The sequence below is a fragment of the Paenibacillus sp. FSL R7-0179 genome (assembly GCF_038002265.1).
GTDB lineage: Bacteria > Bacillota > Bacilli > Paenibacillales > Paenibacillaceae > Paenibacillus_AQ.
In genome coordinates this window covers 3,227,568-3,285,238 of sequence record NZ_JBBOCC010000001.1, presented here as the reverse complement: position 1 = coordinate 3,285,238, position 57,671 = coordinate 3,227,568, and the positions used below count along the sequence as shown (strand labels likewise).

Annotated in this window: 39 protein-coding genes and 2 pseudogenes (2 of these 41 cut by a window edge); 13 read left to right on the top strand and 28 right to left on the bottom strand. The window is 51.9% G+C overall.

What is annotated here, in order from left to right; all coding sequences use genetic code 11:
* The 7 genes from MKX63_RS14405 to MKX63_RS14375 form a co-directional block, all read right to left on the bottom strand.
* Positions 1 to 823 carry the 5' portion of a glycoside hydrolase family 130 protein gene (locus MKX63_RS14405; RefSeq protein WP_341017866.1) on the bottom strand. It extends 176 nt beyond the left edge of the window, so the window shows 823 of its 999 coding nt (coding positions 1-823); the start codon lies at positions 821 to 823; its stop codon lies beyond the left edge, outside the window.
* Between the two features lie 38 nt (positions 824 to 861).
* Positions 862 to 2,181: a glycoside hydrolase family 125 protein gene (locus MKX63_RS14400; protein ID WP_341017865.1), complete on the bottom strand. Its 1,320-nt coding sequence runs from the start codon at positions 2,179 to 2,181 to the stop codon at positions 862 to 864.
* Between the two features lie 294 nt (positions 2,182 to 2,475).
* Entirely contained in the window at positions 2,476 to 5,619 is a 3,144-nt protein-coding gene (locus tag MKX63_RS14395; RefSeq protein WP_341018651.1) for an alpha-mannosidase, read from the bottom strand.
* A 17-nt stretch (positions 5,620 to 5,636) separates the two neighbouring features.
* Entirely contained in the window at positions 5,637 to 7,931 is a 2,295-nt protein-coding gene (locus tag MKX63_RS14390; RefSeq protein WP_341017863.1) for a glycoside hydrolase family 3 N-terminal domain-containing protein, read from the bottom strand.
* A 40-nt stretch (positions 7,932 to 7,971) separates the two neighbouring features.
* Positions 7,972 to 8,889 carry a carbohydrate ABC transporter permease gene (locus MKX63_RS14385; protein ID WP_340993735.1) on the bottom strand — a complete coding sequence of 306 codons (918 nt, stop codon included), beginning with the start codon at positions 8,887 to 8,889 and terminating at the stop codon, positions 7,972 to 7,974.
* Positions 8,890 to 8,918: 29 nt separating this feature from the next.
* Positions 8,919 to 9,845, bottom strand: coding sequence for an ABC transporter permease (locus MKX63_RS14380; protein ID WP_340752561.1), 927 nt, complete (start codon positions 9,843 to 9,845; stop codon positions 8,919 to 8,921).
* A 90-nt stretch (positions 9,846 to 9,935) separates the two neighbouring features.
* Positions 9,936 to 11,441, bottom strand: a complete 1,506-nt coding sequence (locus MKX63_RS14375) for an ABC transporter substrate-binding protein (protein ID WP_341017862.1) — start codon at positions 11,439 to 11,441, stop codon at positions 9,936 to 9,938.
* A gap of 259 nt (positions 11,442 to 11,700) precedes the next feature.
* On the opposite strand from MKX63_RS14375, the gene MKX63_RS14370 reads away from it, so the two are divergent.
* A complete protein-coding gene (locus MKX63_RS14370) occupies positions 11,701 to 12,705 on the top strand; it encodes a hypothetical protein (RefSeq protein WP_341017860.1) in 1,005 nt (334 codons plus the stop codon).
* Positions 12,706 to 12,735: 30 nt separating this feature from the next.
* On the opposite strand, the gene MKX63_RS14365 is transcribed toward MKX63_RS14370, so the two are convergent.
* From MKX63_RS14365 to MKX63_RS14350, 4 genes are all read right to left on the bottom strand, one after another.
* A complete protein-coding gene (locus tag MKX63_RS14365; protein WP_341017858.1) occupies positions 12,736 to 14,253 on the bottom strand; it encodes a response regulator transcription factor in 1,518 nt (505 codons plus the stop codon).
* The gene (locus MKX63_RS14360) at positions 14,246 to 16,069 is read right to left on the bottom strand and encodes a sensor histidine kinase (protein WP_341017856.1); all 1,824 of its coding nucleotides are present in this window, start codon (positions 16,067 to 16,069) and stop codon (positions 14,246 to 14,248) included. Before MKX63_RS14360 ends, MKX63_RS14365 begins: the two co-directional genes overlap by 8 nt.
* 145 nt (positions 16,070 to 16,214) lie before the next feature.
* The gene (locus MKX63_RS14355) at positions 16,215 to 19,022 is read right to left on the bottom strand and encodes an endo-beta-N-acetylglucosaminidase (protein WP_341017854.1); all 2,808 of its coding nucleotides are present in this window, start codon (positions 19,020 to 19,022) and stop codon (positions 16,215 to 16,217) included.
* A 340-nt stretch (positions 19,023 to 19,362) separates the two neighbouring features.
* Positions 19,363 to 19,716 (bottom strand): hypothetical protein, encoded by a 354-nt coding sequence (locus tag MKX63_RS14350; RefSeq protein WP_341017851.1) that lies wholly within the window; start codon positions 19,714 to 19,716, stop codon positions 19,363 to 19,365.
* Positions 19,717 to 19,862: 146 nt separating this feature from the next.
* Between MKX63_RS14350 and MKX63_RS14345 the strand changes: the two genes are divergently transcribed.
* Positions 19,863 to 20,618, top strand: coding sequence for a hypothetical protein (locus MKX63_RS14345; protein WP_341017849.1), 756 nt, complete (start codon positions 19,863 to 19,865; stop codon positions 20,616 to 20,618).
* A gap of 110 nt (positions 20,619 to 20,728) precedes the next feature.
* Here the strand turns inward: MKX63_RS14345 and MKX63_RS32565 are convergent.
* From MKX63_RS32565 to MKX63_RS14290, 12 genes and pseudogenes are all read right to left on the bottom strand, one after another.
* Positions 20,729 to 20,965: pseudogene (locus MKX63_RS32565) on the bottom strand (transposase); the annotation flags it as partial.
* A gap of 283 nt (positions 20,966 to 21,248) precedes the next feature.
* Positions 21,249 to 21,581, bottom strand: a pseudogene (locus MKX63_RS14340) (transposase); the annotation flags it as partial.
* Positions 21,548 to 21,754, bottom strand: coding sequence for a hypothetical protein (locus MKX63_RS14335; RefSeq protein ID WP_341017848.1), 207 nt, complete (start codon positions 21,752 to 21,754; stop codon positions 21,548 to 21,550). The pseudogene MKX63_RS14340 and the gene MKX63_RS14335, both read right to left, overlap by 34 nt.
* Positions 21,755 to 22,116: 362 nt before the next feature.
* Positions 22,117 to 23,112, bottom strand: a complete 996-nt coding sequence (locus MKX63_RS14330; protein ID WP_341017847.1) for a glycoside hydrolase family 43 protein — start codon at positions 23,110 to 23,112, stop codon at positions 22,117 to 22,119.
* A complete protein-coding gene (locus MKX63_RS14325) occupies positions 23,109 to 24,620 on the bottom strand; it encodes a glycoside hydrolase family 43 protein (RefSeq protein ID WP_341017845.1) in 1,512 nt (503 codons plus the stop codon). The genes MKX63_RS14330 and MKX63_RS14325 overlap by 4 nt, the downstream gene beginning before the upstream one ends.
* 314 nt (positions 24,621 to 24,934) lie before the next feature.
* Positions 24,935 to 30,892: an S-layer homology domain-containing protein gene (locus MKX63_RS14320; protein WP_341017844.1), complete on the bottom strand. Its 5,958-nt coding sequence runs from the start codon at positions 30,890 to 30,892 to the stop codon at positions 24,935 to 24,937.
* A gap of 181 nt (positions 30,893 to 31,073) precedes the next feature.
* Positions 31,074 to 32,147: a response regulator gene (locus tag MKX63_RS14315; protein WP_341017842.1), complete on the bottom strand. Its 1,074-nt coding sequence runs from the start codon at positions 32,145 to 32,147 to the stop codon at positions 31,074 to 31,076.
* 159 nt (positions 32,148 to 32,306) lie between these two features.
* A complete protein-coding gene (treR, locus tag MKX63_RS14310; RefSeq protein ID WP_341017841.1) occupies positions 32,307 to 33,026 on the bottom strand; it encodes a trehalose operon repressor in 720 nt (239 codons plus the stop codon).
* Positions 33,027 to 33,110: 84 nt separating this feature from the next.
* On the bottom strand, positions 33,111 to 35,096 hold the full coding sequence (gene treP / locus MKX63_RS14305; protein WP_341017839.1) for a PTS system trehalose-specific EIIBC component: 1,986 nt from the start codon (positions 35,094 to 35,096) through the stop codon (positions 33,111 to 33,113).
* 80 nt (positions 35,097 to 35,176) lie between these two features.
* Entirely contained in the window at positions 35,177 to 36,910 is a 1,734-nt protein-coding gene (gene treC / locus MKX63_RS14300) for an alpha,alpha-phosphotrehalase (protein WP_341018649.1), read from the bottom strand.
* A 575-nt stretch (positions 36,911 to 37,485) separates the two neighbouring features.
* Positions 37,486 to 38,589 (bottom strand): Gfo/Idh/MocA family protein, encoded by a 1,104-nt coding sequence (locus tag MKX63_RS14295; protein WP_341017838.1) that lies wholly within the window; start codon positions 38,587 to 38,589, stop codon positions 37,486 to 37,488.
* Between the two features lie 24 nt (positions 38,590 to 38,613).
* Positions 38,614 to 39,273: a ThuA domain-containing protein gene (locus MKX63_RS14290; protein ID WP_341017837.1), complete on the bottom strand. Its 660-nt coding sequence runs from the start codon at positions 39,271 to 39,273 to the stop codon at positions 38,614 to 38,616.
* Between the two features lie 206 nt (positions 39,274 to 39,479).
* Between MKX63_RS14290 and MKX63_RS14285 the strand changes: the two genes are divergently transcribed.
* The 6 genes from MKX63_RS14285 to MKX63_RS14260 all read left to right on the top strand — a co-directional run bounded on the left by MKX63_RS14285 (position 39,480) and on the right by MKX63_RS14260 (position 46,021).
* Entirely contained in the window at positions 39,480 to 40,325 is an 846-nt protein-coding gene (locus tag MKX63_RS14285) for an AraC family transcriptional regulator (protein WP_341017836.1), read from the top strand.
* A gap of 324 nt (positions 40,326 to 40,649) precedes the next feature.
* Positions 40,650 to 41,756, top strand: a complete 1,107-nt coding sequence (locus MKX63_RS14280; protein ID WP_341017835.1) for a hypothetical protein — start codon at positions 40,650 to 40,652, stop codon at positions 41,754 to 41,756.
* 215 nt (positions 41,757 to 41,971) lie between these two features.
* Positions 41,972 to 43,003 carry an ROK family protein gene (locus MKX63_RS14275; protein WP_341017833.1) on the top strand — a complete coding sequence of 344 codons (1,032 nt, stop codon included), beginning with the start codon at positions 41,972 to 41,974 and terminating at the stop codon, positions 43,001 to 43,003.
* A gap of 101 nt (positions 43,004 to 43,104) precedes the next feature.
* Complete coding sequence (locus MKX63_RS14270; protein WP_341018647.1) at positions 43,105 to 44,304, top strand: MFS transporter; 1,200 nt, start codon at positions 43,105 to 43,107, stop codon at positions 44,302 to 44,304.
* A gap of 204 nt (positions 44,305 to 44,508) precedes the next feature.
* Positions 44,509 to 45,114 (top strand): hypothetical protein, encoded by a 606-nt coding sequence (locus MKX63_RS14265; protein ID WP_341017831.1) that lies wholly within the window; start codon positions 44,509 to 44,511, stop codon positions 45,112 to 45,114.
* 100 nt (positions 45,115 to 45,214) lie between these two features.
* Complete coding sequence (locus MKX63_RS14260) at positions 45,215 to 46,021, top strand: hypothetical protein (protein WP_341017830.1); 807 nt, start codon at positions 45,215 to 45,217, stop codon at positions 46,019 to 46,021.
* Positions 46,022 to 46,101: 80 nt separating this feature from the next.
* Here the strand turns inward: MKX63_RS14260 and MKX63_RS14255 are convergent, their stop codons facing one another.
* Positions 46,102 to 46,782 carry a GDSL-type esterase/lipase family protein gene (locus MKX63_RS14255; protein WP_341017829.1) on the bottom strand — a complete coding sequence of 227 codons (681 nt, stop codon included), beginning with the start codon at positions 46,780 to 46,782 and terminating at the stop codon, positions 46,102 to 46,104.
* 238 nt (positions 46,783 to 47,020) lie between these two features.
* On the opposite strand from MKX63_RS14255, the gene MKX63_RS14250 reads away from it, so the two are divergent.
* The 4 genes from MKX63_RS14250 (at position 47,021) to MKX63_RS14235 (ending at position 50,239) form a co-directional block, all read left to right on the top strand.
* Positions 47,021 to 47,704, top strand: coding sequence for a pectate lyase (locus MKX63_RS14250; protein ID WP_341017827.1), 684 nt, complete (start codon positions 47,021 to 47,023; stop codon positions 47,702 to 47,704).
* Positions 47,705 to 48,020: 316 nt separating this feature from the next.
* Positions 48,021 to 48,791: an amino acid ABC transporter substrate-binding protein gene (locus tag MKX63_RS14245; RefSeq protein WP_341017826.1), complete on the top strand. Its 771-nt coding sequence runs from the start codon at positions 48,021 to 48,023 to the stop codon at positions 48,789 to 48,791.
* A gap of 29 nt (positions 48,792 to 48,820) precedes the next feature.
* Positions 48,821 to 49,480 (top strand): amino acid ABC transporter permease, encoded by a 660-nt coding sequence (locus tag MKX63_RS14240; RefSeq protein WP_036731532.1) that lies wholly within the window; start codon positions 48,821 to 48,823, stop codon positions 49,478 to 49,480.
* A gap of 15 nt (positions 49,481 to 49,495) precedes the next feature.
* Positions 49,496 to 50,239 carry an amino acid ABC transporter ATP-binding protein gene (locus tag MKX63_RS14235; protein ID WP_341018645.1) on the top strand — a complete coding sequence of 248 codons (744 nt, stop codon included), beginning with the start codon at positions 49,496 to 49,498 and terminating at the stop codon, positions 50,237 to 50,239.
* Between the two features lie 354 nt (positions 50,240 to 50,593).
* Here MKX63_RS14235 and MKX63_RS14230 read toward each other — a convergent pair whose 3' ends face one another.
* From MKX63_RS14230 to MKX63_RS14215, 4 genes are all read right to left on the bottom strand, one after another.
* Positions 50,594 to 51,748 (bottom strand): AI-2E family transporter, encoded by a 1,155-nt coding sequence (locus tag MKX63_RS14230; RefSeq protein WP_341017825.1) that lies wholly within the window; start codon positions 51,746 to 51,748, stop codon positions 50,594 to 50,596.
* Between the two features lie 520 nt (positions 51,749 to 52,268).
* On the bottom strand, positions 52,269 to 53,333 hold the full coding sequence (locus MKX63_RS14225) for a suppressor of fused domain protein (protein ID WP_341017822.1): 1,065 nt from the start codon (positions 53,331 to 53,333) through the stop codon (positions 52,269 to 52,271).
* A gap of 217 nt (positions 53,334 to 53,550) precedes the next feature.
* On the bottom strand, positions 53,551 to 54,735 hold the full coding sequence (locus tag MKX63_RS14220) for an NAD(P)-dependent malic enzyme (protein ID WP_341017820.1): 1,185 nt from the start codon (positions 54,733 to 54,735) through the stop codon (positions 53,551 to 53,553).
* Positions 54,736 to 55,002: 267 nt separating this feature from the next.
* Positions 55,003 to 56,361 carry a 2-hydroxycarboxylate transporter family protein gene (locus tag MKX63_RS14215; protein WP_036699586.1) on the bottom strand — a complete coding sequence of 453 codons (1,359 nt, stop codon included), beginning with the start codon at positions 56,359 to 56,361 and terminating at the stop codon, positions 55,003 to 55,005.
* A gap of 591 nt (positions 56,362 to 56,952) precedes the next feature.
* On the opposite strand from MKX63_RS14215, the gene MKX63_RS14210 reads away from it, so the two are divergent.
* Positions 56,953 to 57,671, top strand: partial view of an IS256 family transposase gene (locus MKX63_RS14210; protein WP_341016497.1) — the 5' portion only. 475 nt of this gene lie beyond the right edge of the window; 719 of the gene's 1,194 nt are visible here — the first part of the coding sequence; the start codon lies at positions 56,953 to 56,955; its stop codon lies off the right edge, out of view.

The following is a 57,671-nucleotide window of genomic DNA, read 5'->3' as shown; positions in this document are numbered from 1 at the left end:
CATACAGCTCTTCCGGGCCGAGAATATAGTTGCGTGAGCGGGCTTTTACCTTCCAAGGCTGATCCAGATCCAGCAGCGCGACCCCCATGCGGTAGACGAACCCGTTGCAGGTGTTGATCACGCCGTGATAGATCAGCAGCCAGCCCTTGTCTGTTTCAATCGGAATCGGTCCGGGACCAATCTTCTTGGACTGCCACGCGGAAGCGTCACCGTCAACCGTACCCATCACATAGCGGTGCTTTCCCCAGAAGGTCAGGTCAGGACTCTCACTGTAAAAAATATCGCCAAACGGCGTATGCCCCGTATCACTCGGACGGCTGAGCATCGCATAGTTGCCGCCGATTTTGCGCGGGAGCAGCACCCCGTTGCGGTTATACGGCAGGAAGGCATTCTCCAGCTGGTGAAAGGTTTTGAAATCGAAGGTATACGCCAGTCCAATTGTTGGGCCGTGGTAGCCGTTGCACCAGGACACATAATACCGGTCGTCGATCTTGCAGACACGCGGATCATAGCGGTACTCGCGCTTGGTGATCTCTTCATCACCCTCGAATATGATTGGCTCATGGTTGATTTTCCAGTTCACGCCGTCTTCACTGAAGCCCGCGAAAATATCCATGCTGACCGACCGCGAATCACAGCGGAACACGCCTGCGAAGCCGCCCTCAAACGGGATTACCGCCGAGTTGAACACACTGTTCGAGTTCGGAATGGCGTTGCGCGGAATGATCGGGTTGGCGGAATATCTCCATACCGGGGAATTCGTGCCCGCAGGCTTCTCCTGCCAAGGGATGTTCGGTAGTGCTTCTCCAATAATTGTACTCATGCTCTGGTCTCCTTTATCTGTGAAAAAGTATGTTTGTGTTAGAGAATGCCTTCCTTCAGCGCCCGCAGGATGAGCTGCGAGAACAAGCTGTTCGACCAGGCGAACCACTTGCGGGTGAACACGGACGGATCGTCGGCGTGGAAGCCTTCATGCATATAGCCGGTATCGGCATCGGTCGCTTCCAGCATGGCGATTACCGCCAGCCGCTCTTCCTTGCTGTCTGCTGTGATGCCCTGCATCGACAGCGCCATATGCCAGATATAGCCCGGAGGGGTGTGCGGACTGCCGATTCCTTTGGCAGCTTTGCCCTCGAAGTAGAACGGATTCTCCTTGCTTAGCGCAAACCGTCTCGTATTCTGGTAGACCGGATCGTCATTGTTCAGGTAGCCCAGATACGGAATGGACATCAGGCCCGGCGTTCCGGCGTCATCCATCAGGCTGTAGTTGCCATAGCCGTCTGTTTCGTAGGCATAGATCGGCCCGAATTCCGGATGGCGGTAGATGCCGTACAGCTTAATGCCGTGATCGACCTCCTGCTCCAGCTCCTTCAGCTCAGCCAGGAAATCCAGATCCCGGAACACCCACTCGGCAAAATCCTGCATCTGCCGCAGCGCCACCACAGCGAACATGTTCCCCGGAATGTTGTAGTGGAAATCGCAGGCGTCATCACTGGAGCGGAAGCCGGACCAGATCATGCCGGTGTAATTCACGGGCATCCCTAAGCCGCCGTTGCGGATGGAATCCTCGATAATCCCGTTGCTGCGCGTGAAGCGGTACGGGGACTGCTCGGCATGATGCTGCTCACGCTTGAACAGGTCGGTGATAACGCGCAGCATTTTTTTGAAGTCAGAGGTGAAGAAATCGGTCTGCTTCGTCTCTTCCCAGTAGGCATGAGCCAGCCGGATCACGAAGCACAGCGAGTCGATCTCGAATTTGCGCTCCCACACCCACGGCGACATCTCGGTCACATCGGCGGCATTCCAGTGCCAGTCGTTGGCCGATTCATTGAATGCGTTAGCGTAAGGATCGATCAGTACATACTCCGTATGGCGCTTGATCAGCCCGCCGATAATCCGCTGCAGATCAGCATCTTTTGCGGCAAAAGGCACATAATGAATGACCTGCTCCACCGAATCACGCAGCCAGCAGGCCGGGATGTCACCCGTAATGACAAAGGTAGTTCCGTCATCAAGCAGCTTGGTAGTGGTCTCCAGTGTATTCGGGAAGCAGTTGCGGAACAGCCGCTGGAGCTTGGGCCGGTGGGCCAGCTTCGCTTCGGCGTCGGCCAGCACGGCCTGAATGGATGACGGCAGCGTGAGCTCCGGCATCTCGATGCGGGGAAGTCTGAATTGTTCCAAGGTAGTAGTCTCCTTATCGCTAATCTATAGTTTGGATGCTGAATGTCTTGATGGGAGCGGGAATTGCGATTGGCTTAATTGCACATTGTACAACTAAAGCATCTGATTTATAGCCGGCTACCCGTTTAGTTGCATTTCATACATTTAAAAAAGCCTTAAGCTGTTGATTCTCACCATTTTGGCAGTTTTAGTTGTACAGACTACACTTATACGATAAAAGAATACATTTCCGCTGTTTTTAAGTGTACTTTCTGCAACTATCCGAGTACCTTGTGCTCAACCCCTCATTTACCTCTATCCAGCATGAATAATCTTAATCGTCTTAATCTCGAACGGATGGAAGTCTAGCGTCAGCACGCCGTCTTTATCCGGCAGCAGCACGGTCTCTTCCTCCAGCGCATTGGACAGATAAATAGCGGAGTGCGGCAGCGGCCAGCTGATCCGCACGGTCTCGCGTCCTCCGGCGGATTCATACAGCCGCAGGATACTACCCTTACCATCTTCCGCCAGCTTGACGGTATCTAGCACCACCTGCTTCCCTTCATAAGGAAGGAAGGAGCCGGTAGACGGATGCTGGCCCGCACTTGCCTCGCAGGCTACTGCATAGGAAGCGTGATTCAGCTCGGCGGCCTTGCGCTGGGTATGAGCCGAACGCCAGTCTCCGGTATGCGGGTAGAGCGAATAGGTGAATTCATGCTCTCCCTGATCGGCCGAATGGTCCGGCCAGCGCGGTGCGCGCAGCAGGGACAGACGGATGGTGCTGCCCTGCGTATCATAGCCGTATTTGCAGTCGTTCAACAGGCTGACGCCGTAATCATGCTCCGACACATCGACATAGCGGTGCCCGCAGACCTCATACTGCGCCTGCTCCCAGCTGGTGTTGCGGTGCGTGGTCCGCTCTAGTGCACCGAACGGAATTTCATACGTAGCCTTGCTGGTCACTACATCAATCGGGAAGCCAACCTTCAGCAGCTTGTGGGCTTCGTGCCACTGGACCTGTGTCTTGAAGTCGATCCGCTTGTCGGTGTGGTACAGGATCAGCTCCTGCTGTATTTCCGATTGGCCTAGACTCCAGCGGAAGAACAATACATCACATACAGGACCTGTGGACAGCAGCAGCTTCTCCAGCAGCACCGCTGCTCCGGCGGGCTGCTCCTCATAACGGCTGTCGATATCCCAGGCATCCCATAGAATCGGACGGTCGTGGAAGAAATGCAGCCGGTTCAGCGCTTCCCCGGACTTCACAATCTCACGCCCGGCTTCCTTGTCATACAGGCTGATGATCTCGCCCAGTTCATTGAACTGGAGCCGGTAATAGCCGGTCTCCCAGCGATCCTCGAACGCAGCGGAATTCGCCGCAGAGATTGAGTTATTGCCTGCCTCCGATGCGTCTGCCCCCTGCTGCTCCTCTTCCCGCAGCCATATGGTTGCATAACCGAATGCCGGAACCTCCGGCACCTGGACACGCAGCACCGTTTGCTTTCCTGCTGTAGTCAGCTCTGCCGGAAGCCGTGTTCCGTTTCCGTCATAAATCGCCGGAGCGGTTAGCGCTGCTCCTGGAGCAACCGCAAGCTGGGCTACCATATCCCGGGTCCAGCCCAGTCCGTTCAGGATGACATAAGGCTGTCCCTCTCCACGGGTATCAATGTCCGATACGGCAGCCTCCATGACGGACTTCAGACTGCTCTCTCCAAGGACAAAGATATTCTTGTATTCCTTGTCCGAAGTCTCATAGACCTCGGGAATCGATGAGCCGGGGATAATATCATGGAACTGGTTGAGGAGAATCAGCTTCCAGCCTTCATGCAGGGCTTGCCCTACCTCTTCCCGCCGCTGCGGGGACAGCCCGTGCCCAGCCAGAGTCTGCCACAGCTCCGCTTCCCGGTACAGAATCTCAGCCTTGCGGTTATTGCGCTTGTTCCGCGCATGGGTCGTATAGGTTCCCCGGTGCAGCTCCAGATAGAGATCACCCTGCCAGACCGGAAGCTCAGGTGCTGCCTGCTCGATGCCGGTGAAGAAATCCGCCGCCGTGCTGTAGCCTGAGGCAGGCTGACCTACCATCAGCTCGGAGCGCGACAGGTATTCCAGCATCTCCCGCGTCACGCCGCCGCCGCCGTCCCCGTGTCCGTAGAGCAGCATTTGTTCGCTGTGAACGGCTTTTTGGCGGTAGGACTGCCAGTGCTCGTGGATATCCTTCGGCAGCGTATTCTCATTCACGCCATGGTTCATATAAGATAGTAGCGCTGTCCCGTCGATGCCGACCCAGTGGAACAGATCATACGGGAACAGGTTCGTGTCATTCCAGCCTAGCTTGGTGGTCATGAAGTACCGGACCTTGCCGTGCTTCAGAATCTGCGGCAGGGAGGCGCAATACCCGAAGGTGTCCGGCAGCCATTCAATTTCGGATTGCTGCCCGAACTCCTCCTGATAGAACCGCTGTCCGTACAGCATCTGACGCATCAGCGATTCCCCGCTCGGAATATTCAGATCCGGCTCGACCCACATGCCGCCGACCAGCTCCCAGCGGCCTTCCTGAATCCGTTCCTTCACCTTCGCGTACAGCTCAGGATCATTGTCCTTCAGATAAGCGAACAGCTGCGGCTGGCTCTGGGCATAGCGGTATTCCGGGTACTCCTCCATCAGGGCATTCACCGTCGAGAAGGTCCGGCTGGTCTTCCGCACCGTCTCCCGGGCAGGCCACAACCAGGCGATGTCGATATGCGACTGCCCGATCATATGAATGAAGCCCTCACTGTTGCCGCCGATGGCCTTCACCTTCGCGGCCAGCTCCTGCTCAATCGCCTGTATGCCGCTGCTGTCCCCCCCGCCTGCCGCTCCCAAATTCACATAAGCGTCCATCGCCTGATGCAATGCTTTCAGCATACGGACGCGCCGGAAGTCCTGCTCCGGCAACAGCAGCATCGAATCCCGGATCACGGTCACCGTGTACATCAGCGACTGGACCGGCAGGTTCACTCTAACCAGCGCTGCGGTAATGGAGCGGACCGGCGGCTGAATCACCGCCTGCTTATTCAATGGGTCATCCGGCTCAGGGATCGGATCATACAGCTCAATCTCAATCTCCGGGTGTCTGCCGCCCGTCTCCGGGTTCAGCGTGGCATAGGTATGATTGCGGTCAATACCCTGCTGCGAGGCTCCGTTCACACGCAGCAGCCCTTCGCCGCCGGAATGGAAGATCAGCCCGGTGTCCTTATCAGTCCAGTCCGCCGGGATATCCAGGGTGGTGCGGAAGTAATAGGTGGTGCCTTGCACACTCGGAAACAACCCGAACGATTCGCTGCCCGAATAAGGCTGTGCTTCGTCATAGTGGCCCGGCTGCCGGTAGATAGTGGAGAAGACCTTCCAGTCATCAAGCACCCGGTATTCCAGCCACTGCTGCTGCGAGCATTCCCGAATGAACCGGTTAATCCGTTCGATGTTTATCTGCTCCATCTTTAGTCCTCCGTAACCGTAAGATCTATATTCAGTGTGTCGTTCACATTCCTGCCGACGCCGATGCGGAAGCTTCCCGGCTCAACCACCAGCTTATAGTCCGTCCCGATATAGCTCAGATGCTCTGCATTCAGCGTGAAGCTTACCTTCTGCTTCTCTCCCGGCTCCAGTACGAGCTTGCGGAAGCCCTTGAGTTCCTTGGCCGGTCTAGTCACCTTACTGACCAGATCGGAAATGTATAGCTGCACGACCTCCGCACCGCTGCGGGAGCCTGTATTCTCCACTTCCACTGTAACCTCAGCCGTTCCGTCAGTCCCGATCACCGCAGGCTCGACCTGTAGTCCGCTATAGCTGAATTCGGTGTAGCTGAGTCCGAAGCCGAACGGATAACGCGGCTGCGAATTCCCTTCCAGATAGCGTGCTCCCCGGGAACGTTTGCCTAAGTAATACACTGGCAATTGTCCTACATCCTCAGGGAGAGAGAGAGTCAGCCTGCCGGACGGGTTGACATCGCCGAACAGAATGTCGGCAATGGCGTGGCCGCCTTCCTGCCCCGGATACCAGGCTTCCAGAATAGCGTCCGCCTGCTCATCAATCCAAGGCTCAGCAATGGGACGGCCGTTGATATACACAACGACCACCGGCTTGCCGAGCGCCTTAAGCTCCTTCATCAGCTCCAGCTGAACGCCGGACAGATGAAGCGACATGCGGTCGATGCCTTCGCCGCAGTCCATATCGCTAAGCGCATTCTCCGTCACCTTCGAGGCTCCGGTCCGCAGATCGATGCTGCCTTCGCCGAAGTCACGGGCGCTCGACCCGCCGAGGGCCAGTACAACGATATCCGCTTCGCTTGCCACCTTGCGCGCAAGCCCGAAGCCCTCGGTGGAGCTGTCCTTGATCCGGCAGCCCGGCGCATAACCTACGCGCTCCGGCTGCGCGGCAAGCTTGGCCCGTATTCCGGCCAACACTGTAACCACGCGGTCACGCGGCTGCGGAGAGGTGTAATCGCCAAGCTGATTGTAGCCAATATCTGCATTCGGCCCGATAACCGCAACCGTCCCCTTGTCCTTAGACAAAGGAAGCACTCCGTTATTCTTCAGCATTACAATTCCCTCTGCCGCCACGCTGCGCGCCAGCTCTGCATGTTCCTCGCTGCCGATCACCTGCTCGGCCACCTCGGGATCGGCATACGGCTGTTCGAATAAGCCCAGCCGGAACTTCAGCTCCAGAACACGCGCTGCCGCCTGATCCACCAGCTGCTCATCGAGCCGCCCGGAGCGCAGCGCCTCCAGCAGATATCCGCCGAACATCACGCCGGACATCTCCATATCAATTCCGGCGGAGAGTGCCTGCACTGCTGCATCCTCTCCTCCGTCCGCTGTATCATGGCCCGAAGCCAGCATATCGATGGCACCGCAGTCGGTAATGACCATGCCGCCAAAGCCCCATTCGCCGCGCAGAATCTCTTCCAGCAGCTCCCGGTTCGTCGTACAAGGCACGCCGTCAATCTCGTTGTAGGCCGGCATGATGGAGACTGCTCCGGCTTCCACTGCTTTGCGGAACGGGTACATATCGATTTCCAGCAGCTCACGCTTGCCGATATGCGCCGGACCGGCATTGCGGCCGCCCTCTGAGCTGCCATAGGCTACGAAGTGCTTGAGGGTTGCTCCCACACTGGACGCGCTGTCAAGCCGTTCGCCCTGTAATCCTTCCACCGATGCTACGGCATATTCGCCGATGAGATACGGGTCTTCGCCGAAGCATTCCTCGGTCCGGCCCCAGCGCGGATCACGCACCACATCCAGCACAGGGGAATACGTCACGGCTCCGCCCTGCGCCCGGGTCTCACGCGCTACTGCCCGGGACATCTCCCGGTAGAGGTCCACATTCCAGGTGCTGCCGATCAAGAGCGGAACCGGGAATACCGTAGCCCCGATGGCCATGTGTCCATGCGAGCATTCCTCACCGATCAGGAGCGGAATACCCAGCCTCGAATGCTCCAGCGCATAGCGCTGAATCGAATTCACAGCCTCTGCTCCAGCCCGCGCATCCAGTCCGCTCTCCAGCGTAACCCCTGTCCAAGGATCGGCCCGCAGAGTTCCGTATAGTGCGCCGACACCGCCTTCGCGGATCTGGCGTTTGAAGTCTTCCGTCAATTCTATCGTTCCATCTGTATGATTATAGGTCTGCCATCCGAACAGCTGCACCAGCTGGCCGACCTTCTCTTCCGGCGTCATCAGCCCAAGCAGATGCTTCGTCCGCTCTTTGACGGGCTGTGTACGGTCTCTATATAACATCCTGGCTCCACCCTCTCCTGTGATCTTAATCTATATATCTCTACTCCTTAACCGCACCCACCGTAAGACCTTGAATGAAGTAACGCTGGAAGAACGGATATGCGAAGATAATTGGCCCGGTTGCCAGCACCACCATCGCCATACGCGAGGTATCCTGCGGCATGTTGCGAAGAGCCTCCAGACTCAGCGAGCTGTTCTGCGAGTTCTGCAGAATGAACTGCATGCTGGTCTCGATCCGCATCAGCATCGACTGCAGCGGCACCAGGTTCGGATTGTCAATATAGAGCAGCGCGTTGAACCAGTCATTCCAGTACCCCAGCGTGCTGAACAGACCAATTGTAGCGAGACCCGGCAAGGACAGCGGCAGCACGATTCCGAGGAAGGTGCGGAACTCTCCGGCGCCGTCGATTTTGGCCGATTCGATCAGCGCATCCGGCACACTGGTAATATAGAAGGTACGCAGAATCATAATGTAAAAAGCATTCACCGCCAGCGGCAGCACCAGCGCCCAAATGCTGTCCTTCAGGCCCAGCATCTGTGTTACCACAATATAGGTCGGAACCAGCCCGCCGTTAAACAGCATGGTGAAAAAGGAAAAAAACGCGAAGAAATTGCGGTATTTGAAGCTTTTACGTGAAATGGCATAGGCATAAAGCGAAATAATAAGCAGGCTGACAATCGTACCAATGACCGTTACCGCAATGGTCACTCCGTAAGAACGGAGCAGCGTGTCTCCTGAGCTAAATACATATTTGTAGGCTTCCAGACTCCATTTAGCCGGAATTAACCGGTAGCCGTCCCGCGCAAGCGCCCCTTCGTCCGTGAACGAGATGAGGACAACGAACAGGAACGGGAAGATACACAGGATGGCAAAGCCTCCGGCGATACAGTTGAAGATGGTATTCAGCACCGGCGACAGCCGATGGAAATCGCGCGATTTCACAGAATTAGCAGACATTTGGATGACCTCACTTTCCTTCATTTTCCCTAGAATAATGCACTGTCCTTATCGAATTTGCGCACGATGTAATTAGAGGTAAGAACCAGCACGAACCCGACCACTGATTGATACAAGCCCGCAGCCGTACTCATTCCGATCTCGCCGGTAGTCTTAAGTCCACGGTATACATACGTATCGATTACATTAGTCACGCTGTAGAGCGTCCCCGAATCTCTCGGCACCTGATAGAACAGCCCGAAGTCGGCATAGAAAATCTTCCCGATCGCAAGCAGCGTCATGATGATAATGATCGGCTTCAGCATCGGCAGCGTAATACTGCGGATCTGCTGGAGCTTGCTGGCTCCGTCGATCATTGCGGCTTCGTAGAGGGATTTGTCTATGCCCATAATGGCGGCGAGATAGACCACGCTGTTATAGCCGACGGCCTTCCAGAGGAATACGAATATAATAATGAACGGCCAGTATTTCGATTCCGAGTACCAGGCGATATTGCTGCCGAACAGGGAGTTAAGCAGGCCCCGCTCCGAGCTCAGGAAGCTGAACGCGAAGTATCCCACAACGACCCAGGACAGAAAATACGGCAGGAACATGCCTGTCTGATAGAACTTGGCCAGTTTTTTATTGGCAATCTCGGACAGCACCACCGCCAGCAGCACCGACAGAATCAGGCCCAGGCCGATGAAGGCTATGTTATATAAAAGAGTATTGCGTGTGATCAGATAGGCATCATTGGTGCTGAACAGAAATTTGAAATTATCCCAGCCGACCCACTTGCTATTGATGATGCTGGCCCAGAAGCCATCCCGGCTGAAGCGGTACTGCTTAAACGCAATGACCGTACCCACCATCGGCAGGTAAGAGAAGAATAAAAACCACAGTGTGCCCGGCAGAACCATAAACAGCAGCACTTTATTTCTCAATATATCCTTGGCGGACTTTCCTATTTTCCCCATACTTCTAGTTCCTCCTATGCCGGAAAATTCTTATATTTACAAAAAAGATCGGGCCAAGTCTAATCACCCGCCCGATCCTCTAATAGAATGCTACTTATTATTCGCTGCTTTCCAGGCGTCGATCTGTGTTTGAGCTTCGGCAATAATTTTATCCAAACCGGCAGCCTTCAATTTCTCGTTAGCCTTGGTCAGGTATTCTTCCGAATCTACAGATCCGGTCATCAGCGGTGCCCAGAATTCTTCCTTCACGTTCTGAACAGCGGCGATTTCATTCGTCACCTTGGACGTATCGAAGTTGAAGCCGAGCAGCGGTGCGTTGATACCGGCATCATTGAACTTCTTGAATTCTTCCCATTTGTTCTCAGGGTCGCCTTCATTCAGATAGGTAATCATGATGTTGCCCAGGGAGAACGTAGACATATCATAGTTCTTCGCTTCCGGCAGATTCTTCATCATATTCTCACTGATTTTTTCGTAATGCACGCCTTCGATCCCGGAGTCAATCATGTTGCGCAGCTTAGGATCAGTGTTAAGCAGGTTCAGGAATTCCATCGCTTTCTCAGGATACGCGGAGTTAGCCGAGATAGCCTGCATGGAGCCCATTACGGACCAGTTGTAGATATAAGGCTGACTGGCTGGTGTGGACACGACCGGATATCCGTAGCTTGCGGACCACAGATTATCGGCCATCGGCTGGGTGGATGCACGGTCAGTGAACCATTTGCCTGCTTTGTACAAATCATCTACCGACGAGGTACTTGCTACTTCAGGAGAGATGTAACCCGCCTGATAGAATTTGCGGACGGTCTTAAGCGCTTCCTTGATCTCTGGAGTTTCCAGAATGTTGATCACTTTGTAGTCCTTGGTATCCATATAGACAGCCATTGGCATCTTCTCAATCACATAGTCAAAAGGCATGATCGGCATGAAGTCCTTAACCATCGCATAAGGAGTGATTCCAGGCTCGTTTTCCTTGATCGTTTTGAGCAGCGGCTCCAGATCCGCCATTGTCTTCACGCTGGTTATATCCAGCTTGTATTTGTCGAGCAGCTCTTTATTGAAGCGGAATACTTCTTGAGCCGGAAGCTCTTTGTTCGCAGGAATCGCATAGTTGTGGCCGTCTACCTTGGAGCCTTCCAGGAAGGCCGGATCAATCGTATCCACAATGCCCTTGCCCTGATTCTTCAGCAGATCATCGAGCTGCAGGAAAGCGCCCTTACGTGCATTCTGCACATAATCAAATGCCCAGGAAGAGGTGAACAGGATATCCATCGGCTCACCGGAAGCTGCCATAACCTGCATTTTTTGCGTATAGTCCCCGAAGTCGATCATTTTGATATCGAGTGTTGCGTTAATTTTCTCAAGCGTGTATTTATTGACTTCTGTGAGCACCTTGTCCATATCTTTCTGCGGTGGCCCGATCGTGTACCAGATCAGTTCTACTGGCTTTTCGGTAGCCTCCGAGGCTTTGTTGCCGCCTGAAGCTGCTTCCCCGCCTGCATTGTTCTTACTGTTTCCCCCGCACGCCGTCAGCGCCAGTGAAACGGTTAAAAGCGTTGTCAACAACAAGGAGAAGTGTTTCTTTTTCTTACTCATTTGCCGTACCCCCTTTTAATTAGCTGTCCGGACCTTCAGACCTACCGGATCTTTCCGGCTGCTGCTTTCCTTGAGCTATACATTAACTTTATAAGATGAAAGCAGTTTCAAATAGAAGAGAAACTATATATATTCAGGTATGAAATAAAGAAAAACTATACTAATTCGCTGCTTTCAACGACTAACGGGTCTGCCTTTTTCCAAATATATGCTGTATACTATTAGGACAAAGGCTTAAGGGAAGGTGGAGAATTGGACATTGAACGCAAAAAAACTGCCTATTCAAAAACCAATGATTCGGGGACATTTGTATAATGCTTTTCCGTTAAGCGTGGCATCCTTTCACCCCAGCTTCTATGACTGGATTTACACTAATTTTACAAATCTCAAAGTTTTTGAGCATGATTCCAGCTTGGACATTGTATTTGATACCGGAAATATAATTGATCACCCTGAGTCCTGCCCGTTACTGAACGTAGAGAGAATTAAAAATACAGATTTTGTCCTTTCAGATTTATTCCAGACCTTCAAGCATTACATTGACACCGGGAAATATATTTATTTATTTATGGATGAATTTTATGTAAACAACAGATCAAGCTACCAAAAAAGACATTTTATACACGAGACATTCATTTACGGATATGATGACCTTAAGGAAGAATTTGAGGTCTGCGGGTTTGACGATAGGATGATTTATTGTACTAACCCTGTTCCGTATGCTTCCATTTATGAGGGGCTTGTGAATAACCAGTATACGGACGGCTGGGCGGGGTTCACCTACATATTAGAATTGGATAACGAGCAAATTTTTGATCTTAATTTAGACAAAATTTATCATTCATTTGAACATAACGTGAACTTGTCTCAGGACCAATATTCCACATTCGGCCTTGAACATAATGTAGCTGCATACGGAAATTCTATCTACTCCTTTCTGGAAGATGTATTTCTTAACAAAAAGCACAAAATAGAGCAATCTTCTGCAGTGCGAAATATGTATGTCATCCAAGAATATCATTTACTTAAGCAATGCAGCATTGAGTTCCTGCAAAGTCATGGGTACATCCATCGCCTGCCTGAAGAGCTGTTGACCAGCTATGCCTGTAATGTTAAAAATTCCAAAAATGCCGTAAATATTATTCTAAAAAACTACATTGCTAATACGCCTGATAATACAAAAAATATATTAGGGCTGTTAAAAAGCATCTCAGAAAAAGAGAGTTATTGTTCAAACTATATTCTCCAACAATTACATGGCTAATGTATGCAGCGATTTAACTCTGGGGCTGCCTCACAGCAGCCCCTTGAATTCCGTCGGCGAGATGCCGACATATTTCTTGAATTGCTTGTAGAAATAGCCCATTTCCCAATATCCTACATTCCTGGCAATCTCCTGAACCTTCAGGTTCGTTGAGCGGAGCAGCTCCTTGGCCTTATCAATCCGGTAGCGGTTCATATACTCGGCAAACGATTCGCCGGTCGTCTTATGGAACAGCTGTCCCAGATACACCGGATGAATGTTGAACATGAAGCCCAGCTTCTTCAGCGACAGATCCTCACTGTACGATTTCGCGATATAATTCAGCACCTGATTCACCACCGGACTCTTCAGCTCCCGGTCCAGCAGCCCGATGATACCTGCCGAGGTCTGCCGGAGCGCAGCGGACAGTGCAGGCAGCGAATTCGCCCGGCGGATCGCCGTCAAGCCCTCCGCAATACACTCCCGCTCCGTTTCACTGCGGATATCCTTGATCAGCACGCGGAAGAACAGAATCCATTCCAGCGAGATCTCCTCCAGCATCGCTGGCGTTAATCCGTCCATGCTTGGGGCTGCAAAATATAGCTCCAGCTGCTCCGACAGCCCTGCCATATTCTTGGACATAATAAGCTTGGCGTAATCGCTCCAGTCCACAGGCAGGACCGACCCCAGATCCTCCTTCCGGTCCCTCAGCTGCTCATAATAGATACTGCTGCGTTCCGGGTGAATCTCCAGGAACTCCTGTGCCTGCTTCGCCTGCTCATAGCTTGCGGGAGCGGCGTCCACCCCGTACACAGGCGAGCCCACTGCCGAGCGCAGCTTCTCTCCGCCGGTGCATATGCCGTTAATCTCCTCCAGCATAGACGCCATCTCCGCCGCGCCGCCTGCGGCTTCTTCATAGTTATGTATCAGCACCAGATCATTATCCGAATCCCAGAACATGAAGAACGAAGCCTCTGCCTCAGCCAGATCGGATACCCTCTTCCTGAAGGTGTCCGTTGCCGGCTCTACCTGTAGCAGGGCAACTTGCACATACCGGCTGGTGAGCGGCAGGCCGATCAGATTCAGCCGTTCAGAGCGCTCCTGCGGATCAATCTGCCCCCGCAGCCAGCGCAGCAGCACATTATCCTTCAGCACAGAATTCGTATATTCCCACCACTGCATATCCTGCCTGGAGACATTCAGCTTCTCCACAATCGTCTCCAGTGTCTGCTGGAATTCCTCCAGATTAATCGGCTTCAGCAGATAATTCTCGATTCCGAGCGACAGGCCTTCCTTCACATACATGAATTCATCGAAGCCGCTCAGCACCACCACCTTCAGGTCCGGGCGGAAATCCCGGACAGCGCGGATCAGCTCAAGTCCAGTCATCACCGGCATGGAGATATCGGTAATCAGAATGTCGGCAGGAATCTCCCGCAGCTGCTCCAGCGCCTCCTGCCCGTTCTCCGCCTGCCCGGCAATCGTGAGGCCCAGCTCCTCCCAATTGAGTATATCCTGCAATCCGCTCAGAATGAACGGCTCATCATCCACAATAAACACCTTATACATCTGCGTTCTCCTCCTTCAGCGGGTATGGAAAAATAATCGTAACCTCTGTTCCCCTCCCCGCCTCACTCTCCAGCTCTAGGCCGTAGGGCTTGCCGTACATCAGTCTCAGCCGCTCATGAATACTGCGCAGCCCGAACGACTCAGACCCGGATAATTCGCCGTGATCCTCCAGCACCTCGCGGAGCCGGGCCAGCCGCTCCTCAGCAATTCCCTTGCCGTTATCCGTAACCGTGACCCGGATATGCTCCGGCTCTGCTGTGATCACAATTCGGATCACATTATCAGTCTGCCCTGTCCGCATGCCGTGCAGAACATAGTTCTCGATGACCGGCTGCAGCGACATTTTCAGTACAGGAAGCTCTTCCAGCTCCGGGCTGCATTCGATGGTATACGCGAACCTGTCCTTGTACCGGATACGGAATAATTCCAGATACAGACGGCAAGCCTCCAGCTCATCCTTGAACGTATATTTCAGCTTCGGACGGACGTACGACTTGAATAGCATGGACAGGCTGTAGATCATTTCCCCCACATCCTTCGCCCCGCTCGAAATCGCCCGCATCCGGATAACCTCTAATGTATTATACAGAAAATGCGGATTCACCCTGGCCTCCAGCGTAGCAATCTCCGTATGCTTCTGTTTGATTTCCGCCTTATAGACCTGGTCGATATATTGGTTCAGTTCATCCAGCATGCTGTTGAAGCTCTTGGCAATCTGGCCTAATTCATCTTCCTTACTGTCCACAATCCGGGTATTCAGATCCCCGTTCTTGACTTTGCGGGTGAAGCGGATAATGCGGTGAGTCCGTTTGGCAAAATTAGAAATGAACATCGCCGGCAGCAGCACGGCAAACAGAATACAGACGAGTGCGATGGACACAATGGTGCTCCGCGCACTGCTATAGGTCTCGGCCAGCTCCTTCTTCGAGATCAGGCTGACCACCGTATATCCCGCCTGACTCTGCGTCTGGCTGGTGACGACCATCCCATCCACGGTGACCTCCTCACCGGCGTTCATTCCTTGCAGCTTCGGCAGCTTCCGGCCGTATCCCTTACCAGATGAATCGAAGATCACTTCATTCTGGGCCGAGAGCACAAGGATGTCACCCTTGAAATCCTCCTTATAATTATTCATGGCCTGCCAGATTGCATCCGAGTCGAAATAGACCAGAAGCTGGCCGATATTGAGCAGCGAGGACTTATTGTTGACCGGCAGCTTCACCGAGTACAGAGGGGCTGTCTGCATACCGATGCTTTTCAGCACCCAGATATTCGGAACAGAGACGACACTCTCCTCACCCAGCACCATCGAATCGGGGACAAAAGAATGCGCCGCATTGGTCGAGATCCGCTCGAACTGCCTGCGGTTGTCGTAATAATACATCACCTGCTGGTTGGCGCTGTACAGGATCAGGGCGCGGATATCGGGATCATCGTCAATCTTGTTCTGGAAATACTGGATGGCGTTCGAGGTAGACTGTTCCCCCAGCAGAAAGCGGTCCAGCCGGTGCTCGATATAATCGCTTAACGGATTCTCCAGCAGGAAGGTCGTATTACTGGCCAGACTCGCGTCCCTGTAGACATCACGGAGCATATCCTGAACAGATTGATATTTGTTCTCCACATAATTGCTGACGCTCTCCATGCTCTTGCGCTGGATATCCATCTGGCGCTGTACTGCCGAATCCGAGATTAGCAGCAGCACCAGAAAGGAGAAGGCGATAATGGTGGCTATGAAGATACAGGACACGATCAGCGTGAAGCGCAGGAACATATTGTCTTTAAAATACTTGCGGTACAGCGAAAGGCTTCGCATCATTCACCTCCTAACATACTTGATAGACTTGCAGGCGCGGCTAGCCGGGATACACAAGAAGCGCTCCCCCCTGCTAATTTTGCCAGAGGGTGAGCGCTTTGTGTATGTTGTGCAGAAAGAGCGGTACTTATTCCCTACCCGCGTCTTACGGCGTTGGTTGGCCTTTAAGGTATACAGGCTGCGACTTGTTGCCGCTGTAATCCTCCATGACCACGGTAACTGTTGCTGCGGTAGAGGTGAAGCTCAGCGCAGCTTTGGTTGTGCGGCCGCGGATAATCATCGGCTTCATGCCCGCAGCACCGGACAGATAGGTGACCGGGAACGACCGGTTCTGGCCGTCTTCGTTAATGTACATATACCGCCAGTCCCGGGTGCTTGGCATCGGCAGGTTCAGCGTATTGCCGTTCCAGGACCAGTTCTCTGCATAAGGCTCGGACACCTTGTCGGTGAACGTTCCGTTATAGGTTATTTTATCGGTATTTCCGGCTTGAACGGTAACCGTATACTCATCTCCGTTAACGGGCATATTCTGGAACAGCGCTGAGGCCGCCCCCTGCGGCACGGTCAATTCCTTCGATACCGGCTGCGGCGTGGTCGTCCAGTTCACCGACTTCACCGTAACCTTGGTGCTGCCCTGAGCAGCGGCGGGATTCGTCCACTTCACCAGGAAGTCTCCATTCGGAGCGGATTCGGCAGTCACCTTGGATACCGCAGCATTCAGGTCGAAGGACAGTGTCGCCGCATCGCCCTCCAGCCCGTCTGCACCGACCGCCGCCACCTTCAGCACGCCGGATTTGGCCGGAAGCTTCTTGATATAGAAGGTCTCATCATACTTCCCGCCCGCATAGATATCATTCACGTAGATATTGTATTGCTTCACCTTGGAATAATCGGTGTCCATGCTCCACTTCACGATCATCTCATCCGTGCCCGGCAGCGCCTGTGCAATAGAGAGACCGGCAGGAGCCGATGGTCTTACCGCTGAGCCGTCATGAATCCGCAGCTGGCCAATGTTCATCTGGTAATTGGCTGCTGTAGTGGCTCCAGGGGTGAAGACCAGGCCGAAGGCCGCGATCTCCCGTCCGTCATAAGCGCCAAGATTAAGCTCGGCTGTGGTCCAGCCCGTGGTATGCTTTCCGCTATTCGCAACAGGAATCTTCACTACTTGATTCGGGTTGTCGCGGAAGATGAGACCTGCACTCAAGACAGAGCCATCATCGGCAGACGGCTTATTGTAGACGATGGACAGCTTGGAGCCCGCCTTCATGGCAAGATCGCTCTTGTAGAGACGCAGGAAGTTCTCGCTGTTCAGATTCCCGCTCACTGCCAGCGAGCTGCCGCCGCTATAACCGCCAAGCTGCTGGTAGTTCATGCGCGAATTGGCGGTCTGGTCATAACCCGGACCATAATCGAAGTCCACCTTCAGGCGGTTACCGGTAGTATCCTGCCACCATTGCCAGGTGACCGGAACATCCTGCAGGCTCATGTTCGACCACTCCGCTGCGCTGGATACCGCTCCATCCTTGTAATAGGAGAGGCCGTGGCCGGTATTGAAGCTTGTATAGAAGTTAGAATCCTTCACCACCGAGCGCTCGGCAATAACCGAAGCGATCCCCGGCCAATAGCGGTTATCGGCATACACATCGGCTACCGTATTATTGGAAGACACGGCTGTATTCTTCGGATTCACCTGCGGTCCTGACCACCATAGCTGCTCACGCAGATTAGTCATCCATTGGTAGTTGTTATCCGTGCGGTTAGAGACAGGCCAGGACTTATTCATGTCCTCATCCAGACCGGCATGGACAAAGTCCGCGCCCAGTGTCGCCAGGCTGGTCCGTGGAATTCCCCCGGACAGCTTGCTGCTCAGCGCTGAGCCCTGCACGCTCTTGAAGCGGTCGCGCCCGGCTTCCAGCCCTGCGAAGCCGGTCTCAAAGAGATTGTAGCTCGTCCCCTGAGCTGCATTGAAGGTATTCAAGTAATTCGCAGCTGAGGTAATCTGCGAGCTGCCCATCCCATAATCGAAGAAGAATGAATTCGAGACCGGCTTATGGGCCGTTTTATCATAGAGCATGGAGATATTGTTGTTATTGAAGGTTCTGGCGAAGACATTGGCTCCTGTTGCGGTATTCAGCGAATCATACCACTGCACATACAGCCCGCCATCCTGGAGCGCTTTCATAAAAGCAATATAATCAGGAAGATCCGCCGTCGCCACATTCGGATTCTGCTCCTCCTGATTCAGGAAATACCCGTCATACCCGAAGTATTCGGCCATTTCAATCATTTTCTCAGCCACCGGGAACTTCCCGGCTGCATCCTTCACAATCATCTGCTTATAAGTCTGCTGCCCGCGGTCATTGTTCGAGAAGAACACCCCGGCCAGTGACATAACCCCATTCTTATGCGCGGCATCGGTATACGCCGGATTCGGAATGTTCAGCATACCGAACTCGAACCATTTCTGCTGCCAGTCGGACTGGGCCAGATCGTCGTAATATTCCGGCGGTGTATACGCTGTTGCTGTTCCATGCCAGTAGGAATAATAGTCAATGTACTGCCAGAAGTTGAAGTGGTACTGGGCGAACTTGTTGGTGTACGGGGCATTCTCGATAAAAGCATTGCCATAATCGCCCGCAACATTCATCATCTGCACCGCCGGATTCAGCGCCGGATTGGCCTGTGTCTGCTGGAAAGGTGCAATCCGCTGCTGCAAGGGTACCCTCGAGCGCAGCAGCGCTGCGTCCTGATCTCTCTGCGGACTCCAGTCCGCTATGTGCTGGCTGGTATAGCCGTGTACGCTGGGCTGATTCGCACCGTGTGCGCTTTCCCCTTTGAACGGCCAGGTGTCTCCGGCCATGGCTGTCTGCGGCAGCAGGGTCACCAGCAGCGCTGCACCTAATACCGCTGAAGTCAGCTTACGAATTCTGTGTGTCCGGGATGTAGCTACCATTGTTCACTCTCCTCATTCTTCAGATTGATGAGAACGCATTCATAATAACTGGCTACTTGATCAACGAAATATCACACCATTTTCCTCCTATTTATTGTTCATCCAACCTTACTATATAGCAGCTCTTCCCCGCTCTAATAGAAGCCTAATTAAAGATTTGCTGGTCAAATTAAAGGAAAGTAGGGTGAATCAAACTGCAAATGATTAGTTCGTTTTTTAATGCCTGAAAACTTTAAATTGCAAAAAAATAGAGACAAAGTGACTTCCTTATACTAAAAAGCAGTTATACAACCTACTTTTTCACAAAAGGAAGATCACAATTGTCTCATATATTTCAAACTCATTTTTCTTCATTTTCAGTAATATATAATAACCATTTATCAATATGGTCTTTTAAATAAAAGTGCTTTCCATTTAATTCTCCATAAGGAATGAATTTAAACCTGTCATAAAAAGATAACTTACTTTTCGCTTCATTATCTTGATTAATGATTTTTTTTAGATCATCACTCGTTATTCGCAGATACGCTGCAAGTTCATCATCATTCATTACATTTTTATTACCATCGTATAAACCTCTCGTCTCTCCAGAAACCGATGTAGATCTCCATCCATCTGCAAGTATGTAAGCACCAACTATCAATGATAAGCCGATTATAAAAGCACTTACGATATAACCAAGGTTACTTTTCAAATAACACACCTCCTCAATTAAACTTAACATATTTGAATTTCATTTTAAAGTATTGATTAATTTGGAATAAAAGTATATATTTATTTTGTAGTAACTTACATATATTGACTATAGAAGAAAATAAAATTATTTTTAGGAGGATATCCATGAAAAAGAAAGCCGTCTCAATCTTATCAGTTTTTTTACTAGCCTCTGCTTTATCAACCCAAGTACAAGCAAGTAATGAAGCTCAAGGTAGTACTCTTTCCACTTTGAATCCTCAGATTTCCAGCTCACCATTTGTTACTGCAGATAGTTTTTCAGACATTGAGAATACAGCTACAATTTTCAAAAAATATGAACCTGTTGTAGATTTAAATACAAGAATAGAATTTGTAGATCCTACCCTTTCTCAATCAAATGGTTCTGCAACTAATAGGGCAGGTGATAGAAGAGTCTATGTTAGTAGTTCAATCGGTATTGGCTCCTCTCAAATTACTGGTTATGATGTCGGTCCTATACAAAAGCAGACATTTTTACTTAGTGTTCCAAAAGGGAAGGTTTTACAAATGTCCTCTTCTAAATCCGTAAGTGGCACATTATCTATAAGCGGAACTTATAATCAAAATGTTTTAAATTTAATTAAGACAACGTTTACGGGTTCTGCTAGTGGAACTGTTTCTAAAACATGGAGCACTACTGAAACTTGGTCAGGTCCACCTGAAAGCAGTTCTTATACTACTCGTAATTACTACGGCGCTATCAACTATGACCAATACAATTCTACATGTGTTCAATACGATTTTTATGACGTCTATTTAGGCAATACTTACCTTGGTAGAGAAACAGAAACAAAGTACTTCTACGTAAATGGCTTCAAGGTTCCTAAGCCAATAGAATATGTTGTTGATACTAATTATTAATAGAAAGACTAAAGAGGCTGTCTCATAAGTAAACTTTCTACAAAAGAAAATAGCTCATACTTATTCAAGTAGCAGTAAAAAGTCAGAGGACATCTATTCTCTCGTTATTGGACAAAGTAATGTTTCAGAAATACGCATTTTTCGTCAGCCAGACTGAAGTACGGAAGTAAATTAGCGTTTCGAGGAAACTTCTCATCTGTTAGGAACGGAAGCGATTAAGGGGGCGGAAGTCGGGAGGTTGCCATCCAACCAGCCACATGAAAGGGATGTTCTCTCGCACGGCTTTAGTGATTTGAGGAGGAACTGATTAGCAGAGTATAAGCGTAAATCATGACTTTAGTAAGCATCTAAACTTAGTTAAAAAAGAATTTAGATCCAATTCCTTCTTAAACAGTGGAGAGAACGGCTGATTGCCGCGCACCTCTGCTGCAGCCATTGTGTTCGCTTTTTCGCATACATTCGGACTACTCGCACCCGTACCTGCACATTGTAATCGGTTTTCCGATTACATTTGCCCCATGCACCCTCCCCACGCCAAGGGGCTGTCCCAAAAGTAGATACTCTACTAGTGGGGGGAAATCCCATGGCTTCTTAAAAGATTAATTTTGTAAGAAAGGGAGCGATTCTCCGTTATTGGAGGATCGCTCCCTTGCATTTCTGGTCATTTGCTGCTTGCTTCAGCAGGTTGTGAGCAAGCGAAAGCCAACCGACCTCTAGCGTCACTTTTTCCATGCCGCGAAGCAGAAAGCGCCGGAAGCCCCGGTTATTCTTTAATTGTCCAAATACACTTTCCGGCTCCGACATTCGACGTACGGCCAATAGATAGCCTTCCTCGCTTCGGAGGATTTCTTTCGCCTGTTTCTGGTATCTAAGCCGCTCCAAACTGACTGCGATTTCCCGGTTTCCGCTTCCCTTCGTGCAGTTTTCTTTTAGCGGACAACCTCCGCAGCTTTGACTTTGGTAAGCATTTTAGGATGGTAGCTGTCACGGCCGCCGCCGGGATAGGCCGCGTCAAAAATGGCGTTGTCCAGCCGATTGACGGCAGCATTCACGACGCGAACGAGGTGATTTTTCGGGATATCTTCTTCCAGATCCATTGGCAAGCAAAGTTGGTCCATGGTATATTGAATGTACAAAGAAACCTCTCCTTTGAAATGGTTGTGTGGTAACTCCATTTTAACAAAAGAGAGGTTTCTTTTTGTGATTTTAGAAAGATTTGAAGAACCTTTTCCCGCTTAAACAGCGGAGAGGACGGAACGATTGTGGAAAAGCGGCAGCGGTCGCCTTGGTCTCCGGATTTTCACCGTTAAGGGGAATGAAAAAAATCTGGAGAGCACAGCGATTGGAACAACGGTCCGTTCGCGCAGCGTTCACCCAAGTGCTCACGTTGATCCTACTACAAAATAAAGAGCTGTCCCAAGCAGCCACTTCATGGCTTTTGGCACAGCCTCTTGTTTGTCTCATATGTTACTTATCTTCATTACAGAAGTCCGCCAGCTTACTCCGCATCCGGATAAGGATTGATCTTCTGGATCGTTCCGTCGGCGTTGTACTTCAGCTCGGTGTACTTCACACAGCGCTTGTGGTTGACGCCTTCCGACAGGGAGCTGTCGTGGTAGAACAGATACCATTTGTCTTCAACCTGCACGATGGAGTGGTGAGTTGTCCAGCCGATGACGGGTGAGAGGATCTCTCCCTTGAACGTGAACGGTCCCATCGGGTTCTTGCCAACCGCATACACGAGCTTATGCGTGGTTCCTGTAGAGTAGGACAGGTAGTAATCGCCGTTATATTTGTGCATCCATGGGCCTTCAAAATATCTGCGCTCTTCATCCCCAGCAAGGATCGGATTCCCGTCTTCATCGACAATGGAGATCTCGGCAGGCTTGCCCTGGAAGGACAGCATGTCGTCGCTAAGCAGTGCAACCTGCGGTCCAAGTGCAGGGTGGTCCAGTGCCGGTCCTTCCGCGTCCGCTACAAAGCTGCCGGTCTGCCACTTCTCCAGCTGGCCGCCCCAGAGTCCGCCGAAGTAGATATACGACTGGTTGTCATCATCCACCAGCACGGCCGGGTCAATACTGAAGCTGCCTTCCATATAATTCGGCTGCGGCGTGAACGGGCCTGCCGGGGACTCCGACGTAGCCACTCCCAGGCGGAAGATGCCGTCATGGTCACGGGCCGGGAAGAACAGATAGTAAGTGTTGTTCTTATAAGCGGCATCCGGTGCCCAGAGCTGCTTGGAAGCCCAAGGAATATCTCTCAGATGCAGCGCTTCACCATGATCGACTACCGGGGAATCGAAGCTGTCCATCGAGAGGACATGGTAATCTTCCATCTTGTACTGGTCGCCGTTATCATTGCTCGGTTCGTCATGATCCAGATCGTGGGAAGGATAGATATAGATTTTGCCTTCATAGACATGGGCGGACGGGTCCGCGGTATAGATGTGAGTTACAATCGGTTGATTAGGCTTAGGGGGTTGTTGCTGATTCATAAGGCATCTCCTTTGATATTGGAATAATAGAATCCTTCATAATAAGCAGGGCTGGCATCCTCTGTGCCGTTGCCCGAGGCATGTACGCCAAGGCAGACACCAGTGAAGCCGCCGTTGACTTCCGGAGACAGGACCGATACATGAACCGTCTCCGGGACTTCATGCCAGGATACCCCATCCGGCGAGTAGGAGCAGTGGTAATAATGTCCGTCACAGCGGAGACGTAGTTGAACGGGACCTTGACCACTTACCTCGTACTGATGAACCTGCCGCTCCTCACCGTTCTTCACTACAAGCTCCATCACCCGGCGGCCGCTGCGGCAAGTAAGTCCCCAGACAAGATATCCCCGGTTGTTCAGCCGCGCAGCCAATCCGGCATGCTCGCCTTCAATCACCGGCGTGAAGTCAAGGCTGACGCCCAGCTCCATCCGGTGATGCTGCTGGCGTAGGCATGCGAACACAGCCGGTGCTTCATCGTCCAGCGTGTAAGCATTCCCGCGCACGGCGAGGCTTCCCGTGCGCTCGGTCCAGGAATAACGCTCCGCTTCATAAGCGCGGAGGAAGGCCCACTCCGGCCCGAAGCCGTCCTCTGGCGTAAAGCGCAGCACCTGGTCCTCCAGGCTGGACTCGTCAGCAGCTACAACGGTTCCTTCATTATTGTCAATCATCGGCCAGCCGTCCTCTGTCCAGGTGACCGGAGCCAGGAAGGTCTCCCGGCCTAGCGGGGAATACCGGCCTTCCACCGGGCGCATGCCCAGGAAGACCGCCCACCACTGACCGGACGTATCCTCCACCAGATCGGCATGTCCAAGGCATTGAACCGGATGATCCTTCAGTCCCCGGTGGGTCAGGATCGGCTCCGGCTTGTCTTCAAACGGGCCGTAGGGGCTGCTGCTGCGGGCAATAATCTCCCGATGATCACCCGCCGTGCCGCCGGAGGCGGTCATCAGGTAGTAGACGCCCTTGATCTTGTACAGATGCGGACCTTCGACCCATGGGCCGTCATCTCCGCTCCAGATGTTGACCGGCTCCGACAGTACTTCGCCGGATAATGGATCAATCTCGTACTGAATAATATGCGATTCATACCCTGCACCATTTTGAACCGTGACATAGGCGCGCCCGTCATCATCGAAGAACAGAGACGGATCAATGCCCCCGTGCGGCAGCAGAATCGGATCAGACCAGGGACCCTCGGGCTTGTCCGCAGTCACATAGAAATTGCCGATGCCTCTGACATCTGTAGTAATCATGTAGAAACGCCCGGCATGATAGCGGATGGTAGCGGCGTAGATGCCTGACGAGCTCTTGGTGGTCCGCAGATCCAGCTGGGACTGGCGGGTCAGCACATGCCCTATCGGGGTCCAGCCGGTCAGATCCCTGCTATGGAAGATAGGCACACCCGGAAAATATTCAAAGGTACTGTTAATCAGATAAAAATCTTCATTCACACGGACCACACTGGGGTCCGGATAATACCCGGCAATCACGGGATTCCGCACGTTCATGGAATGCATCATACCCTCCTCTGGAATGAAAGCAAGCGTTTACAATCGCTAGTGTTATTGTACAAGCCCGGATTAAGCTTTCCTATGCGCAGACTAAAGGATTTCCCCCGAAAAAATGTACAACTTCCGCCTCTCACCGATTCTACTGGAAATAAACACCGTTTGCTCGCCATTTTGCTTGAGCGAATGGTCATTTTTTGCGGATTTTTAATAACAGACCTTCTCCGCACAGCAAAAAGCCGCCCCCCAGCCATGAGTCTGACATGAGGGACGACCTTAATCTTGCTCATATAGTACTTATGCGATGCTTATACTTACGGATTAATCAGATTGGATTGAATCAGCAGTCTGCGGATCGCCGCCGATGCCTCGGCACGCGTAATATTCTCTTTAGGTGCAAGACGCTGCTCGTCTCTGCCCAGAATAATGCCCGCTGATAGATTCTGTTTCACATTAGCAATCGCCCAGCCCGCTACGGATGCAGAATCGGTGAAGGACTTCAGCAGCTGCTGAGCCTGCTCTTCGCTGCGCGAAGACTTCAGCTCTGTAATACTAATCGCTCTGCTGACAATTGCCATCGCTTCCTGTCTGGAGATGTTATTGTCCGGTCTGAAGGTTCCGTCCGGATAGCCGGTGATCAGGCCGTTCCGGGTCGCAACCTGAAGCTCCAGCCCATACCATCCGCCTGCGGAGACATCGCTGAATGTAACCAGCCGCTCATCATGGGTGACAATACCGAGCGCTCTGGCCAGCATCGCTGTGAATTCAGCCCGGGTGATATTCCGCTGCGGTTCAAAGACTTCTGGCTTCGTGCCGCTGGCCACGAGTCTTGAGCCCATGTCATTCACATCCGCCTTGCTCCAGTGCTTCGCCACATCCAGGAATTCCAGCGGATTCCAGATCAGACCGAAATCGCCGTTCTCCAGGCTGTTAATCGTAGCGTAATAACGTCCGTCTTTAATGGTTACATAGGTAGGCTGGTGATAGATTTTACCATCCCGGTAGAGTACACCGGTCGTAATCTTCATATCTGCCGGAACCGGCAGCGTATATTTCACCCAGCCGTGGTTGTTTACTGTTACAGTCTGCCCCTGGTACTTCGCCTTAACGGAGAAGTTCGCAAGAAGGCTGCCGGGCTGTACATTCTGCTTGCCGGCAGCAAGCTTGAAAGCGTCCAGGCTTCCAGGAGCAGATGCGGCCAGTTCAGTATAGATGACGATGTCATCTGTATTCACATTCGTAAGACCGAACTGCTTGCTGATCTCTGCCAGATTCAGACCTGCGGCAGCCAGACTCGCTGTACCCAGATCAGACTCAACGACAATCTCGCCGCCTTTGTTCTGCAATTCCTTCAGGCTGCCGGCAGTAAGCTCTTCGCTGCGTGCCGGAACGCCAGTACCGGTTGCTTGCGGAGCCGGTGTAGCTGTCGGCTTAGGTGTTGCGGCCGGCGCAGGCTCAGGACTCTTATCTGTAATCCGCACAATCTGGAAGGTGCTGAACTTGTTAATCTGAATCTCCAGCGCTACAGGCTCACCGCTGGTATTGTACACGATCTCTGGAGTGTAGACGGCAATTTCGCCGTCGCTGTGTTCAACGTATACCCGCAAGCTGTTCAGGAAGGCATCACGCGCCCCTGAGCTTTGCAGCGGAATGTCGCCTGCGATTTCAGATAGCGGCAGCAGAATCTTGGTATTGATCTTGCTGTAGTTGGCTTCAATCTCTCTTGGCGCTCCAAGCGTCTGAAGCGTCTTGTCGCTGGTCAGCGCCAGCTTGGAGACACCGCTTAGGATCGCATTGCTCTGAACCTTGAGCTGCTCCAGCTTATCCTGCACCGGTACAACCCGGAAGTACAGGTCTGTAGCAGTTGCTTCGAGCTGCTCCAGGCTGGCTGCATCCAGACGGATGGACCCCAGTGCTGTGACAATATCCAGTGAAGCCTTGCGTCCGGCCAGAACCGATACCGCGCCGGAAGGAATCTCCACTGCAATCTCATCCGCCTGTGCTGCGGAATCATCCACATGATTAATGGTTACCTTCCGGTTGGCTGCATCCGGGTCATTTGGATTCACGCCTTCCACCAGGTTATACATTTCATTCTCATCAATCACAATCGTATCGATCTTCGTTCCGTTTGACAGATTCGTTCTAAGAATCGTTACGCCCTGCTGAAGCGGACTTCCATCATTCGGAGTAGACAAGCCAGCCTGTCTGGAGGTCGGCTGACGGACAGTGCCTTCCTTGGTCACGCCTTGTGCCTTAACGATCAGCAGATAATTCTTCACTGCACTCTTGCCGCCCCGGGTGAAGGTTGCGGTCAGAATGACATTCGTATCCTGGACCGGAAGAGTTACATTGCCCTTGGCCTGGTCCGCATTCTGCTGGACAGCGATGACCGAAGCTTCACTCGAAGCCCAGGTAATCTTCGTATCGTATTTGCCGGTTTGCAGCAGTACGAAGGCTTCGGTGACACTCTCCCACGTATCCCCGGGAGCGAAGGTGGCCGCCGTGTTGATTCCGGTGCTTCTTGCCGCGTCCTCTGCGGCTTCCTGGTCACTGAGCTTTTTGACAACAATCGTAAAGGTCTTAACCAGGGTCTCGCCCGGACGGTCAGGGTCGGCCAGCTTCACGCTAAGCTCTACTGTCACATCCTGTTCATCCGGTCCCGGCCGCTTAACCCGTCCGGTATTCGTAACAACATCCGGATTGCTGGAGGTCCAGGTCAGCACCGATCCGGTCTCTCCTGTCTTCGGCAGGAACAGATTCCGGGTCACCGACTCCTCTGAATCTCCCGGAGCATAAGTGATGGCAATATTCAATTCATCCTGAGGAAGATTGACCGGGCTGGTTCCTTTAACAGTAATGTAGAAATCCTTCTCCCGGAAAAAGCCTTCCTTCGCCACACGCGCCGTCAGCCGGACTACTGTATCCTTCAGCGGACGCTGCACTTCGCCTGCGCTGCTGACAATATCGCTGCGGTGGCTTGTCCATACGACGTCGGAATCGTAGTACCCCTTCGAGATCAGTGTGATCGCTTGCGTTACGCTCTTCGCGGTATCCTGTCCTTGATACCCGATAGCCAGGAGCTGGGCAGCTTCATCAAGCTGAGCATCAAGGCCTTCACGCTTCTCCTTGACCGTTACAGCGAATTCTTTGGTCACGGTGACATTGCCTTTAGTAATGGTTGCAGTAAGGATCACCTTACGGTCCCCAATACCCGAGCCGGGACGGTTCACAGTACCGTCTGTACCCACTACGGACGGCTCCGTGGAGGTCCAGGTAATCGCGCTGTCATAGCGGCCTTGTGTCATCAAGTCCAGCTTCGTCTTCACCTGCTCCGGTGTCTCATTGCCTGCCCTGATCATGTCCCAGGTCAGCGCTTCGAGGCTCTCCTTCACAGACTCTTCATCCGTCAGCGGATGCTTGACTGCGGTGAGTACGAATTCTTTCGTTTCTGTTACATCACCCTTGGTGATAACCGCCGTCAAGGTAACAGTACGGTCGCCATCCAGGTAGGCAGGCGCCTGAAGCTTGCCATCCTTCGTAATGACCCCTTCATCTGAAGAAGTCCATTCGATGCTGCTGCCATTCTCGCCGGCCACCGGCAAGTATACATCGGAAGTTACTGATTCCTGGCTGACATTCTCTTCGCGGATCGTATCCCAAGTCAGCAGGTCTGTATCTTCGGTTACCGATTGTTTGTCGGTGCCGGCTTGTTTTTTGACTACCAGTACGAAGGTCTTGATCTGTTCAGAATCTCCGTTCTTCAGCACTGCAGTCAAAGTAACCTCCTGATCCCCCTCTGCAAATACAGGGCGTGTTACCGTTCCGTCCGGCCCAATAACGGCCTCGTTGCTGGAGGTCCAGGTAATCGTGCTGCCGAGAGCACCTGTCTCCGGTAAAAGCAGCTCTGACACAACAGACTTCTGCACCACATTCTCTTGCCGGATAGTGTCCCAGGTGATGGCTGCTGCATCGCGGTTCACCAGAGAGACTGTGCCCGGAAGCTGCACATCAAAGTTGTTCGAGGTCACCGGCTTCACACCGTCTACAAGTATGGACGGGTCTACCGTTACTGAAGCGAAGGCTGAAGCCTCAAGCTTGCCGGCTGCTTCTCCGGTGATCTTGATCTCCAGCACGGTGTCGCTGATCCGCACTACTGTATAGTCCAGCCCTTCCGGCAGATTGTTGACCTTAACGCCCCCGGTAACCTCTTCGGTGAATACGCCATTACGCAGGGTAACCGTCAGCTTCTCTGCCGCAGTCCCGTCGCCTGCATCATGAATCACTTCAGGAGATACCGCAATCGCTGCCGGAGGTGAGCGGAATAGAATGGCGAAGGTTCCTGAAGGAATACCTGCCACCATAACCGCTGCCTGGTCCACGCTGTCAGCAGACTTGTGGCTGGCTGCCTGTCCGGCAAAAGCTACCGTAATCTGAGTTGGACTATCCACGGTAACTGTGCCCGGCGTCAAGCCCGGCGGCCAATTCACCGCTTCAATGGCATTGATCACCGACTCATCGAAGGAACCGTTCTTCAGCTCCAGTACTAGCGCTCCCTCAATCGTGCCGTCATTCCCCTCAGACTCATAGAGCAGCGGTGACTTGACCACCAGATAAGGCTCTTTATCCATGAAGTCGAATTTGAAGGTATTCGAGCTCAGGTCCGCCGGTGCTCCTGTCAGCTTGCCGGAAGCCACGGTTACGTAAGCCCCATAGACATCGCTGGTCACTGTAGCTGCACCAGTGAATTTGAGCTCCAGCTCGGTGTCGGAGACTCTGGTCACGCTCGTGCCGAGACCGGCAGGCAGGCCATGCACCTGTACATCGGCTGCATTAATTGGTGCGGCGAATTTACCGCCTGTAAGCTTCACACCGAGCGTCTCAGTAACCTCACCTGAGCCGTAGACGGCTTCAGATACAATGCCTTTATTCAGACTGAGCACCGCAGGGTCTCTGAAGGTTACACTGAAGGTCTTGGTCGTCAGACCGGAGGCGTTCCCGATTAGATTCTCCTTATCGACCGTAACGGACAGATCGTTCGTAGTCGCATCCTTGCCGTGATTAGCGGCAGCACCCTTCAGCGTGAAGTTAAGCTCGGTATCACTCAGCCGGGTCACGTCAAAATCAAGTCCTTCCGGCAGATTATTAACACGGATGTGGCTCACATCAATAGGATCTGCAAGGGTGGCCCCGACAATGTTGACCATCTGATTGCCGGTAACCGTTCCATCATTAGCCTTAGCCTCCGTCAGATCTGTACTGTCTTCCTCATCCAGCTCGATTTCCGAGATGACCTCACTGAAATCCCTCTCGTCCAGACTTGTATAATAGGTGAATTTCTTGCTCTCACGGGCAGCCATCGCACCTGAATCCCAGGTGATGGTAATTCCTGTGTCCGCTACAACTTCCTTGTCCTTGGCCGCCGGGATGTCATAAGCGGCTTCTGCATAAGGGTTGCTGTTGCTGAACCCGAAGACAGAGGCCTTCGCACGCGGATTGCTGGAGTAGAAGAAGATCGGCGCTCTTGAATTGAAGGCCTTGTAGAGCGGATCATTATCCCCGGTGGTATTCGCTCTAACTACAGCGGCACCATCCTCTTCGATAGTGTGAGTCACCATATTGGAAGTGACAAAGGCTCCTCCCTGATCCACTGTGTTATCCGGGTCCATGGTACGCATATACCGCGCCCCGTCCCATTTTTTACCCGTCAGGTTGGTGATAGTTACCTCATTGCGGTAGAACTTCTGATCCTCTTTGAAGCTGATCACTTGCTTAATCTCCATTGCGCCAGCCCAAGTGGATACCGTAGTCGCACTTAGAGTCCCTTTATTCGTCTGCGAGGTATTTACAACTCTAGTAGGCATATCGTGGGCGTTCATCAGAGCTGAATTGGACTTCGCATATGTATTTCCCTCGCTCTGGTATCCTACCGCGAAGCGTTCTTCCGGTGTGCCCGGCAGATAATAATCGACCGGCAGGTCTTTACCTGTCCCATAGCCGTCATGGTCGGCACTCATCCCCAGATTCGGTCTTGAATTCGTGCCGCGGAAGTTAGCGGGCTTATTGCCCATCGTACCGAAATTCCCCCAGTTACTTATGCCCAGTTCAATGAACTTGCCTCCCAGGAAAAGCTCTGTTCCGCCTTCCCCGCCGTAAGCGGCACGGGCACTCCAATCCGCTGTATCTGCATACGCTGATTCAGGTGCTGCCGGGAACATAGACAACAGCATAGTGGGCACCATGACCAGCGCCAGCAGCTTCTTAAGCTTCATTGTCTCACTCCATTCTAGTAGGTTAACTTGCATGTTTATCTCTATAAAACCAAATCATTCTCACAAAATTCTCACAAATGATCGAAAAATGTCGGTAAATTGGACAAAAAGTCAAAAAAAGAAGCAGAGCACACGAGTACACGTGAACGCTCTGCCTTTTGTTGATTTATATTCGCTGCGGTCAGGAATAGCCTTCCTTAAGCCGGGTATACATCTGCTGCATGCGCCGGTGCTGGTCTTCAGCCGGAAAAAGCTGCAGCAGCTGGCGGTAAAACTCCTCATTCTGCGGATCGGCCAACAGACAGGCATAGAACCGGTCCTCCGCTGCCTGAAGGGAACCACCTGATACCGCCTCGCCAATCAGCCGGAGACTGAGCTTCTCATAGATCAGACGGTATTTCTCTTCCAGGGAAATCTTCCATACATATGGCTTCCCCTGGAACAAAGGTCCCCGGTAGAGGCCAAAGAGCTTCTCCAGCTGCTCTGCCTCCAGACGCGGACCTGTCAGCATCTGTCCCGCCTGCTGATATTGCATAACGTCGTAGACGAATGAACCGGTATCCAGCGTATAGCCCTCCGGGGTCTTCTTGATTCTCATGGGGAGGGCTGCTGCTTCCATGACTCTTTTCACCCTATAGATAGCTGTGTGCAGATTGCGAAGAACCCGCTCTCCATCCATATCCGGCCAGAGCAGCTCCGACAGCTTCCATTTATCCACCTCACGGTTAGGATGACAGAGCAGATAGGCGAAGAGTTCCTCCGAGATCCGCGTAGGGAATTGGAGCAGCTGTTGCTCTTGGTTACGCACCTCCAACCGTCCAAATCCCGTAACTACCGGGGCTTGGGCTTCTATATTAGAAGCAGCTGCCTGCCGCCCCGGCGTTCTCCGGGAAGATTGCTGTCTGGCTATACGGCCGTACACCCGCTCTATCGCTTTCGGGGTAACAGGCTTGACAATGTAATCCAAGGCCTGAACATCGAAGGCTTCCAGCGCATAATGCGCATGACCTGTCGTAAACACAATATGCGCCTGCTCCGACACCTCACGAATTCGATGGGCAAGCTCCAGTCCGTTCATCTGCGGCATCTCTACATCCAGAAAAATAATATCCGGCTGCAGCTCCGGCAGCTGTTGCAGCGCCTCGGCAGGATTGGTGAACGTACCGGATATCGTGAAGCTCTCATGACGGCTGACCAGCACCTCCAGCAAATCCAGTGCAGGAATCTCATCTTCCAAAATTACGGCAGTGTACACCTAAGCCACTCCTATGATCGAGTTTGACTATTTGTATCCAGTATGAATATAACTGATAATTTTACCAGTATTATTAATAGTATAGCTTAACTGCCGGATAGACATCTATAATTAATGAAATTTTAAATTAATTGTCTGATCTGTTCCTGACCTGACCGTTCACCGCCTAACCCGTCTCGCAAAATCCACAAACTGAAACTTGTCCAGCCGGTGCCGGGATTCGGTGTATTGGAACAGCACAGTATTCTCCAGATACACATAGTTCCGCACCACAACAATATGCTGGTATTGCTTCAGGTCCAGCAGACGCTGATCCTCCCCGGTCACGGGCTCAACGGAGATCAGCTTTTTGGCATAACTGATCTTCAGACCCAGTTCAGACTCAAGGTATTCAAAAATAGAGCCTGCTGCGATCTCCTTGCTGAGAAAGGGAACGATATCGGACCGGAAATAATCCTTATCCAGAATAATCCGCTCGGCTTCGATCTCTCTGGCACGAACCACCTTCCACACCGGAGTCTCTTCAGCAATGTGCAGATGCCGGGAGAGCAGGGAGCCTGCCGGCTCCAGGACTGTCTCTTCTACCAGTGTCCGTGAGGGAACCCCGAGTGTCCCGGTCAGCTCCTGAAATGAGATCAGTCCGGTTACGGGGAAATCCATCCGCGTCATATCCAGCACGAACGAGCCCCTGCCTTTGATTTTGTTAATATAGCCCTCGCGGTACAAAAGATTCAGCGCCTTGCGCACCGTCTCCCGCGAAGTCTTATAAGCCTCAGCCAGCTCACTCTCAGAGGGCAGCTTGGTCCCGGGTGTGAGCTGGCCGGACTGGATACGGCTGCTGTATTCCGTATAGATCTGCACAAATATATTCTCTCTCATCGAACATCACCGCCCTTAATGGTAGAAAAACAGCCCCGCAGGGCTGTCCTACATTCCTTATATTGCATGTCTGATCCGCACGGGTCAACCCTTAAGATGAACGGTTAGAATACGGGTCTGCTTCGCCGTGGCCGGTCCGCTCTGTTCCTCGATCCGTTCCACCATCTCCTGCCCGGCAGGGATGATAATTGGAGTAATTAAAGGATACCCGGCGGCACGGATGGCCTCCATATCGAATTCCAGCAGAAGCTCGCCAGCCCGGACCTTATCGCCGACCTGCTTCGTTGTGGTGAACCCTTCGCCTTTGAGCGACACGGTGTTAATTCCGACATGGATCAGCACCTGGACTCCGCTGGCATGCTCCAGAATCAGCGCGTGCTTACTCTTGATCACGTGGGCTACCGTAGCCTCAAAGGGAGCATAGACCTTGCCTTCGGAAGGTTCAATCGCAATCCCATCCCCCATCTGCCGCTCAGCAAAAGCGGGATCAGGAACCTGCTCCAGCGGTACCGCTGTTCCGTTAAGCGGTGACGCCAGCTCCAGGATATTCACCGGCTCCTGCTCCAGCGAGCCTTGTACGGAACTGCGGCTGCTTAGCTCAGGGGCTGTAACAGAAGAATCGGCTGCTGCTACGCCTGCTGTTGCTTGCGCTTTGTTCAGTGCACGCTGTGCAACCGCCCGGCCATACAGCACAGTGGCCGCAAACGGCACGATCAGGACAATCGCCATCCCGATGAAGAATACGCCCCACTGGTTAGGGAAGATCGACAGGAAGCCCGGAATCCCTCCTACCCCGATGGAAGTGGCCCGGACCTGATTCAATGTGAGCAGCACCCCGCCTATCGCGGAGCCGATCATTCCGAAGATGAACGGATAGCGGTAGCGGATATTCACCCCGAAGATGGCCGGCTCGGTAACTCCTAGGAAGGCCGAGACGGATGAGGTCACCGCCAGCCCCTTAGTCTTCTGTTCTTTAATCACGAACATCATCGCCAGTGCGGCCGCACCTTGGGCAATATTGGAGAGCGCCAGCATTGGCCAGAGGAAGGTGCTTTTCTCGCTGCCGATTAGCTGGACGTCCACGGCCAGGAACGTGTGATGCATTCCTGTAATGACGAGCAGCGAATAAAAGCCGCCATAGATCAGGCCGCCAAGGATGGCGAAATGATCGAAGATATACACCAGACCGGAGGTGATGGCATTCGCAATGCCGAACGTAACCGGACCGATGATGGTGAAGGCCAGGAAGCCTGTAATGAGCAGCGTCACCGGCGCAACGACCAGCAGCTTAATGGAATCATGGACCCGCTTATCCAGAAATTTCTCAATTGCGGACAGAATATAAGCCGATACCAGAACCGGCAGCACCTGCCCCTGGTAGCCGATCCGCTCCAGATGCCAGCCGAACAGGTTCCAGGTTGGAACCGTCCCGTTCGTTGAAGCTTCCGCATACCCGTAAGCACTTAATAAATCCGGGTGAACCAGAATCAGACCCAGCACAATCCCGAGCAAAGGACTGCCGCCGAAGCGGGTCACTGCCGCCCACCCGATCAGTGCGGGTAAGAATGTAAATGCCGTACTGGCAATCGTATTAATGATAGCAGCAATATCCTTCCACTGCGGATAGACATCCACCAGCGAATCGCTGAAGAAGATCCCCGGGCCGGTTAGAATGTTGTTGATTCCAAGCAGCAGACCCGCAGTGACGATGGCCGGAAGAATGGGAATGAAGATATCGGCCAGTGTCTTGATGATCCGCTGAAGCGGATTCAGGTTCCGGGCTGCGGCTGATTTCACCTGATCCTTGGAGGAACGGGCGCCGCCGGTCAGCTTAATCATCTCATCATATACTTTATCTACCGTCCCCGGTCCGATGACAATCTGGAATTGCCCTTGGGAAGAGAATTGTCCCTTCACCAGATCATTGCGGTCCAGCGCCGCCGCGTCCACCTTACTCTCGTCATAGAGCGAGAACCTCAGGCGCGTCACACAATGCGTAGCTACCTCAATGTTCTCCTTGCCACCCACCGCCTGGACGATCTCTTCAATATTTTTGCGGTCTATAGCCATATTGTCACTCCTCGCATAGTTAATGAATGCCTGGTAGCCCTCTCAGATTTTAACGTACATTCACGCAATTTCGGTCTCTTCTAGTTCCGGCTGACTAGCCACAGATATGAAGCATATGGGCGAAGCTGAAGCTCTTGCGTAAGTGCAGGATGCTCTCCGGTATTGCCAAGCAGGAGCTTCCCCTTCCCCTTAGCGCTTAAGTCCGCCCAGTGATCATCCGGAAGCCGGAACATCATCTCTTTGCTGCTGAAGTTCGAGACCACGACAAGCGCTTCATGATCTCCGGTCCGCGCATAAGCGAACACCTCGGGATGTCCTTCGTCCAGCCTGCGGTATATTCCGTCCGCAAAAATAGCGTGCGATTTGCGCAGAGCGATCAGCTTGCGGTAGTGATGGAAGATCGAATCCGGCTGCGCCAGCGCCTGACGCACATTGATGTCCGGGTACCTTTCATCCACTTTTAGCCAAGGCGTTCCGGTGGTGAAGCCTGCATTCGCGCCCTCATCCCACTGCATCGGCGTCCGGGAGTTGTCCCTTGAACGTTCCTGCAGAATCACGAGCGCCTCTCCGGGGCTTGCTCCCTGCTCACACAGAATCCGGTACATATTCAGCGACTCAATATCGCGGAATTCTTCAATCCCCCGCCATTTGGGATTCGGCATCCCGATCTCTTCTCCCTGATAGACATAGGGTGTACCCTGTAATCCGTGCAGTGTAGTCGCCAGCAGCTTGGCACTCTCCTCGCGGTACTTAGTGTCGTCTGTGAACCGGGAGAGAGCGCGAGGCTGATCGTGATTGTTGAAAAATAAAGCGTTCCAGCCCTCGCCCTCCTGCATCCCGGTCTGCCACTCGCTGAACAGCCGCTTAAGCGCTTCGAAATCGTAAGGCATCAGCTCCCACTTCCGGCCGTTCGGATAATCCACCTTCAGATGATGGAAGTTGAAGGTCATTGAGAATTCCCGCCGCTCGGGACTAGAATAACGGATGCACTGCTCAAGTGTGGTAGAGGACATCTCGCCCACCGTGACCAGCTCATGCGGGCCAAACACCTCATCGTACATCGCCCGGATGTATTCGTGGACCCGCGGGCCGTCTGTGTAATACTTCCGCCCGTCGCCCGGCGGCACACTCCCGTCATCATCCGGAAAGCGCTGGTCCTTGGAGATCAGGTTGATAACATCCATCCGAAATCCATCCACACCCTTGCGGGCCCAGAACAGCATCATCCGGTTCACCGCGCTGCGGACCTCTTCGTTCTCCCAATTCAGATCCGCCTGTGTCTTGTCGAACAGAGTAAGGTAATATTGGCCTGACGCCTCGTCGAATTGCCAGGCGGGACCCCCGAACTTCGACTGCCAATTGTTCGGTACTCCCCCGCCCGTAGCCGGGTCCTTCCAGATATAATAATCGCGGTAATGATTATCCCGGCTGGAGATCGCCTGCTTGAACCACTCATGCTCTGTCGAGGTATGGTTGACTACGATGTCTGTCATCAGCTTCATTCCGCGCCGGTGCAGCTCCGCTACGAGTTCGTCGAAGTCCTCCATCGTACCGAATTCCGGGTTGATCCGCTCATAATCCGCCACATCGTAACCGTTATCATGTCCGGGCGAGACATAGACCGGCTGGAGCCAGACAATGTCAATCCCCAGCTCCTGCAAATAATCCAGCTTCTCCGTCAGTCCTCTGATATCACCGGTTCCGCTCCCTGTCGTATCCTTGAAGCTCTTCGGATATACCTGATACACCGTAGACCGCCGCCACCATTCCGTTGGCCGGGCTTGACTCTCTTGATTCACATGAAGCACCTCCATGAAGAACTTGTTGACATACATTACACCTGTATATACAAGTTCAAACAGAAGGGAGCCTGATTAGTTGAGGAGGATGCTCTCACACCAACGGATACATTAGGCCCATGTGCCTGCCTGCGGACACAATGTATGCTGTTTTTGACATACATTCGGGCCGGGTGCCTGCTTGCGGGCACAATGTATGCTGTTTTTGACATACATTCGGGCCGGGTGCCTGCTTGCGGATCTATGTATGCTGTTTTTGATATACATTAGGCCCATGTGCCTGCTTGCGGACACGATGTATGCTGTTTTTCACATACATTCGGCTCACGTACCCCCTACCTGCAAATTGTGTTCGGTTTTCCGCATACATTTGCCCCTCGCCCACCCCAACCTGCACATTGTGTTCGGTTTCCCGCATACATTTGGTCCACGTACCTTCACGCCGAGTCTCCTCCACTCCACCTCACAAAAAAACAGCGCCCCTCCCCACAACCGGGGACAGAACGCTGCCTGTTGAATTCCTATTATCTTTACACTCTTCGCTTCATCGCTTATTCGCGCTGCTTTTCGCTATACTTAGCTACTATTCGCTACTCCAAATATCCCTTAATCAGTCCCGGAGCCAGCGGCTTCGGCTGGTCGCAGGTGGTGGTCAGCTCGGCATAACGCTTCGAATCGGAGCTGGTGTGGAAGGCGTGCATGATCTCCAGCACATGGTTCGCCAGCTCGCCGTTTGCGCGCGGAGTCTCACCAGTCCCGATGCAGCGGGCCATATCAGCCACGCCAATGCCCCGGCTGTTGCCTTCATAGCTGTGCACCACCGGAATCTCCTTGAACTCTGCGCTATGCGCCGGACGCAGGAGGATCGGGCCGCCGAAGGTGTTCGGGTCCGGCACAATCAGGGTGCCCAGCGAGCCGTAGATCTCAATGCGCGGCAGTGTGCTGTGCCAGACATCGAAGCTGGTAATCATCGTGGCGACAGCACCGCTGGCGAACTGAATCGTTCCGGCCACATGCGTAGGGACTTCAACCTCTACTACCTTGCCGAACTTCTTCTCACTGGTGATCGTCCGGGTAGGGAACGAGGTCTTGGTCATGCCGCATACCGTAGCTGCCGGACCCAGCAAGGATACCAGAGCCGTCAGATAATACGGTCCCATATCGAACATCGGGCCGCCGCCGGCCTGGTAATAGAACTCAGGGTCCGGGTGCCAGCTCTCATGCCCGTGGCAGAGCATGAAGGCTGTCGCCGCTACCGGCTCTCCGATATAGCCGTCTGCGATCAGCTTCGCACAGGTCTGCAGGCCCGCTCCGAGGAAGGTGTCCGGCGCGCAGCCGATGAACAATCCTTTTTCCTTAGCCAATTCAACCAGCTCAGTCCCGTGCTCAAGCGATAATGACAGCGGCTTCTCCACATAGACATGCTTGCCTGACAGCAGCGCCTGCTTACACACCTCGAAGTGGTAATTCGGCGTGGTCAGATTCACGACAATCTCAATCTCCTCCGAAGCCAGCAGCTCCGCTGTCGTCCATACATTCGGAACCCCGTACTGCTCTGCAGCCTGCTGCGCCCGCTCCAGATTCAGATCCGAACAGGCGTAGACCTCCGTATTCTTGAAGGTTCCGGTCAAATTCTCAAAATAAATACTGCTGATATTTCCGCAGCCGACAATCCCGATTTTCACTTTACGCACGCTGTTTCCCACCTTGTCCTTCATTTATTTGGCTGCCCACAAGAAGCCCCGGCGCATCAGTTCCTTGGCCTCCGGAATATCGAACACATCCGCATGATGTCCAAGCGCGTTATAGAATACCTTGCCCTGGCCCCATTTCTTCGTATAGACCACCGGCATCGTGATCACACCATTGGCCGAATGCTCCCCTTCACTCATCACAAAAGTGGTAGTAGCCAGTACATTCACCGCCGGATCCACATGTAGATAATACTGCTCCGACTTCACCATGAAGTCCTGCATACCTTCCACAATCGGGCTGGAGCCGGATTTCACGATGTTCACTTCATAATCCACCCCATCATTGAAGGGATGTGCCACCCATTGCGATCCGGTCAAAAATTGCCATTCCGTATTAGTACGGAAGGAGTCACACATCCCGCCGTGACAGCCTGCGATACCTACGCCGGAAGCCACAGCCGCCAGAACTGCCGAGCACTGCTCCCCCTTGATTTCGCCCATGGTCCACACCGGTACAATCAGGTTCAGCGCCTTCAGCGCCTCCGCATTATTGAAGCTGTCCAGCGTATCAGAGACTTCAACCTCGAAGCCTTCGTTCGTAAGGATATCTGCAAAAATTGCCGCTACCTCATTCGGTTCATGCCCGTCCCATCCACCTTTTACAATCAATGCCTTCTTTGCCATATCAAGCTCTCCTTTTTGTCCTATTTATCCAAGTCCGGGTTATAGATTGATTAAGATCAGGTCTTCCTGAAGAAATTGTAATCCATTGCAGCCGTTCCTGCTCGTCATTTTGCTTGTGGGAATGGTCATTTTTTGCTAAATTTAAGACTGCATGATGTGGCAAGCATCTAATTACTGAAACCGCTTCCTGACGAACCGCCGGGAGGATGAGAACAGGAGTAACCATGAGAGCGTTTCACGAGAACCGGACGTACGGCTATGCGTTTCCCTTCACGGCCTTTGTTAGCCGGAACATTAATTTCCTGGCCCACTGGCACAATGATCTGGAGATTGTCTATTGTCTGGAGGGTTCGATAAGAATGGGGATCAACTCCGAGACACGGGTGCTGACCGCCGGGGATCTGGCCGTATGCAGCAGCGGAGATATCCATTATTATGACAGCAAGAACAGCGAGTCCAAGCTGCTGATGATTATTTTCAATCCTTCCCTGATCGGATATCCGGCAGGCTGGCCCCTGAATAAGCGGCTGATGTCTCCTTTTCTGAACCAGGGCAAGTCTCCTTCTGAACAAGGTAACCCCCGTCTGCCTGCAATTATGCAGGAGCTGCTGGAGGAGTATCTGGAGAAGCCCCCGCATCATGAACAGCTGGTGACCGGTCTGCTGCATGAGCTGTGTGCGCTGATTCTGCGGCAGATGCCGCTGGATATCGTGAATCCGCATAAGGATAAGCGGCGCATTACGAATATGAAGATTATGCAAGAGGTGCTGGAATACCTGGATGTCCATTACATGCACCCTATCACCCTGGCCGATGCCGCCCGGCATGCCAATATGAGCCTGTTCTACTTCTCCCGCTTCTTCAAAAGCATCACAGGCATGAGCTACGTGGCGTACCTGAACAGCATCCGCGTCAACCAGGCAGAACGGCTGCTGCTGGGTACCGACAAAAGCATTCTGGATATCGCGCTGGAATGCGGCTTCACCAATATCCGCACCTTCAACCGGGTGTTCAAGCAGGTCAAGCTGAGGACACCGGGCGAGCTGCGTTAGTATTCCGATTCCGGTGCCTCTTTTACAGAAAATTAGAGAATATTGGATAAGCATAGGTCGAATCCCAATACTCCTGACATCAGCCCTACGGTTACGTTAACTAGGGACGATGTCATTAGCCTTCTGATACACTCGCGTAGGTGCCAACCTTACAACAATGAACAAAAAGAGACAACTCCGGAAGCTTGGTCACTTCGGAAGATGTCTCTTTTTTTTATCCATATGCTTGGTTGGAGCAGATTCTGATACTAACTCCGCACCAAACCATGAAGTCTGAATATTCATATATTAATTTCAAATATAATGACAGGAAGGGATGAAGGAATGGCCATTTTATCAACAGGACCGATCGAAAATAGCCCGGTTAACGGGATGAGGCCCACTCAGCAGGTTACTGTTAAAATCGTTAACCACAGCGTTGACCCGGCTTCCTCAATATCCATTCAGGGTTATTATCTAAACGCGGAAACAAGGATTATGTATGTTAATGAAGTACTCTCTATTGCAGAGAATCAAGTCATCACGAAGAATTATTACGCTGATTTTAATGGTTTTGAATTTATATTTGTTACACCTGATCATCTTATTGATATGAATGAACCTGTTCAAATATCGGTATGGGGCAAGAATAGCACAGGTCAACTGGTAAGCGCACACCGCTTGGTATCTGAAGAACTGCTTGGAAATCATAACGGCGGAGAGAAAGGAGCTACTGGAGCGACAGGACCTATGGGAGAGCAAGGTCCTCCTGGAACCACTGGACCTACCGGAGCAGGCGCAACGGGTCCTACCGGATCAACAGGTCCACAAGGATCAACAGGACCAGCAGGCTCAGGGGCAGGGGCAACAGGCCATACCGGGCCTACTGGCATCACTGGAATGACAGGCATAACCGGACTCACGGGTGTGACTGGACTTACAGGCGTCACTGGACTTACCGGCTTCACCGGACTTACAGGCGTCACTGGACTCACTGGTGTCACAGGAGTCACCGGGGCTACTGGCACCCTTTCAACAGCTTATGCCGTTAGCTTTGCAGATTCTCCTACTGCAGCCGTTATTCTTGCTTCAAATGAAAAAATAAATTTCACCGCACCCGCTCAATCTCTTGGTATTACATGGGATGCCACATCAAAAGATTTTATAGTTACTGCAAATGGGGTATATCAAGTAACGTGTACTGTTTTTGTTGCAAGTGGTTCGGACGGAGTGTTTGAGTTGATGAGTGGGCCTGTACCCTCACCTGTAAGCAGGTCAATCGCATATGCAAGCTCCTCTGGTTCTGTTACCATGTTAGATATTTTCTCATTGAACGCTAACGACAAAATTGCCGTTAGCAATGGCGGCAATGTCAGTGTTACGATGCTAAGCGGCACTTATGACGGAAGAACTCCAAATTATGCAATGATCACTATCGTCAAAATCTCCTGAGCCTAAGTATCACGTAACAAGGCAGTTGGATTTCACTAAATCATAATTAAGGTTCGTATTGGCAGGGAAGTCAGAGAACCCTGCCAATATGAGCTTTTTATGCGTTATACGACGAAATAATTAGCTCTTGCCCTTTCACTGTAAACTGACTACAATACACTTATTACAACTCTTTTAATAACCTCGATAAAATTATCCCGGAGGGAAAATCCGCTATGGCTCAGCCGTCTCATAATACACAACTGATCAAGAGAATAAATGTAGAGCTGGTGAAAAATGCGCTGCGCACCTCCGGCACCGGCACCAAAGCTTCGGTCGCAGGTCAGACACGGCTAAGTGTGGCTACCTGCGGCACCATCCTGAATGAATTGGTCCAGACGGGTGAAATTCTGGAACTGGATTGGGAGGAATCCAGCGGCGGCAGACCGGCAAGGAAATATCAGTTCAATGCAGATTACTCTTCTATCATCTGTATGATTGTGCGTGCGGAGGACGGCCGGCAATCCATTACCTGTGCGCTTGCCAATCTGAACGGTGAAATCATAGAGGAAACTGTTAAGGAATGTGACGAGATTACTCCAGATACCCTTGGGGACTGGCTGGATGAGATTATTGCGGCCCATCCGAATGTGCAGGCCATCGGCATCGGCATTCCAGGGGTCGTCCAGCATGACCGGATAGGGATCTGCGATGTCCCCGCGCTTGCTGAGCAGCCGCTCGGACTTCTCCTGAAGGAGCGCTATGAAGAGGTAGAGATCATCATTGAGAATGATATGAATCTGACAGTGTATGGCTTGTACCAGAAGCTGCTGCTGGATGAAGAGAGTCATTTTGCTGTACTCACCTTCCCCAAGAATCATTATCCGGGGGCCGGCTTCATGGTGAACGGACGTTTGCTGAACGGCAACAGCTTTTTTAGCGGTGAGGTGTCTTATCTGCCTTACGGCATAACCCGAGAAGAGCAGCTCCGGCTGCTCCAGGGTGCAGGCGATCCCCGCAAGCTGGCCGTACATGCACTGGTGTCGATCATCAGCATCATCAACCCGGCCACCATTGTTATCACAGGCGATAATATCTTGCCGGAGATGCTGGAGGATCTGCGCAGCGGATGCCTGGACATTATTCCGCCCGAACATATGCCTGAGCTTATGATTCAGCGGGATACCCGGCAGGAGTACATGAGCGGACTGATTACCACAACCACGGAAAGCCTGAATTACCGGTTCCACCTGGTTGAACGCAAATAAGACAAATCTATTTTATTTTCATCCAGGAGGCTATTACTGTGAAAGCTCAATCCGGCAATTCCGCCAGCGCACCAGGCAACAAACGTAACACCGTCTATATCATGCAGCTCGTGACAATCTTCCTCGGCTTTGTCGTCTTTGGCATCTCCGAGAATATCAAAGGACCCGCGATTCCGCGAATTCAGCTTACGTTCAATCTGGATGAAGGCCAGCTTGGCACCCTGCTCTCGCTGAACGCGCTGGGCTATCTGATCGCCTGCTCCTTCACCGCTGTGCTTGTCCGCAAATGGGGCATCAAGGCCGTCACTATGATTTCATTCGCTTCCATGGTCCTCTCAGGGGTGCTGATCTACCTGTCACACAGCTATCCGCTGTTCGCCTCCTCTTACTTCCTGATGTATATCGGGAACGGGATGCTGGAGATCGGACTGGCAATTCTGGGGGCACGTATTTTCGTCAAAAACACCGGGTTCATGATGAACTTATCCCACTTCTTCTATGGATTAAGCTCCACCGTGGCGCCGCTGCTCGCTACCGGAGTCATGTCGATGAGCGTGTTCGGACATCTGCTGGACTGGCGGGGGATGTATCTGGTCATGCTATCGCTCTGTCTGCTGCCAATTCTCTCGGCGCTGCGCAGCACGTATCCCGGAGATGATCTTCCGCAGGAGGACCGCACCTCCTTCCGCACTCTGACGCGTGATCCTGCACTCTGGATGATGGTGATGATCCTGTCCTTCGGCGTGGTCTCGGAGCTGGCCGTGGGCGGCTGGCTGGTTAACTTTCTGGAAAAAGCCTATGCCTGGGACACCATCCGGGCTTCCGGCCTGCTCTCTGCTTTCTTCCTTGTATTCTCTCTCGGGCGGCTCGTGCTCGGCGCACTGACGGACCGGATCGGCTTCGTCCTCTCGCTGATCATCTTCTCCTGCTTCTCGGCGGTCTGTACCTTCGCCGCCTTGGCGGGCGGGGAACGTCTCGCCTTCCTGTTCGCATTATCCGGGGCCGGGATTGCTATTATCTATCCCACCGTTATGGCCTTCATCGCCCGCCGGTACCCGAACGGAAGCGACACCGCCATTACCTTCGTCGTGACCCTGATGGGCCTCGGCAGCGTCATCGGCAATTACATTATCGGCTGGGTGATTGAAGCCGTCAAAGCATTTTACGGCTCCACCACTGAGCTCGGCCTGCTGCGCGGACTCCAGGCGGGGTACGGCTTCATCGGCTTATGCGCTGCCGTCTGCTCCCTGTCGGGCATCGTACTGTATGTGTATTTGAAGCGGAGGCGGGAGTTGATCTGAGGGAGACAGGCTATGAATCATACACTTTGATATTTAGATTATATTTTTAAATTTTACAATTGATATTATATTTTTGGATACAATATATTATATTGTATATTTTTAACTGGATATATTGAATATCATTTACATATTAAGGGATTTAATGTAAGGTATAGACTATGCATTGGCCAATGTACTATTCTATGCGAGAGAAGGGCTTAAATGAAAAAAATAGCTGCTTTACTTTCCACTGCGCTATTGGCGTTAACAATTGGAGTAATACCTGCCAATGCGGCAACACCTGATGGCAGCGATGGCTCTGGAATTGGAGCATCAGTAACTATACAAGGAACTCCTACAATTGAGAATGAAACAAACTCAAGTATTTCTCCTATGGATGCTGGATACTCCTGGAACACCTACGATATTCGTCCGGAATCCAGTAAAACATTCCTTTCAAGAAAGTTTGTCAGGTACTTAACCGAGAGTTGGGCAATGGCCTCAGGATATACTTGGAGTAAAGCACAAGCAACTTCACTTACTTTCAGCACAAATCTCACATCAGAAGCTATTACTAAAATGAAAGCTCAGTTCGGATTATCAGCAGGTTACACAACCACTTATACTGTTGCCATCACCTTACCCGCAAGTGCTACCAAATACAGTAAATTGGCTTTTGGTGCTGATTATTATACTCAAAATTTTTCATTTGTTAAAACAACTCATTATCAAACTTCCTATGGTTCCGGCACGGTAGTGGATCAGAGAGTATACTCAAGCTATCTCCAGCCTACACAAAATACTTACCTTTACGTTATCTACCAATAATCAACTTAGAATAAACATAAAATGTATATTTCAATAGTATTAGTCCAATGCAAAGCATTGGACTAATACTATATTAATTTTTTGGAGGAAGATGAACTAGATGAACAAGAAATATACACTTCCACTTATAATTTCATCAATTTTTTTGTTAACAGCAGCACTGTTCATATATTCTTTTTCAATAAAAGAAAGATATTCAACAGCTCATTTTATCCAATATAATTCCTCAATTGCTGCAAAAGAACAGACCAATTACACTATAGATTTAGCCTACTTTATTAAAAAGAACCATAAAGATAAAATATCCTCGAAGAACATCACATCGATCGCTTTTAAAAACTCTAAAACAACCTTAATTCAATCCTTTAAACTTGTTAAGAGCGATTCTTCTAAAATGTATGATATTAGAAATATATCTGTAGATGTATCATTTCCACAATCAGGTAAAGAAAAAGTGAATTACATAGACATAAATTTTGATGATAACACTCATGAAGAATATCCGATTGGTGACTGGAACTTTAATATATCTAACGACAATAACGAAGAAAAGTTGGTGATGAGTGATACTTTTCCGTTAGTCTCTAACGATTTTGACGGATATCAATTCAGTTTCACCAACACCACTGCCAAAGATATTAAGGTTATTGATGTAGAGGTTGATCTGAATGAAACTTCTTTAGATAAACAATCGATTATGATTGATCCCCAACAGACAAAGAAAACGTTAATAAAGGCTGACATTAAAAATAACAATAAATTTTATATTATAAAACCAAAGCTATCGTATGTTTACGATAATAAAATTTATTCTTACTATCCGTTTGCCACCTATTACGGTTTCTTGAGTATGACCGACGATGATATAAAAAAAGAAGTAGACAAAACAAGTCAGGACCCTATTTGAGGGTTAGACATCATTCACTCACAAAACAGGCATGGCGCTTCAACCTGACAGTGCTATTTTCACGTCTCTGCGCCTGCCTCTTACAAATACCCCTTAAGATTATTCAGCACCACTGCATACCCGTTAGCATACATATGAACGCCGTCCATCGTGTACTCTGCCTTCAGATTCCCTTCGGCGTCCGTCAGTCCCTCATTCACATTAATGAACTCATAGCCGTGCTTCACCGCGAGCTCCTCCACGGCCCGGTTCGCTTCGAGCAGCGCCGCATTGGTTCTCGTTCTGAAGTAGTTCGCCCGCAGCTCCTCATCCATTCCGGGGAATTCAGCCTTGGCATTCACCGGGTAATAGGCCATGACATACACCTTGCACTCCGGCAGCCGTTCCCCGATCCGGGTCAAGATCTCATTGTAATTCGCAAGCAGCTTCTGAGGCTCATACTCCCCGTCCGCTGAACTGATGTCGTTCGTGCCGATATTAATGAACAGCCGCGAAGGCGCAAGCTCTAGCACACATACCTCCAGCGCTTCAAGCAATTCCCGGGTCACATAGCCCGCAATTCCGCGGTTATAGATGACCGTCCGCTTCTCCAGCCTCTGCTGCAGTTCATTCACCGGAAAAAACTCCATCAGCGAAGAGCCCGCCAATACGGTCTGCCCTTGCAGCGCCAAGGTGTTCAGAATGCTGTACTTCTTCACCTTCTCTTCTTTCTCCTGTTGCATTTGCTTCTCCCACATTGCGTCAAGCTCTTCCTCAGTCATTCTCAATTCCTCCGTTTCTGTGCTCTACTATTCTACTATTGTTATCCTTTATCTCTCAGCTTGCAACCCTTACCTAATTGTGTCTAAAATATGTAAATTATTCTCATTAAAAGGATTTTGTTCTATGCACACGTGTTCTGAATAGGCTAGATATCGGGTGCTGTCAGAGGTGCACATCTGGCTGGTTTGCCCGCAAAGGACCGGTACGCCGGACCTAATTCTAGAGTTGAAGGGCGGAATGTTTTTGAAAAAGGTAGTTGGCTTGCTCCTGTCGGTTGCACTGTTGTCTTCGTTCTATGTTGCCAGTCCCCCCGAGGTATCTGCCGCAACGCCCATTGTGGTGAACTCGACGATTGTCGTACCGGCCGGACAGACGTATGACGGCAGCGGCCAGACATTTGTCGCCAATCCGAGTACGCTTGGAGACGGCAGTCAGGCAGAGAACCAGAAGCCTATCTTCCGGCTGGAGAAGAATGCCACACTCAAAAATGTAATTATCGGCGCTCCCGGCGCAGACGGGGTGCACTGTTACGGTAACGCTACCATCTCCAATGTAACCTGGCAGGATGTCGGCGAGGATGCCCTGACCCTGAAGGCCTCCGGCACCGTCAATATTACAGGCGGAGGTGCGTACAAAGCCTACGATAAAGTATTCCAGATCAACGCCGCAGGCACGATCAACATCAAGAATTTCAAAGCGAATGACATCGGTAAGCTGGCCCGCCAGAACGGCGGAACTTCGTTCACGGTGAACTTCACTCTGGATAACTCTGATATCTCGAACGTCAAGGATTCCATCTTCCGTACAGACAGCAGCAGCAGTGCCGCCAAAATCACCAATACCCGCTACCGCAGTGTGCCTGCCCTGTTCAAGGGCTTTGCCTCAGGCAAGACGAGTCAATCGGGCAACACGCAATATTAAAGGTGGAAGAGTAAGAAAACTGGCTTAAATACAGCAGCCTGAGGCTTACCGCATATAGCTGTAATCTGAAACCGTCTTCATTCCGGCCTGCCGGGAGGGAGACGGTTTGGCCGTTCAAACGGACGGCCAAGCACATGTGAACACGCTCAGCTCGCAGATGGAGGAGTCAGATTTATTTTGGACACATCTGCCCCTCTCAACTCTCTCAACTCTATCGACATGAACTCACATGATATGTTATTATGATACACTGATAACGTATTAACGAACTAAAGCAATCGGATGCGGCAGGCAATCTACTAGGGGGATTAGAGAGATGAAGAGACAGGGAATATGGGTTCTACTTGTAATTATGGCGCTTGCAGTGGTCACTGGCTGCACCAGTTCAGGCGGTAAGGACGGGAAGCTGGTGATCGGCATCGACGATAAGTTCGCCCCGATGGGCTTCCGGGATGATAACAATGAGATTGTAGGCTTTGATATCGATTATGCGAAGGCGGCTGCCGCGAAGATGGGCCGGGAGGTTACCTTCCAGCCGATTGACTGGTCCGCCAAGGAGTCTGAGCTGAATAGCGGACGGATCGATATGATCTGGAACGGATACACCATCACGGATGAGCGCAAGGACAAGGTGTTATTCACGAAGCCTTATCTGGAGAACAGTCAGGTGGTCGTTGTGCTGGCGGATTCAGCACTTGCGAAGCTTCAGGATCTGGCCGGTAAGGAAATCGGACTTCAGAGCCTCTCCTCTGCCGCCGATGCCCTGGATGCGAATCCGATCAAGGCCGAGCTTGGCGGCGTGTCTGAATTCACCGACAATGTACTGGCACTGACCGACCTGAAGTCGGGCCGTCTGGACGGGGTGGTCATCGATGAGGTGGTTGCCAGATATTACATAGCCAAGGAGCCGGATACGTACAAGCTGATGGAAGAATCGCTGGCCCCTGAGCAATATGGTATCGGAATTAAGAAAGGTAATGAGGCTCTGCTGGATGAGCTGCAGAAGGCGCTGGATGAACTGGGCAGTGACGGAACAGCCGCCGGGATCTCCACCAAGTGGTTCGGAGAGAATAAGGTATTGAACTAGATGCTATCGTTTAGGAGCCGGGTGTAGACATGGATATCGATTATATTATTAGAATTTCCGGACCGATGCTGGAAGGCGCCCGGACTACGGTGCTGCTGTTCCTGATCGTAATCGTGCTGTCCATTCCGCTCGGGATGGTGGTTACGCTGATGGCCAAAAGCACGTTAAAGCCGCTGGCCTGGATCGCACATGCTTATATTTACGTCATGCGCGGAACGCCGCTCTTGCTGCAATTGTTCTTCTTCTGCTTTGGCCTGCCGCAGATTCCCGTGATCGGGGAATATCTGGTCATGGACCGTTTTGTAGCGGCCAGCCTGGGCTTTATCCTGAATTACGGCGCTTATTTCGCCGAGATTTTCCGGGGCGGGCTGCTCTCGATCGATAAAGGCCAGCATGAGGCGGCCAAGGTTCTGGGGCTTAGCCGGTGGCAGACACTGCGCAAGGTCATTCTTGCTCAGATGTTCCGCGTGGCACTGCCTGCGGTTGCCAATGAGTCCATTACGCTGGTCAAGGATACCGCTCTGCTGTATGCCGTAGCGGTGCCGGAGCTGCTGAATTTCGCCAAGACGGCGGTGAACCGTGATTTCACGGTCACGCCTTTTGTCGTAGCGGGCGTCATTTATCTGCTGATGACCCTGGTGCTGACCTTGTTCTTCAAGCTGCTGGAGAAACGTTTCAAATTTGAGTAGAAGGGCTGTATGGCTATGAGTAGCATGATTGAAGTACGGCAATTGAAGAAGGACTTCGGCAGCCTCAGTGTGCTGAACCAGATAAGCTTTGACGTGAAGCCCGGCGAAGTCGTTGCGGTGATCGGGCCCTCGGGCTCCGGTAAAAGCACCATGCTGCGCAGTCTTGTGCATCTGGAGGAGGTCACCGGCGGCAGCATCTCGATCTGCGGCAAAACGCTCGTTGAGAACGGGCGCTACGCCAGTACGGCGTCGATCAGAGACATCACCTCAAGCATGGGGATGGTGTTCCAGCATTTCAATCTGTTTCCGCATCTCAGTGTGCGGGACAACCTGGAGCTTGCCCCGCGCACGCTGAAGCGGGAGCGTGTGCAGCAGATCACGGCCAAGAGCCGGGAGCTGCTCGCCAAGGTTGGCCTCTCTGACAAAGCAGACGTCTACCCCTCCACGCTGTCAGGCGGGCAGAAGCAGCGGGTTGCTATTGCCCGGGCAATGATGCTCAGCCCGGACATTCTCCTGTTCGATGAGCCGACCTCGGCGCTTGATCCTGAATTGACCGGCGAGGTGCTGCGCGTCATCCGCCAGCTGGCCGAGGAGAACATGACGATGATGATCGTTACCCATGAGATGAGCTTCGCCCGCGATGTCGCGGACCGCGTCTTCTTTATGGACAACGGGGACATTGCCGAATCCGGCACGCCGGAGGAAATCTTCGGCAGTCCGAAGCTGGAGCGGACGCGGGCGTTTTTGATGCGGGAATAGCAGCGGGTAGAGCTTGACAGCTCGAGTAGTGCGTGGCAGCTTTGCGGCTGAAGCCTCATGCTGGTCAGAACACAGAGTGGCCACCCTACTCCTCATGGTGATTCTAATTGAAGAAGGCCTATCCCAGCCATATGATGGCTTTTGGGATAGACCTTTTTTGGGGTTCAGATCAGTATGCGGTTGTATCGGATATATACGCACAGCTCAGAACGCAACGTGTGAAGCAAGTGGATTTAGTCCATCTAATTTCGCGCTACAGACACACTTTCAGAGATTAGTTGGATAAACAACACTTACTGGGGCCGACTTTCGGCGAATCCTTAGAATTGGGCAGATTAGGTGTACTTTTTCCACCTACTCCCCCGCTTCCGCAGAAGACACCGTCCCCCCGGGCACCTGCTCCAACGGTCCCATAGGCGCTGCCGGCTCCGGCTCCTCGTCCCAGCGCTTGCGGAGGAACAGCTGGTAGAGCTTGATGATGATGATTTTGAGCATCATATAGACCGGAATAATAACCAGGATACCGATGATTCCGCCGAAATCGCCGCCTGCCAGGACGAGAATGATGGTGGTAAGCGGGTGGATATCCATGCTTTTGCCGAAGATATAAGGGGCCACCAGGTTGTCTTGGATCTGCTGTGCAACGAGCACGACCACAATCGACCAGATTGCCGTAGACGGGGACTCGATCAGACCGATGATGAAGATCGGCACAGTAGACAGAATCGCTCCGATAAACGGGATGAAGTTCATCAGCACCGCCACCAGCGTCAGCAGCAGCGCATACGGCAGGCCGATAATCAGGAACCCGATGTACATGAGCACGCCCAGCGCCAGATTGACCAGCACTCTGCCGACGATGAAGCTCCCCATCACGTTGTCAATCTCGGCAACCACCCCTGCGCCTTCCTCATGATAACGTTTGGGGAAGAAGCTTACGACCTTATCGCCGAACTTCCCGCCCTCCTTCAGCATGTAGAACAGCAGGATCGGAAAGGTGAACAGCACAATCGCAAAATTAGAGACAAAGGAGAACAGCCCGGTCACATAGCCCGTTGCCAGTGAGAAGCCTGTATTCAAATAGCCTATCAATTGGCTGGACAGGTTCATATTCTCAGGAAGCAGTCCCGACAGCAATTCAGTGTTCTCCAGCTTGCTCAGCTGCTCCCCTACTGCCCTCAGCACACCCGGCATATTGTTGACCAGGTTCAGCAGCTGACTTTGCAGCGAAGGCCAGACCCCTACCGTGAAGCCCAGTAACAGCATAGCAATCACCAGATAGACCAGCAGGATCGCCAGCGTCCGCTTCATTTTGCGGGAGGACAGGAAGTCAATCAGGGGCCGAAGCAGATAATAGAAGAAGACGGCGAGCATTAACGGCACCATCACAACCTTGAACAACGAGATAATGGGGGTAAAAATAAAGTCTACCAGTGAGCTGACATAGATAATGCCCAGCACCAGCAGCACGGCAATACACACGCGGATAAACAAATTCAATTTGGCCATAGCAGACTCCCGTTCTTATATTTTAAGCAGCGTTTCTTATTCACTTAAATATAGCCGGGGATTCTTAATTCAGACTAAACCAAGTCTAAAGATAAGCTAAAGATTGGATCTTCAGGCCGTCTATCCGTTAGAATGATGACAAGTGGAAACGGTACCATCCTTTTAAAGGACGGTACCGTTTCGGCGAGAAATAGAAGGATAATTTGAAGCATTTTAAAAATCATCCTAACGGATGAATAAGATTACCTTTGCGCGAACACAATGTATGCTGTTTTTGATATACATTCAAGCTGTGTGCCTGCTTTCGAACACAATGTATGCTGTTTTCCATATACATTCAGGCCGTATGCCTGCTTGCAAGCACAATGTATGCTGTTTTCCATATACATTCTAGCCATGCGCCTGCTTGCGAACACAATGTATGCTGTTTTTCATATACATTCAGGCCATATACCGCTATACCAGCCCATTCTATTCGGTTGTACGCATACATTATCCAGACTTCAGGCCTTGGCTCTGATTATCCGATAGTTTGGACCACATTCCCTTCCTGGTCTTTGATGTAGGTCTTGCGGATCTGCACCTTCAATGCTTTGGCGGCAGACAGCCGGAGCTCCCCTTCCTTGGGCTGAAGCTTCTCCTCCAGCTCCAGGACCGCCTCTTCCGTCAAGCCGAGGCTCACAAACTCCTCGTTGACCACACTATCGTTATCGGGTCTGCGCTCCAGCATCACCTGCAGCTTCTTGCTGGTCAGGGTCAGCGGCTTCCCCTTCAGCAGACGGCCGCGCAGCAGCTTGGCTATAGTCGGTGCCTGCCTTGCGCCTATGGTCAGGACAGCAGGTGCTGTGCCGAACAGACGGCTTGTGCCGGGCTCATAATCCAGTTCATCTACATACAGAATGCCCGTCTGTGATCCGTCACGCCGGGTGCCCTGACGCACCGCTTCCTGGATGGTAGGGAGCCGAAGCAGCGAATCCCGGGCAAGCTCGGTGATATAGAGAGGGAGCACCTCCTGACTGGCCTCCAGGAAGGCATTGGTATTCCAGGACATCATCGCTTCCAGCTCGTCCGCTGTGATTCCTACCATCTGCAGGAATTCCACACGGCCGTTCGGTGTATCCACAGCCGGAAGCTCCGGGTCATCAGTGAACGCCAGCGCCGTCAGCCGGGTATCAGCCCCGAGGCATATCGGGCCATTGGCATCCAGATGATGGCCGGAAGCAAAGATATTGCCGCTGGAGAATACATATCTGGCCATGTTCTGCAGCAGATTGATCGCCCAGGCTGGAGGCTCCTGCTCGCCGCTTCTACGCGCCAGACGGAAGGTCAGCTCGAAGCCGTAGCCGCTGTATTCAAGGTCTTCAGACTCCTTCTCATACAGCTCGGAGAAGCCGAAGGTTACGAAATGCCAATGCGGGTATGGCTGCTCCGCTGCATAGGCGCTGATTCCGTTCAGCGGGTCATTGCCCCCCAGGCTATAGGGCAGCATTGCAGCATAATGCTTCGGTTCCTGTTGTCCGTATAGCCCTGTCATCTGTTCCTCTATCGCATCCCAGCCGATGGCTTCCACTTCTTGCTCACTCATCTTGTTCCCTCCGATATCAGATTTATGTACAACCGGGCACTTCCATATCCGGCCCTGAATCTCCCGTTCATTACCCCAAATTCCGAGATCATAACCAGCGCCAAGCGGCTCTCTCGCCTACAGTAGCACACTTCCTGAGCAACACCTCCAGCTTGCAAAGAAAACGGCAAGCTCATCTGACGAGCTTGCCGTTTGTGTATCTTCATTAATATAGGAATCAGTTAATGCCGACCAGCAGGTTCTTGCGGGCTACACCGCTCTTAGCTGCCGCTTCAGCTACAGCCATGCGGATTCTCTCTACTACACGCGGGTCGAAGGCATCCGGGATGATATATTTCTCATGCAGCTCAGACGGGTCAATGACGGAGGAGATCGCCTCTGCAGCCGCCAGCTTCATGTCTTCATTAATATCCGTAGCTTCACAATCCAGCGCCCCTCTGAATATCCCAGGGAAGCACAGCACATTGTTAATCTGGTTCGGATAGTCGGAACGGCCGGTCGCCATAACTCTTACATGCGGCGCGGCAATCGCAGGATCAATCTCCGGCATCGGGTTCGCCATGGCGAACACAATCGGGTCTGCGGCCATGTTCAGCACATCTTCCAGCTTCAGCACATCCGGTGCAGAGACTCCGATGAAGACATCCGCGCCTTTGATCACATCGGACAGACTTCCGATTTCCAGATAAGGGTTCGTAATCTGGGCAAAATCGCTCCAATGGCTGCGCTCATAATCCGCCAGCCGGTTAATCGCGCCCTCCCGGTCCACGCCGATCAGGTTCACCGCTCCGGCATGCAGCAGCATTTTGGAGACGGAGATGCCTGCTGCACCGATGCCGTTGACTACGATTTTGACATCCTTGATATCCTTGCCGCATACCTTGAGTGCGTTCAGCAATCCGGCAGTTACGACAATTGCCGTACCATGCTGATCATCATGGAATACCGGAATGTCCAGCTCCGCTCTTAGTCTGGCTTCAATCTCGAAGCAGCGCGGAGAGGAAATGTCCTCCAGGTTAATGCCGCCGAACGTCGGGGCAAGTGCTTTTACAATCGCAATAATCTCTTCGGTATTCTTGGTGTCCAGGCAGATCGGCACGGCGTCTACGTCCGCGAACTGCTTGAACAGCGCTGCCTTACCTTCCATAACCGGCATGGCCGCCTTCGGCCCGATATCGCCAAGCCCCAGTACAGCTGTGCCATCGGATACGACAGCTACGGTATTCTTCTTCGTGGTTAGCTCGTAAGCCTGGGACTGATCGTCGGCAATCGCCTGACAGACCTTCGCCACACCCGGCGTATAGACTTTGGACAGGTCGTCTTTGCACAGAATCGGATGCTTCAGGGTAGTTTCAAGCTTACCGCCTTTATGCAGCAGCATAATTTCTTCTAATAGTTCCATATTAACTCCTCCATTCAACTGGTTAACCATTGGTTGCATCTTTCTCGAATCTTTCTATATATAGCGGAGCTTCCTGTATCCGAACCTTTCCAGACCCGGTTGCAGCTCCGTCAACTATGCATTTCATATGCTCCTGTAGTCATTCTCCGCGATAATGAATAGATTGGCAATACAAAAGCTGACATCCGCAAATTGTCCATGATTTAGACACGTTTGGATGCGATTTCATGTGATTCAGGCGTCTCTTTTGCTGATTGAGCACCCTGCTCAGCCGCCCCATACCGCGATGAGCAGCGTGGCCACAACTACTGTAATCGCACCGCCGATCCGGGTGGAGATCTGTGCGAACGGCATCAGTTCCATGCGTCCGGAGGCTGACAGAATCGCTACATCGCCGGTTCCGCCAAGGCCGCCGCGGCAGCCGGTAACAATGGCCGCTTCAACCGGATACATATTGACCCATTTGCCGGTAAAATAGCCGGTGATCGTCATCGCTACGATAACGGTAGCGCAGACAATAATATAAGGAAGCGAGATCAGGGCCGCGACATCCTTCAGCGGAATGTACAGCATCCCGAGGCCGACCATCAGCGGCCAGGTCAACGTGCCGGAAACCAGCTTATAGAGCTGATAAGCACCCTGCTCAATTTTGGCAGGCAGCAGCTTGGAAATCTTCAGCAGTGCAGCTGCGAAGATCATCAGGATCGGACCCGGAATGCCGACGAACGGCGACAGCAGGTGTCCGGTGATGAACAATCCGCAGGCGAACAGCAGTCCCGCGCCCATCAGCAGGAAGTCCGGCTTCAGGCTGTCATACGTGCTGCCGGCCAGCTTCTGGCCGTCCTTCGCCTTCACGAGTACACCGTTACCGGTGATGGACGGATTTTTGTCAGCCATCCGCTTGAGCAGTCCCGCTCCGATAATCGCAAACACGTTGCCGATCACCGCCGCCGGAATCATCTGGGCCACATACGACCCGGATTCACCGCCAAGGATCTGCGAGAATGCGATGGACAGCGGGAGAATCCCTTCACCGACGCCGCCGCCGATAATCGGCACGACGATGTAGAACAATGTCCGGTGTGCGCTGTAGCCGAGCAGCATCCCTACGCCCATGCCCGCAGCGACTGCGGCGATCGTTCCGGCCATCATCGGGATGAAGATGCGGATGAAGCCGTTAATCAGCGTGGTCCGGTTCATCCCGGTGATGCTTCCGGCTACCAGAATCGAGATGTACAGGTAGAGGAAATTCGATGTCTTCATCAGCGTGTTGACCGATTCGAGCACCGACGGGTCGAGCACATTCCAGAACACCAGGAAGGATGGAATCATTAACGAAAGAATTGCCGGACCGCCGATATTCTTGAGAATCGGAAGCTTGAAGCCCAGATCACTGAGCAGCACCCCCAGTACAATAATTACTGCAAAGCCGCCGATCATGTCGTTTGGCAGTTCACCAAGCACAGAAGCCGCAAAAATAATGAGTGCAAATACCACGTAGAGCGGGAGCGGAATAACGCCTACCTTTAAATGCAGAACCTTCTGTACGAAACCCTGTTCTCCTTGCTTCAGTACAACAGGCTGCTGTTCCGGTACCGAAAGTGGGGGTTGAATTGCTTTTTGCATGTTAACCTTACCTCCTTAACTCTTTTACAAATTCATCATAGCTGCTTTGAAAGCGCTTTTGTTTTTATGAAAGTAATAAAGGGGTTTTGTAAATTATTAAAGTAAGCGCTATCAGGAGTGAAGTAGGAGTGAGGGCGGGGGGATTGACGGGGAGTATTAGAGTACTCTACATGGTCGAATTTGATTATAGGTGCTGGGGAGGAAGTATGGTGGAGTTCCGGCGGGTCAGAGCCTGGTAGTATCATCGGAAGGCAGGTAACATTAGTTAGTATGGGAGCTTAATACGTAGTCTGATTAGTTCAGGTGCACTTGTGCTCCTCATTTGCGCTTACCGCTGACTTTTGGCTAATTCAGGTGCACTTGTGCTCCTCATTTGCGCTTACCGCTGACTTTCACCGGGGCTGAAAGGGATTTATCCCTTTCATTTTCGCCTACCGCCAACTTTTGGCTAATTCAAAGGGATTTATCCCTTTCTTTTCAGCATCCAGGATGGCGTAAAGTAAGTTGTGTACCAAGATTTGGAGTCTAGTCAGACACCAAAAAAGTAGGGTATCCTCGGGATTGCGAAACCACCAAGGAGGAACCCTACCAATGAATATTTTACCCGAAAGTTCTCTGAATAATCTATTTGAAAAACTTGTTAAAGATTTTGTGAAAGACAACATGGAACGCCTGTTGCGCGCCGAAATCCAGGGGTTTATGGACAGTGAAGAAGCGGGTGCCAGTAATAGTCGTAACGGCTATTATACGCGAGACTTACACACGAAATACGGCCATATCGAGGATCTTCAGGTGCCCCGGGACCGCCAAAGCCTTTTCCAGACGCAGATGTTTGAGCCGTACCAGCGGCGGGACGGATGGTTAGAAGAGGCTGTCATCCAAATGTATAAATCGGGCATGGGCACGCGGGATGTGGCCCGGTTCATTGAAAGTATGTTTGGCAGCCACTACTCCCCCACCACGGTCAGCAATATTACGGCTACGGTGCTGGACGATATCCACCAGTGGCAGAAACGGCCCCTGAGCAAACGGTACTCCGTGATCTACTTGGATGGGCTGTACGTGAAGCTGAAACGGGGCACGGTCCGTGGCGAAGTGGTCTACTTTGCGATGGGGATTGACGAGGAGGGACAGCGTCAAATTCTCGGGTTTTACGTGGGCGGCCAAGAGAGTTCGAATGGCTGGCGGGAGGTACTCAAAGACCTGTACGACCGCGGAGCGCAGGAAGTCCTGCTGGGTGTGTTTGACGGACTACCGGGGCTGGATGCGGCGTTTAAAGAGACCTATCCTCAGGCAGATGTACAGCATTG

Coding starts and splice junctions, on each gene's coding strand:
- MKX63_RS14260 (WP_341017830.1), top strand. CDS start 45,215: ATGAACAAGAAATATACACTTCCACTTATAATTTCATCAATTTTTTTG.
- MKX63_RS14220 (WP_341017820.1), bottom strand. CDS start 54,735: ATGGAACTATTAGAAGAAATTATGCTGCTGCATAAAGGCGGTAAGCTT.
- MKX63_RS14235 (WP_341018645.1), top strand. CDS start 49,496: ATGAGTAGCATGATTGAAGTACGGCAATTGAAGAAGGACTTCGGCAGC.
- treP (WP_341017839.1), bottom strand. CDS start 35,096: ATGGCTATAGACCGCAAAAATATTGAAGAGATCGTCCAGGCGGTGGGT.
- MKX63_RS14225 (WP_341017822.1), bottom strand. CDS start 53,333: ATGAGTGAGCAAGAAGTGGAAGCCATCGGCTGGGATGCGATAGAGGAA.
- MKX63_RS14360 (WP_341017856.1), bottom strand. CDS start 16,069: ATGCGAAGCCTTTCGCTGTACCGCAAGTATTTTAAAGACAATATGTTC.
- MKX63_RS14255 (WP_341017829.1), bottom strand. CDS start 46,782: ATGACTGAGGAAGAGCTTGACGCAATGTGGGAGAAGCAAATGCAACAG.
- MKX63_RS14320 (WP_341017844.1), bottom strand. CDS start 30,892: ATGAAGCTTAAGAAGCTGCTGGCGCTGGTCATGGTGCCCACTATGCTG.
- MKX63_RS14275 (WP_341017833.1), top strand. CDS start 41,972: ATGGCTCAGCCGTCTCATAATACACAACTGATCAAGAGAATAAATGTA.
- MKX63_RS14265 (WP_341017831.1), top strand. CDS start 44,509: ATGAAAAAAATAGCTGCTTTACTTTCCACTGCGCTATTGGCGTTAACA.
- MKX63_RS14325 (WP_341017845.1), bottom strand. CDS start 24,620: ATGAACGTGCGGAATCCCGTGATTGCCGGGTATTATCCGGACCCCAGT.
- MKX63_RS14290 (WP_341017837.1), bottom strand. CDS start 39,273: ATGGCAAAGAAGGCATTGATTGTAAAAGGTGGATGGGACGGGCATGAA.
- MKX63_RS14365 (WP_341017858.1), bottom strand. CDS start 14,253: ATGTATAAGGTGTTTATTGTGGATGATGAGCCGTTCATTCTGAGCGGA.
- MKX63_RS14230 (WP_341017825.1), bottom strand. CDS start 51,748: ATGGCCAAATTGAATTTGTTTATCCGCGTGTGTATTGCCGTGCTGCTG.
- MKX63_RS14385 (WP_340993735.1), bottom strand. CDS start 8,889: ATGTCTGCTAATTCTGTGAAATCGCGCGATTTCCATCGGCTGTCGCCG.
- MKX63_RS14240 (WP_036731532.1), top strand. CDS start 48,821: ATGGATATCGATTATATTATTAGAATTTCCGGACCGATGCTGGAAGGC.
- treR (WP_341017841.1), bottom strand. CDS start 33,026: ATGAGAGAGAATATATTTGTGCAGATCTATACGGAATACAGCAGCCGT.
- MKX63_RS14250 (WP_341017827.1), top strand. CDS start 47,021: ATGTTTTTGAAAAAGGTAGTTGGCTTGCTCCTGTCGGTTGCACTGTTG.
- MKX63_RS14375 (WP_341017862.1), bottom strand. CDS start 11,441: ATGAGTAAGAAAAAGAAACACTTCTCCTTGTTGTTGACAACGCTTTTA.
- MKX63_RS14285 (WP_341017836.1), top strand. CDS start 39,480: ATGAGAACAGGAGTAACCATGAGAGCGTTTCACGAGAACCGGACGTAC.
- MKX63_RS14390 (WP_341017863.1), bottom strand. CDS start 7,931: ATGTTATATAGAGACCGTACACAGCCCGTCAAAGAGCGGACGAAGCAT.
- MKX63_RS14245 (WP_341017826.1), top strand. CDS start 48,021: ATGAAGAGACAGGGAATATGGGTTCTACTTGTAATTATGGCGCTTGCA.
- treC (WP_341018649.1), bottom strand. CDS start 36,910: ATGGAGGTGCTTCATGTGAATCAAGAGAGTCAAGCCCGGCCAACGGAA.
- MKX63_RS14330 (WP_341017847.1), bottom strand. CDS start 23,112: ATGAATCAGCAACAACCCCCTAAGCCTAATCAACCGATTGTAACTCAC.
- MKX63_RS14355 (WP_341017854.1), bottom strand. CDS start 19,022: ATGGTAGCTACATCCCGGACACACAGAATTCGTAAGCTGACTTCAGCG.
- MKX63_RS14270 (WP_341018647.1), top strand. CDS start 43,105: ATGCAGCTCGTGACAATCTTCCTCGGCTTTGTCGTCTTTGGCATCTCC.
- MKX63_RS14280 (WP_341017835.1), top strand. CDS start 40,650: ATGGCCATTTTATCAACAGGACCGATCGAAAATAGCCCGGTTAACGGG.
- MKX63_RS14215 (WP_036699586.1), bottom strand. CDS start 56,361: ATGCAAAAAGCAATTCAACCCCCACTTTCGGTACCGGAACAGCAGCCT.
- MKX63_RS14345 (WP_341017849.1), top strand. CDS start 19,863: ATGAAAAAGAAAGCCGTCTCAATCTTATCAGTTTTTTTACTAGCCTCT.
- MKX63_RS14380 (WP_340752561.1), bottom strand. CDS start 9,845: ATGGGGAAAATAGGAAAGTCCGCCAAGGATATATTGAGAAATAAAGTG.